The following is a 57,671-nucleotide window of genomic DNA, read 5'->3' as shown; positions in this document are numbered from 1 at the left end:
GAAGATTTGGGGCGTGAAGTTGCCCAGGACGTGGCGGCGAATCTGGTCATGTTCTTCAAGCGCCCGGTGAACCAAAATCACTTTATTCGCGAGCAGAAAACTTCCCTGAGCGGGCGCAGCGCTTTACAGGATCTTCAGCGCTGGACGCTGGCTAATCTTGCGAATGTTGCCACGGTGCAGCAGATGGCCGCGCATATACATCTCAGCGTGCGCCACCTGACGCGTCTGTATCATCAGGAGATGCAGATGACGCCTGGTGAGTGGCTGGAAGCGGAGAAGGTGGCAAAGGCCAGGCAATTACTGGAGGCGGGCGAGTTGCCGGTCAAAGCGATCCCAGCCGCCAGCGGCTTTTCAGGTGTGGATACGCTGCGGCGGGCATTTGTTCGCCGCATGGGGATAACGCCCGCCGCATATAAGAAACTTTATTAATCTCGTTCCTGCTCGAACAGAAACGCGCCTGGATTATACGTTCGGGAAAGTAATGTTGCTTCCCGGCGCTTCACGATGCAGGTGAATAAAGTTCAGGTGGCGCTCGTACTGGTCGAGAATGTCGATGATCACCTGTTCTTTGCTGTAGTCCATCAAATCGTTGCCCTGGCTGCCTTCCAGCAGGAAGGTTTCCAGCCGGTAATAGGTCGATTTACCGCTGCGTGCGCGGTAGGTAAAGCCCGGCACCGAATATTTCTGCGGCCAGATCTGGTAAACAAAGTTTTGCTCATCGCCCATATGGACCCGCAGTTCAAGATGCCCCAGTTTCTCATCCGGCAGCGGCGGCTCTATAGAAAGCTCGGCCTTCGCACCGCGCAGTTCCAATTCGTGAGAAACCTCTTCCATTGCCGGATAGCAGACGGTATCCATCATCTTCTGCGTATAGCGCGTGCCCGGGTAGTTCATCAGGCGTGACAGACGCTTCTTCCAGCCGAGTCGATCCTGAGCCGTCATCATATAAGGTGCAGTATCGCGGCTGGCGCTGACGCGGCGGTAGTCCTCAATCTTCAGTGATTTATACAGCCCGGCCATCACGAAGAAGATAACAAAGCTAAACGGCAGCCCCATAATCACCGTCATGTTTTGCAGCGCGGAAATACCGTTGGTCATCAGCATGCCCATGGTCAGCAGGCCAATGGCAATGGACCAGAAAATGCGCAGCCAGTTTGGCGCATCGCTGTTTATATCCTTCAGCTTCGAAGTAAAGTTCCCCAGCACCAGCGCGCCGGAGTCCGCCGAGGTCACGTAGAACAGCAGGCCGGTGATGGTGGCAACCGAGGCGCTGAAGGTAAAGCCGGGATACTGAGCCAGCAGGCTATAGAAACCGCGTTCCGGGTGGGACATCGCTTCCTGAGCAAAGGTGCCGTCGCCGTGGATTATTTCGTACAGGGCGCTGTTGCCGAATACCGAAAGCCACAGCAGGGTGAAGGTGAACGGAATAATCAGCGTTCCGAGTACAAATTCGCGGATGGTACGCCCGCGTGAAATACGCGCCAGGAACAGGCCGACAAACGGCGACCAGGCCACCCACCAGGCCCAGAAGAAAAGGGTCCAGTTGTTCATCCACTCCACCGGGCGGTCGAAGGCAAAGCTATTCAGCGTCATGCCCATGAATCGATTGACGTAATCCCCGACGTTGAGTACCAGGGCGTTAAGCAGAAACTCGGTATTGCCCATAAACAGCACGAACAGGATCAGGCCAAGCGCCAGCGCCACGTTTAACTCTGAGAGGATGCGAATGCCTTTATCTACGCCAGACGTCACTGAAATGGTGGCGATAATCACCGAAAGCACGATTAATGCAGCCTTTGCGCCCATGCTGTCCGGGATATCAAACAGCACATTCAGCCCGTAGTTAAGCTGCACTACGCCGATGCCGAGCGTGGTCGCTATGCCGAAGATGGTGCCGATAACGGCGGCGATATCCACGGTGTGGCCGATTGGGCCGTTAATCTTCTTGCCGAAAATGGGATATAGCGCCGAGCGAATCGTCAGCGGCAGGTTATAGCGGTAGCTGAAGTAGCCAAGCGCGATGCCCATCAGAGCATACATCGACCAGCCGGTGAGGCCGTAGTGGAAAAGTGTCCAGACCATCGCCTGGCGGGCGGCCTCAATGGTTTGCCCCTGGCCTTCCGGGGGCTGCATATATTGCGTCACCGGCTCGGCAACCGAGAAGAACATCAGGTCGATGCCGATCCCGGCGGCAAACAACATTGCGGCCCAGCTAAGCACGCTGAATTCTGGCTTAGATTGCTCGGGGCCAAGCTTGATGGAACCGAAGCGTGAACAGGCAATAAATACCACAAATACAATATAAAGCGTGGCGGCCAGCAGGTAATACCAGCCGAAGCGGGAGGAAACCCAGTTCAGGGTGTGGCCAATCAGGTTTGCGGAGAGGTCGCTGTAAAAAATGGTCATCAGGGAAAATAACAAAATCAGCCCGGCGGAAGTGTAGAACACCACCGGGTTGATTTTGTCTTTTTCGCTTTCGGCAATAACGGGCTTCGTCATCGATTACCTCTGGTTAAGTAACGGTGACTACTCTAATGAGCAGTTAAGTTTTTCTTGTGGATTCATGTGAGGTGGATTTTTAACAAATCCATAATGAACGTTGGGTCTCTAAAAGGCCTTTATTATTATCTCATTGAAATAAATCAAATTAAATCCTCTTTTTTCTTGTCGTTGATGCGAATGATTCGCTGCTTTCCTACCGTAACGTAACAATTAATACACATTTTATATTGAACGTTCAATCAATAAAAGTTTAAATAGATAACCATAATTGATGGATGGAGCGGAGCCATGCCGAAAAAAGGTATGCAACCGATACGGCGGCGTCAGCTGATTGACGCCACTCTGAATGCAATAAATGAAGTGGGAATGCACGACGCGACGGTTGCCCAGATTGCCAGGCGCGCCGGAGTATCCACCGGCATCATCAGCCACTATTTTCAGGATAAGAACGGCTTGCTGGAAGCCACCATGCGCGACGTGACCAGGCAACTACGAGACGCGGTGGTCGGCAGGTTAAAGGCTCTGCCCGGTGCACCAGCGGCAAGGCGGTTGTGTGCGATTGTTGACGGTAACTTTGATGAGACCCAGACGCACAGCGCGGCGATGAAGGCGTGGCTGGCTTTTTGGGCCAGCAGCATGCACCAGCCGATGCTCTACCGGCTACAGCAGGTCAGCAGCCGCCGTCTGCTATCCACCTTAACCGCAGAGTTCCGTCGCGAACTGCCTCAGCAAGAAGCGAGGCTTGCCGGTTACGGGCTGGCGGCGTTGATAGACGGCCTGTGGCTGCGGGCTGCGCTAAGCGGCAAGCCGTTCGATCGCAAAGCGGCGAGCGTGCTGACAACGCAATTTATCGACCAGCATCTTGCTACGGTCAAAAAGTAATTTAGTGAGGAGAAAACATGTCCCGATTCGGTGAACAACAGCTCTATATCGACGGTGGTTACGTTGCCGCTTTAAGCGGTGAGACTTTCGAAACCATCAACCCGGCGAATGGTGAAGTGTTGGCGGTCGTGCAGGCCGCCGGTCGGGAAGATGTTGATCGTGCCGTTGCCTCGGCTAAAAAAGGGCAAAAAGAGTGGGCGGCAAAAACGCCGATGGAACGTTCCCGCGTGCTGCGCCGCGCGGTGGAAATCTTGCGCGAACGCAATGACGAGCTTGCGGAACTGGAAACGCTGGACACGGGCAAAGCGTTTAGCGAAACCGCCAGCGTGGACATCGTAACTGGCGCGGACGTGCTGGAGTATTACGCGGGGCTGACCACCACGCTCGAAGGGCAGCAGATCCCGCTGCGAGACAGTTCGTTTGTCTACACCCGCCGCGAACCGCTGGGCGTGGTTGCAGGGATTGGCGCGTGGAACTACCCGATTCAGATTGCCCTGTGGAAGTCCGCTCCGGCCCTGGCCGCGGGTAATGCGATGATCTTTAAACCGAGCGAAGTGACTCCGCTTACCGCGCTGAAGCTGGCGGAAATCTACACCGAGGCGGGCCTGCCGGATGGCGTATTCAACGTGTTGCCGGGTGTTGGCGCTCAAACGGGGCAATTGCTGACCGAGCACCCGGGGATTGCCAAAGTGTCGTTCACCGGCGGCGTAGCCAGCGGCAAAAAAGTGATGGCCAGCGCGGCGGGCTCCACGCTGAAGCAGGTCACCATGGAGCTTGGCGGTAAATCTCCGCTGGTTATTTTCGACGATGCCGACCTCAACATGGCGGCGGATATCGCGATGATGGCCAACTTCTACAGTTCCGGCCAGGTCTGTACCAATGGAACCAGAGTTTTTGTTCCTACCGCGCTTAAAGCCGAGTTTGAACAGAAAATTATCGAGCGTATAGGCCGTATCCGCTCAGGAGATCTGATGGATCCCCAGACCAATTTTGGCCCGCTGGTCAGCTTCCCACACCGTGAAAACGTGCTGCGCTACATCGAGTCTGGCCGTGAAGAGGGCGCTACGCTGCTGTGCGGCGGCGACAGGCTGCGTGGTGAAAGGTTCGATAACGGAGCCTGGGTCGCGCCTACCGTGTTTACCGACTGCCGTGACGAGATGAAAATCGTGCGCGAAGAGATCTTCGGCCCGGTCATGGCAATTCTTAGCTACGAGTCGGAAGACGAAGTTATCCGCCGTGCCAATGATACAGATTACGGCCTGGCGGCGGGCGTGGTGACTAACGACCTGACTCGTGCTCACCGCGTTATTCATCAGCTTGAAGCGGGTATTTGCTGGATCAACACTTGGGGTGAGTCTGCCGCAGAAATGCCGGTTGGGGGCTATAAGCACTCCGGTATTGGTCGCGAAAATGGCCTGATGACCCTGCAAAGCTATACGCAAGTTAAGTCAATCCAACTGGAGATGGGCATTTATCAATCAGTCTTTTAACCCCACCTGAGGAGGATGAATGGAATTTGATTACATCATTATTGGAGCCGGTTCCGCAGGTAATGTTTTAGCTGCACGTTTAACCGAAGAGCCGCAGACCACAGTTCTGCTGCTGGAGGCCGGTGGCCCTGACTACCGCTTTGATTTTCGTACCCAAATGCCGGCGGCGCTGGCCTTCCCGCTTCAGGGGAAGCGTTATAACTGGGCCTATGAAACCGAGCCTGAACCCTTTATGAACAACCGCCGCATGGAGTGCGGCCGCGGTAAAGGTCTGGGAGGCTCCTCGCTGATTAACGGCATGTGCTACATCCGCGGTAATGCGATGGATCTCGACAACTGGGCAACATTGCCAGGCCTTGAAAACTGGAGCTATCTTGACTGCCTGCCGTATTACCGCAAGGCGGAAACCCGCGATATCGGGCCGAACGATTACCACGGCGGTGAAGGCCCCGTTTCGGTTACCACACCAAAGCAGGGAAATAACCCGCTGTTCCACGCCATGATAGAGGCGGGCGTTGAGGCTGGTTATCCGCGAACCGATGACCTGAACGGCTATCAGCAGGAAGGTTTCGGCCCGATGGACCGCACGGTAACGCCGAAGGGCCGCCGCGCCAGTACCGCGCGTGGTTATCTTGACGTAGCGAAAAAGCGCGACAATTTGACTATCGTGACCCACGCGACGACCGACCGTATTCTGTTTGACGGTCTGCGTGCGGTTGGCGTTGAATATCTGGCCGGTGAGAGCACTATCCACTCGGTTGCAAAAGCGCGTAAAGAGGTATTGTTGAGCGCGGGCGCTATTGCGTCCCCACAAATTTTGCAGCGTTCCGGCGTGGGTAATGCCGAATTGCTGGCAAGTATGGAGATCCCGGTGGTTCACGATCTACCCGGTGTGGGGGAGAACCTTCAGGATCACCTGGAAATGTATTTGCAGTATGAATGTAAAGAGCCCGTATCGTTATACCCGGCGCTGCAATGGTATAACCAGCCGCAGATAGGTGCGGAGTGGCTGTTTAAAGGCACCGGTGTGGGGGCCAGTAATCAGTTCGAAGCTGGCGGATTTATTCGCAGCCGCGAAGAGTTTAGCTGGCCGAATATTCAGTATCATTTCCTGCCGGTGGCGATTAACTACAACGGTTCCAATGCGGTGAAAGAGCACGGTTTTCAGTGTCACGTTGGTTCTATGCGTTCGCCAAGCCGCGGGCGCGTACAGCTTAAATCCAGAGATCCGCACCAGCATCCGAGCATTCTGTTTAATTATATGGCTCACGAGCAGGACTGGCAGGAATTCCGAGACGCGATTCGCATCACGCGTGAAATTATGGCTCAGCCCGCGCTGGATAAATATCGTGGCCGCGAAATCAGCCCTGGTCTGGATTGCCAGAGCGACGAGCAGTTGGACGAGTTTGTGCGTAACCATGCCGAAACCGCTTTCCACCCGTGCGGCAGTTGCAAAATGGGCCACGACGAGATGGCGGTAGTTGACGAAGAAGGGCGCGTGCACGGCTTGCAGGGGCTGAGGGTGGTGGATGCTTCCATCATGCCGCAAATTATTACCGGCAACCTGAATGCGACAACCATTATGATTGGCGAGAAAATTGCCGATGCCATACGCGGCAAAGCCCCGCTCCCGCGCAGCAGCGCCAGCTACTATAAAGCAGAAGGTGCACCGGTAAGAAACGAACCGGCCCGCAAAATTCAGTAACCATTAAAGGCCAGCTTTTCTGGCCTTTCTTCTCTGTGCCGCTTGCTTCACTCGTTCAATAAGCAGTAAAACTACTGTTCAACAACAAGATGGAGAGCCAACGTGCCGCATATCGAAATCAAATGTTTTCCCCGTGAGCTGAGCGAAGAGCAGAAGCAGGCCATTGCCAGCGAAATGTGTGATGTGCTGAAAAAGCATTTTGGCTCCAAGGACGAGTCGCTGTCCGTGGCGCTAAAAATGATTGAGCAGGCGCGCTGGAAAGAGGAGGTCTGGGACACGCAGCTTGCCCCTGAAATGGATTCTCTATTGAAAAAACCGGGTTATAGCCTGTAGTTTTTATCGTGACTGGCCCCTGCAACGGGGGCTTATATCTATATTATTCATAGTAAAACATCGTTTTATGCAAGAAAACCAGCCCCTAACCTTTAACATTCATCCCGGTTCGTTATCTCGTATTACACACGCAATGTGAATTGCTAAGATTAAATGGGGATTGAAATGAATAATATATCTCTTGGTATAAAAGCTTATTTATTCAGGAATGTTACATCAGCTGTTATGCTGGCTGAGAACAGAAGATCGCCCGGAAATATTCGTTTTGCAGAAAAGCTGCTCTGTGCAAGACAATCTTCATCTCGATTCAATAGAGATAAAATCATTGAGTTTATGGGAAGGAAGGTAAGTAAAGGTGAAAAATATGATGTACTTTACAATGTTATTTGGGATCTAAAGAAAATCCAGATTCCAGAAAAAAACATTCCTGGCGATCGTGATATTTTGAAGACACGACTAACAGAATTACAGCAACAGTTGCTACCGAGTGCCCGTCGTAACTTTGGTCGATATTTCCTGTCAAGCCCGGCGCAAAGCGATAAGGTGCCGGATGAATGCAGGATTAACCGTTTTGAAGACATCGGGGCAGATGTTTTTACTCGTGTTGGCAATAATCTCAATGCAAACAGAGTCGTAGTTAATGAAAATAATCTCGCCATTGCCTGTCAATACCCATTAAAACATCAAATTGAAAACCATTTAAAGATGCTGGTTGATAACCGCACACCTGTGATGGCTGTTCTGGCATCACGTCAGGAAATCGATGATAGTAGCAATCAAATGCCGGACTATTTCAGCACGTCGAATAGATATCCTTGCGGGGTAAATACGCAATCCACATTAATGAAGACAGAATTATTAGGCAATGGCGTCGAAGCAAATGTTTATCGCCTGGATATCCACGGTTATGATAAGAGCATCTCAACCCATGTTTTACATGTGCACAATTGGCCAGATAAAACGGCTTTAAGTTCGAGGTTAACTAAAAAGCTCGCCCGGACAATTAATAAATGGACCGATAATGGGGTTACAAAACTTAAGGAACAAGGCAGTCGCGCGGCCAACGACCCGGATAAAATGTTACCGGTTCTGCATTGTCGGGCCGGAGTAGGCCGCACCGGGCAGATTATTGCCGCAATGGCGATGGATAAACAGGATAAAAAAATTAGTCTTGAGAAAATCGTCACCGATATGCGCAACACCCGCAGTGGTTTTATGGTTCAGAAAGATCGGCAGCTTAACGTTTTGGTTGAGATTGCTGAACAACAGGGGCGACCTCTTATTGAAAACAAAGGTGCTTAAACATGCCGATAGATAAAATAGCTGCCGGTGTCGTTCCCGGTATGCAAAAGGGTCCAGGCGTTCCGGATGACAAACAGAGCACCGGAGAGACAAAATCCTCACTGAGCCAGTTAAAACATGCCGGACAGGCTGGCCCGGAAGTGAAGTTTAACCCCCCAGTACCGGTCAAAATTGACTATAACGCATACCGTTCCGTCAAAAGTTACAATCCCAGAGTTCGTTTTCTGGTTATGCATTACACGGCGCAGAATTTCGCTGACTCAGTAACCTCGCTAACCGGGAATAGCGTAAGTGCCCATTATCTGATACCCGATCCTACGGACAAAACCTATCTTGCCGCAGGTTTCAACGATATGCGCATCTTTAACCTTGTTGATGAAAAAGAGCGGGCCTGGCATGCGGGCGTCAGCAACTGGGCCGGACGGAGCAATATTAATGACACCTCGATAGGTATTGAGATTGTTAATCTTGCCTCGGATGATGGCCAGGGTAATCTGAATTTCCCTCCCTTTAATGAACAGCAAATAGAAGCCGTCAGGCAACTCAGCCTGAATATCCTCCAGCGCTACCCGGATATTTCACCGAATAATATTGTCGGGCATTCAGATATTGCCCCCGGCCGTAAAAGTGATCCCGGTGCGGCATTCCCCTGGCAACAATTTAGTGAGGCAGGCGTAGGGGCATGGTATCAGCAAGATATTAAAGATAGTTATCTTCGCCAGTTTACCGCTCAAATGCCGGCGGAGAGTGAGATAATAGAAAAACTTGCCACCTACGGCTATGACGTATCCGGTGCCGGTACAGATGAAGGGAAAACGTTATTGTTTCAGGCCTTCCAGCTCCATTTCCGCCAGAGTGATTACGCTGGCGAAATAGATGCTGAAACGGCGGCAATAATTTATGCGCTAGTGGATAAATACACTGGCCGATAATAATGCGTCATGATAGAAAAGGAGCGACACATGCCTTATTCAGCCTTGCTGCCGGGAACGACAACGGGACGAGCGGCAGTTTGTCAGCAACAAAATAATATAGCTCAGAGCGGTAGTATCTCACAAGTTAAAAGAACATCTGACGAACATATGTCTGACGCTAGCCTGAACTGTTCTTTCACTTCTAAAATCAATAGATTGAGCAACGTGCCGGAGGAGCTTAAGGGTACGGCTCCACGCTCTCCTTCGCCGGTGAAACAAGCGATAATACATAAGCAGTCTTTTGCCGATGAGCATGGGGTTGATAACAAACCGCGCACAGGAAAAAGAAAATCTGTGACAGGCGAACCTGGTGTCACCGCAGTGACTTCTAAAAGAGCTCATTTTGAACCCGGTCATCCCAAACAAGAATCAACATTCAATTTTGGGGATCTTATCGGTAGCGGTGAAGTAGGAGATGTTTATATAGATGCCGACGATGAAGAGTATTTAATCAAACGTTATCATAATGAAACTATGGATGATGTACCAGAAATGGCAAGGCATGAAACGGCTATGTTTAAACTCTATCACGGTGAGGACTCGGCATCGCTGCTGATAGATGAGCATGGAGATCATTACATAAGAATGCTCCGTGTGCCGGGGAAAACGTTGGATTCTTTGCCTGCTGGCTGTTTACCGCATGATGCAGAGCAAAGGTTTTTTGATATGATCAACAGGCTTGATAGCCTTGGAATAACGCATGACGATCTTCATCTCGAAAATATTTTGTGGGATGACGCTTCACAATCTTTTTCCCCATTGATATAAACAATGGCAAGCATTACTTTTTTGATGCCAGCGCCGAAAGTAAGGCACGGTTTAATGCTATGAGTGAGGATGATTTCAATAAGATCCTGGAAGAAATAAAAAATCACAAAACCTCTATTGCAGATGTTATCACCTGATAATAGAGGCGGAATAACCGTGCCTGGAGAAGGCTTTAATCTCATTCATATCTTACGATGTTAAAGCCTTCTTCTTCACCCGGAGCAACAAAATAACGGGTAATCAAATCAAACTGCGCGTCCGTGGCGGCAAAATCATGGGTTCTGCTGGCGTTGCGGGCGCGCAGCCTTTCGCGACAAATCTCATCCGGGACATCAAGGAAATGCAGGCGGTTGTCTGCGCAGGAAGAGTCAACAAGCGTTTTCATCCACTGGCGTGTAGCCAGCGTGTTGGCCGGGAAATCCAGCACTACCGATAATCCATTTTTCAGCAACGAAACAAGATGGGGCGCCAGCACCTGCTTAAGCTTGCCCGAATAGTTCACATAATCGGCAACCGTCTGCATTTGCTCGCCATACAGGGCCGCAAGCCAGCTATCTTCGCTTATTACAACGGTATTCGGCAAAACCGCAAGGTGCGCGCAGAGCGTGGATTTGCCTGCGGCAATTTTGCCGCACAGCAAATGAAGAGTCGGTTTTGATGGGGTCATTTGTTCCTCATGGGATGTTATGCCTGACCTTACTTTCTACCGGTCGGAAAAAAGAAGCAACTATCAAAAATGGCAGACGATTTTTTGATTATTTTAGCCGCTACCTTAAGGCTTTTTATTAATAGGTTTTGATAAAACAAAAACGCTATTTCCAATTTTTCCTTGTTCAGAACAGTAATCCCAAGGGAGTAATTAACGCATAATCGAAGCCAATCTGATCTCGATCAACTGCCTGTCACTTTTGGGCGCTTAGTATCGCACGCCTTCGAAATATAGTTATTTATATAACGGTAGGTGCGTAATGAAGTTTCTATTCAAGTCGGCAGTGGCATTGCCGCTTTTCACGTCTCTGGTTAGCCCGGGCGCAGGTGCTGCGGATAAAAAAGCGGAAACATCCGGCAAGCAAGAAGATCAGATTCTGGTCACCGCTACATCCGCCGTCGCGGAAGATAATGCGGCTGGTGCTGGTTTTAAAACGGCGGATATTGACGTTGGGCCTTTGGGAAATAAAGCCTGGATAGATACGCCTTATTCGTCAACCACCGTGACTCAACAGATGATTGAGAATCAGCAGGCAAAAAGCGTCAGTGAATTATTAAAATATTCTCCGAGTACGCAAATGCAGGCGCGTGGTGGCATGGATGTTGGCCGCCCGCAAAGCCGCGGTATGCAGGGTAATGTTGTTTCCAATAGCCGACTTGATGGTCTGAATATTGTCTCCACGACGGCTTTCCCGGTGGAAATGCTGGAGCGCCTGGATGTGCTAAATAGCCTGACCGGAGCATTGTATGGCCCGGCGAGTCCTGCTGGGCAATTTAACTTTATCGCTAAGCGGCCAACGGAAGAAACGCTGAATAACGTGACGCTGGGCTACCAGAGCCGCAGCGCTTTTAGCGGGCATGCGGATTTGGGCGGCCACTTCGATGACGAGCATCGTTTTGGCTATCGCGTAAACCTGCTGAACGAGGAGGGCGAAGGCAACATCGACGACAGCACGTTACGACGCAAGCTGCTCTCCGTCGCCTTTGACTGGAATATCCGGCCCGGCACCCAGCTCCAACTGGACGCCAGCCACTACGAGATGGTGCAAAAAGGGAATCCGGGCGGCTTTAGCTACGGCCCGAACGTCAAACTCCCTTCGGCACCGGATCCGAAAAACAAAAATCTGGCGCTTAGCAGCGCAGGGAACGATCTCACCACCGATACCGTCAGTACGCGCCTGATTCATTACCTCAATGATGACTGGTCGGTAACTGCCGGTGTAGGCTGGCAGCAGGCCGATCGTGCCATGCGCTCGGTTTCCAGCACCATTCTGAATGACAAAGGCGATATCTCCCGCTCGTTGAGTGATTCCAGCGCGGCAGGCCGCTTCCGTGTTTTGAGCAATACGCTGACGCTTAACGGCCATGCCGATACCGGCTCAATTGAGCACGATCTGGCGCTCTCCACCACCGGCTATATCTGGTCTTTATACAGCGGGAAAGGCGCCAACACGCGTTATAACCTTGGCAGCTCTAACATGTATCACCCCACGCCGATGGCAGAGCCTTCCGACGGGCGTATCAATAAACACGGCGCGCGCTACAAATCCGGCGAAAATAGCCAGCAGAGCGTGACTCTTGGCGATACGGCGACTTTTAACCCGCAGTGGTCTGCCATGTTCTACCTCAGCCAGAGCTGGATACAGACGCAAAGTTTTAATAAACAGGGGCAAAAAACCGGGCAGAACGATCAGAGCGGGTTAAGCCCGAATGCGGCTCTGATGTACAAAATTACTCCCGAGCTGATGGCCTACGTCAGCTATGCCGACTCGCTGGAGCAGGGCGGAACCGCCCCAACAGGGATGGGTGTTAAAAACGAAGGGCAAACGCTGGAGCCATATCGCAGCCAGCAGTATGAAATTGGCTTAAAGGCGGATGTCGGCGGGATGAATCTCGGCGCGGCGTTGTTTAGCCTGAAACGGCCGTTCGCCTTTGTGGATGCTGCTGATATGGTTTATAAAAACCAAGGCGAGCAGATGAATAGCGGCCTTGAACTGACGGCTACCGGCAAAGCCTGGCAGGGGCTTAATATCTATAGCGGTGTAACTTTCCTTAATCCGAAATTAAAAGATACCGTTTCGCAAAGCACCAGCGACAAACGAGTTGTCGGTGTCGCGAAAGTGCAGGCCAACCTGCTGGCAGAATACAGCCTGCCTTCACTCCCGCAATGGGTCTACAGCGCCAACGTTCATTACACCGGTAAACGTGCTGCGAATGATACCAACACCTCCTGGGCGGGGAGCTATACCACGCTTGACCTCGGCACACGCTACTCCACAACGTTCCAAAAAGTCCCCACCACCTTGCGCGTGGCGGTGAACAACGTGACCAATGAGCATTATTGGGCCTCGATCTTCCCGTCAGGCACCGACGGTGACGGCGGTTCCCCAAGCGCATTCCTCGGCAACGGGCGAGAGGTTCGCGCCTCTGTCACTTTCAATTTCTGACGGGTGACAAAATGAAACTTGAGCGCATTTTCCTTGCATTAGCGATGGGAGTTTGTGCGTTATCTACGGGCAGCGTGAGAGCTGCTCTTCCTCACGGCGAGCTGAGAATTGCTTCGCCGTGGCCGGCACAAAACACCATTATTACCATGTTGGGATACGGCGACAGCATTGTCGGCACGTCGAAGATTGCTCAGCAAATCCCGCTGTTTAGTCAGAGCCTGCCGCGAATTAAAAATGTGCCAATAGTCAGTATGAATAGCGGGCGAGAACTCGACCCGGAGCAGCTTATTGCCTTGAGGACGCAGTTGGTATTTATCCCGGAAGGCACCCAAATACCCCGGCAGGAAACGCTGGAGCAGGCTGGCGTACGCGTGCTGGCTTTTGAGGCTAATTCCATGCAGGCATTAACGCGTAGGGTGCAGCAAACGGCGGACGCTTTGGGTGAGGATGCGCAAGTAAAAGCCAGCCTGTATCAGCGCTATTTCGACCGCAATGTGGCCCTGGTCAAAACGCGCCTTCAGAACGTTCCCGATGATAAGCGGTTGACGGTGTATCACAGCATGGGTGGCCCGCTGACCACGACAGGGCGGCCGTCGCTCAATCAGGACTGGATGGATCTGGCCGGGGCCAAAAACGTGGCTGAAAACTGGTTTGATGGCAGGAAAAATCGCCCAGGCGAAGTCTCAATGGAGCAACTGGTTGCGGCCAATCCCGCAGTTATAGTGGCGATGAACAAGCGAGATGCGGACGAGATCCTCTCTTCCCCGCAGTGGGCAAGTGTTGATGCGGTGCTTCATCATCGCGTCTATGTGAATCCCAAAGGGATGTTCTGGTGGTGCCGGGAAACGAGTGAAGAGGCGCTACAGTTTTTGTGGCTGGCAAAAAAACTTTACCCGGAACAATTCAGCGATGTGGATATGCAAAAAGAGACCAGAGATTTTTACCGCAGCTTCTTTGGCCTGACGCTTAGCGGCGAGCAAATCGCGGCCATTCTTAACCCTAAAATGTAGCGGCCCGAACCCGGGCCGCCGGAGGATTATTTCAGCTTCATCCAGTAGGTTCCGGTTTCTTTCACCGTCAGAAACTCGCGGTTCATCTCATCGAGGGTTTGCTGCGGGTCCATATCTTCGAACAGCTGCGGATGGAAGGTTTTGGCGAAGAACTCCACATCCAGCAGATGCCACGGTGAGAGATAAAAATTGTGCCACAGCGCCCATGCATTGCCGTTCTCAATCGCGCTCAGGCCGGAAATAATCTTCTGCTGCCCAACGACCTGAGTAAAACTTTGCTGCGCCTGAGCCGACGTCACTTCGGAGCCAAGCTGTAGCCTGCCGTCCTGCTGCGGTCCGGCGCTACCGGTGGCAATATAAATATCAGGGTTCGCGGTGAGCAAGGCTTCAGGGGCGATTTTGCCGTAGACGCCGGGGAAGCGGCTTGCCGCAATATTGTCGCCTCCGGCAAAGGCCAGCAGGTCGGCCAGATTGCCGCGCCCGACGGTAGTACAGCAGTCGCTTTTATCGCCAAGGTGCAGTTGGAGCATCACCGTTGGCTTTACCGGTTTGGCATCGACTAAACGTTTGGCAATTTTATCCATATGCCGCTGATAGAAGGCGATAAACTTCTCCGCTTTCACTTCGTCATTCAGCGCCTCGCCAAGAATACGCAGGCTCGGAACTGTGTTATTTAACTGATCGACGCGGAAATCCACATAAATGACCGGAATATGCGCCTGAGTCAGCTGGGCGAGGAAGCTGTCGTGGTTGCTCTCCTTTTTGGCATAAATCGGGAGGATGACCAGATCCGGGCGCAGGGCGATAACTTTCTCAACGCTTATCTGCGAGAAGTTATTATTGCCAATGATCGGAATATCTTTAATTTGCGGGAACGCCGCGCTATAGCGGTTCCACGTCTGCGGGTCGAGGCGCTTTAAATCCGCAGGCCAGCCGACGATGCGTTTAGCCGGGTTGCCGTCCTCAACCAGCGCCAGGGTATAGATCATGCGGCTTTCGCCGACCACCAGGCGCTGCGGATTGTCCGGCACGTCGACTTTACGCTGGAGAATATCGGTTATGGTTTTGGCCTGAGCGCCGGCACTGAGTGCCAGCAGGGCCGCAAGTAATAGCGACTTTTTCATCTCAGAAATCCACGCTTGCGGACAGGTATACGGTGCGAGGTTCGCCTTCAATCACGCGCAGGTTACCGGCGCTTGATTCGTAATATTCCCGGTCAAACAGGTTTTTTACGTTCAGTTTCAGCTCGGTGTTTTTGCCAATAAGCTTGCTGTCCCACGCGATAAACGCATCGGCCACGGTATAGGAAGGCATGGTGAAGCTGTTTTCCGGATCGCCCGCACGGCTTCCCACGTAACGTCCGCCGCCGCCCAGACGCAGTTCACCCGGCAACCAGGAGAAGCGCAGGGTGTGGCTGAGGTAAAGGCCGCCCATAGTCGTTGGGGCATTTACCAGGCGATTTCCGACGTTGATTGGGTTAACGTTATCTTCGACGATCTCGGTTTTGTCGTAGCTGTAGTTGGCCGTCAGGTTCCAGTCCTGTGCAATTTCACCGTTCAGCTCAAGTTCTGCGCCGGTGGAGCGGGCTTTTGGAATGTTACGAGTGACGCCGTTAATAAACACCGACATATCTTTCTCGTCGATGCGATAAAGCGCCAGGCTGCTGCTCAGATGCGGCATCATCTGCCACTTCGCGCCAACTTCCCAGGTGGTGCCTTTCTCGGTTGAGGCCACGTTGCCGTTATCATCGGTCTGCGTCGAAGGGGTGAACGACTTGCTGTAGCTACCGTAAAGCGACACATCAGGTATGACTTTGTACACCAGGCCCAGCTGAGGCAGGAAGGCATTGCCTCTGTCCTCGAGGGTAGTTTGAGGTTTTACCCAACCCGAACTTGAGGTTTGAGTGTAGCGCTGGAGGCGGCCGCCGAGCACCGCAATCCACTGCTCGGTCAGGTGGATGCTGTCTTTGGCAAACAGCGAGCGGCTATAGAGATTGGTGCGCAAGTTGCTGTTGGAGTCATTATATGTGCTGCTGCCAACGATCGGCGCTTCCCCGTAAACCGGGCTGTTCATATTGAAGGTTTTCGACACCTTGCCGCGGTACGAATACTTCTTGTAGGTTTCGTTCTGCTCGTAGTCCGCGCCGAGGGTGATGTCATGCGTCATACCCAGCAGTTCCGGGCTGCCGCTGATGTCCCAGGAAGCGTAATCGGTCTGGTGGTTAAAGCCCCGGTTGGCGTCGGCCCGGCGGGAAACAATCCCGGATTTAGGATCGACCGCGGTGGCGCGAACTTCGTTGCTGTCGTAGCGGCGCTGCATCCATGCGTAGTTGAGGTTGGTTTCCCATGTGTCGTCCAGCTTGTACGAATAGTTGGTTGTCAGGCGTTTGTTCTTGCCCCAGGCGTGGTTCGCGTAATCGTCGATGCGGCGGTTGTAGGGAATATCGAGCGGTTTGCCGTTGATGAATGCGGTACCGCGGTCATACGGAATATCGAACTTGTACTCCACGTAGCTGATATTGAACGAGGCTTTGTCCCCGTACCAGCTCAGGGAAGGGGCGATCAGCGTGTGCTCGTCGCTGCCGAAGTTGCGCCAGTAATCTTCGTGCTGGCGCTCCGCCACCAGGCGGAAGGCAAAACCATTGCCGAGCGGCCCGGTAACGTCAACCATACCGGAGCCCCCGCCGTTGCTGCTGCTCGTGCCGCTGACGTGGGTGTTCCAGCTGTACTGCGGTTTCTTGCTGACCAGGTTGATAACGCCGCCTGGGTTAAGAATGCCGTACAGCAGAGAGGCTGAGCCTTTCAGGACTTCAACGTGGTCGATGCTGGAGTCCATCGCCAGCCCCTGGTTGCTGCGCACGCCGTCGATAAACACCGAGCCGTCGCTATTGGAACCAAAGCCGCGCTTTACAAAGCCGTCTTCTATACCGCCCAGCGTGTTGCTCTGGGTTACGCCGCTGACAAACTTCATGGCGTCATTTAGCGAAGTGACATCGTAGTCATCAATAACCTGAGGCGTAACCACGCTGACGGACTGCGGAATTTCGCTGCGCGGCGTTTTGCTGCGCGAGGCGATGGACGATTCATCCTGGGTGTAGCTTGCCGGGGAACCGTCCGGGTTGGCGTTTGCCACCACCGTTAGCGTGTCTTCCTTCGGCTTGTCGGCGGCACTGGCCTGCCCGCCGATGACGAATGTTGCAAGAATGAGTAATTTTGAATTTAACAGCGCCTGGCGAACGAAAGTAGAAGCAAATGGAATGCGAGTCATGATGTTTATTGTCGATGCTGAAGCGATTTTATAATGGGAATTGAGATGATAATGACAATAATTAGCATTTACAATATTAACTCTGCTTACATAAGCACTGGTTTTATATACAAAATCCTGATGATTGGGAGGGAGATGATGCGAAGGATTCAGGCAACCGCGAGGAGAGTGCCTCGCGGTCTGAGAAGCAGAATTAGCCGACTTCCGGCAGCAGGCCGACGGTAATCAGGAACTGAATAACGATAACCGCAATACCGCAGGCAAAGACCAGGGCCAGTAAAGGTTTGCCGCCTGCCACGCGCCATTTTGCATCCGCGTGTTGTTTACGGCTCTGCCACACCAGCATGGACGGCACCAGCAGGGCAAGCACTGCCAGCGCCACGCCAGCATAGCCGAGCGCCATCACAAAGCCCTGTGGGTAGAACAAGGCGAACACCAGCGGTGGCAGGAATGTCATCAACCCGGTTTGCAGGCGGCCTGAGGCTTTGCGGTTGCGGGCAAATAAATCCCCAAGGTAGTCAAACAGCCCCAGAGAAACCCCGAGGAAAGAGGTTGCCAGCGCGAAATCGGCAAACAGATGAACCGCCAGCTCAACATGCGGCGTAGCCACAACCTGGCGCACAACCTGCAGGAAACCATTAAGACCCGAGTGTTCGGCCATCAGCCCGGTAAATGTGGCGGAATCAATCGCGCCAAGGGTAGCAAGCTGCCAGAAAATATAGGCCACCAGCGGAATGGCGCTGCCGACGATAAAGACCCAGCGCAGTTTGCGAATGTTGCCATTCATATAGCTGACAATGCTCGGCACGCTGCCGTGGAAGCCGAACGAAGTAAAAATCACCGGAATGGCGGAAAGTGCCAGTCCCTTTTCAATCGGCAGGGTTAACAGGTTGGTGTGGTGAATATGCGGCATCATCAGCGTCAGCATCACGACCAGCAGGACAATTTTTGCAGTAAAGAGCACGCGGTTGAACATATCCACCATGTGCGTGCCGATACAGACAATAGCCCCGGCAACCACGGTAAACAGCAGCACGCCTGAAGTTGCTGAAATGGAGGTTGAAAGCCACTGGCTGAGGCTGGCGGCCAGCAGTTCACCTGCGCCGCTGATGTAGGCGGCGGTCAGGGCGTACATCAGGAACAGCATGCTAAATCCGGTGAGCCACTGCCCCGGGCGGCCAAGATAACGCCGGGCGAGGGTGCCCAGGCCGGTGTCGGCGGAGACGTGCTGGTAGACTTCAACCAGCAGCAGCGCGGTGTAACACATCAACCCCCAGAGGCCGGCGAGCATCAGCAGGGTGACGCCGAAGCCCACCCCGGCGGAAGCCAGCGGCATCGCCAGCATTCCTGCGCCAATTGTGGTTCCCGCCACGATAAAAACACTGCCAAGAGTCCTGTTCTTCACGCTTCCCTCTGAATTTACGAATAGTTGTATGCAATTATGCCGCGCAGGGTAAGGGAAAAGTACGAGGGCGTCAAATGAGGGTTACGGGTGGTGTACATTTATATTTACATATTTAGGATTGATAAGAAGTGACGCCGTCACGTAATAAAATTAAACCATTGAATACTTGCCAGATGAGGGCGCGTTAAGGCTTTATTAATATAAATAGTAATAATAACTAATCTCTTTCTCATGGAGAGCATCAATGAAAGCAAGTTTTGTTATGACAGGGTTACTGCTGGCTTCGGCGGGCTGCGGCGCAACGACTTATCCCATCACCGTTACCGATATGGATAACCAGCGCATCACTATCCAAAAAGAACCACAGCACATTATTTTGCAGGATGGCCGAGATATTCTTTCGCTGGCGCTGCTGGACAGGGAAGACCCGTTCAAACGCGTGGTGGCGTGGAATAACCTGCCGAAAAAACAGGATACTCAGACCTGGAATGTGCTGAAGGGTAAATGGCCGGAAGCAAGCAAAATTATCGATATGGGCTTTAGCGATCAGGGAGAAGTGAACCTTGAAAGCGTGCTGGCGCAGCAGCCTGACATGATGATTGCGCAATTGCGGGCTAAACCTGCGCTCGAGCAGACCGGTGTAATCAAATCGCTGAAAAAACTCAATATCCCTGTAGTATTCGTTGATTACGAGCTGCACCCTGTGGAAAACACCGCTAACAGCGTGACGCTGTTAGGCACGGTGCTTAACCAGGAAAAACGCGCCAAAGAGTATGCCGACTTTTATCAGCAGCATCTGACTACTATCCAGAAGGTCGCTGCCGGGGTGAAAAACAAGCCAACGGTCTTTATTGAACCGATTGCCGGGAACAGCGAAAACTGCTGCTTCACCCACGGACATAACGGCTGGGGAGCACTGGTTGAGGCCGTCGGCGGCAAAAACATCGGTTCCACTCTGCTGCCTGGCAGCGCCGGTTTTGTGCCAATGGAGCAGATTATTGCCATGAAACCGGACGTTTATATTATGTCCGGCTCTAAACGTCCTAACCCGAGCGTTTTGCCGTTTGGCTATGGCAGCAACGAACAGGAAGTAAGTGTCGCTCTTAATAAACTGTTGGCACGGCCGACTTTCCAGAGCATTGAGCCGGTGAAAGAAGGGAAGGTTTATGGCGTTTATCACCACTTCTATAATCATCCGTACAATATTATCGGTATGGAAATCCTCGCCAAAGATCTATATCCGCAGCAGTTAAAAGATCTCGACCCGACCGCGGATTATCACCAAATCATTACCCGCTTCACCCAGCTGCCGGACGACCCGATATTGCTGAGCTACTCGCTAAGCAAAAATTAATATACGCTACGCTGTAATTCAGTCCCGAAAGCCAAATATTTGGTAAGTAGGGGTTGTTTTCAATCTGCAGCCATTTCTTTCGATTCATCACGGTAATGATTTTTACATATAATCAACGTATTGGTTGAAAAATTCCTCATGTGAACAATATCTCAACAAGAGTTATTTTACTGCTTCATAATAAGCTCTCCATATAATAAAGGCTTGTTAAGATTACGCACCGTAGAAGGTACTATGATTGGTTACTGTTAACCCTGAGAGGATTGATTTAAAAATAATGGAATGCAAATGATTATATATTAAAGAGAAATATATGGCGTATTTATTCCTTACTCTGGCGGCCATTTTCCGGGGCGGTAACTATGTGGTTGGCCATATGCTGGTACAGCACATTGATCCCTATACCTTAAGCCTGATCCGTTGGGGAGGGAATAGGAATGTTATATCTTATTTTATTCCCATCGTGGCTCTCATATGTTTTTTGGAACAAAGGTGTGGCGCTTATCGGTACAACCCGAAGTGAAATATATACTCATCTGATCCCTGTATCAGGCGGTCTTATGGGAATATTGTTCCTCGGCGATAGTCTGAAAGCACATCACATGATTACTTTAGTGTTGATTATCTTTGGGATCGCTTGTTGTTCGACCAGAAAATAGCATGTATTAATTGGATCTTATATTTTACGGTTAAAATCATCCAATAAAAAACCCGCCGGAATGAAAGGCGGGTTTTAGCAGTTCACTGCCGATTAAATCGAAGTACGGCGATAGTCGCGGTATTCCGGCAGCCAGAAGTTATCGTCAATTGCCTGCTTCAGCGCTTCGGCAGAGGTGACAACCGCCACGCCTTGCTGCTGGGCAATTTTCGCTACCGCAAAGGCGATATCGCGAGATACTTTCTGAATATCTTTCAGCTCAGGCAACACCATACCTTCACCGTTTTGCAGCAGAGGAGAGTGCTGCGCCAGCGATTCGCTCGCCGCCATCAGCATCTCATCGGTAATGCGTGACGCGCCTGAAGCAATCACCCCGAGGCCGATGCCAGGGAAGATGTAGGCGTTGTTACACTGGGCGATCGGGAAAGTTTTATCCTTCCAGACAACCGGTGCAAACGGGCTACCGGTTGCAACCAGAGCGTTGCCGTCGGTCCAGGTAATGATGTCCTGTGGCGTGGCTTCCACGCGTGAAGTTGGGTTAGACAGCGGCATCACGATAGGGCGCGGGCAGTGCTTGTGCATTTCACGGATAATTTCTTCGGTGAACAGGCCGGTCTGGCCGGAAACGCCAATCAGAATATTCGGTTTAGCATTGCGCACGACATCCATCAGCGAAATAGCTTCGCTCTCGAGATCCCAGTCAGCCAGGTGCTCACGGTTTTGCACCAGTTTGGTCTGGAACGACAGCAGGTTAGGCATGTTGTCTGTCAGCAGGCCAAAACGGTCAACCATAAATACATTGCTGCGGGCGGCTTCTTCGCTCAGGCCTTCACGCTGCATCTGGGCGATGATTTGCTCGGCAATACCGCAGCCTGCGGAACCTGCGCCAAGGAACACGATTTTCTGCTGATTAAGCTGGCTGCCAGCCGCGCGGCTAGCGGCGATCAGCGTGCCAACGGTAACAGCAGCGGTGCCCTGAATATCATCGTTAAACGAGCAGATCTCATCCCGGTAACGAGTCAGCAGCGGCATGGCGTTTTTCTGCGCGAAATCTTCGAACTGCAACAGCACATCCGGCCAGCGGTGGCGCACGGCCTGAATAAACTCATCAACGAACTCGTAGTATTCGTCGCCGGTAATACGCGGATGGCGAGAACCCATATACAGAGGATCGTTGAGCAACTGCTGGTTGTTGGTGCCGACATCCAGCACGACCGGCAGGGTATAAGCCGGGCTAATGCCGCCGCACGCGGTGTAGAGCGAGAGTTTGCCGATAGGAATACCCATCCCGCCGATGCCCTGGTCGCCCAGGCCAAGAATACGTTCGCCGTCGGTCACCACGATGACTTTAATGTTGTGGTTCGGCACATTCTGCAGAATATCGTCCATATGGTGACGATTTTCATAATTGATAAACACGCCGCGGGAGCGACGGTAAATTTCGGAGAAACGCTCACACGCCGCGCCAACGGTCGGGGTGTAAATCACCGGCATCATCTCTTCGAGATGGTTCTCTACCAGGCGATAGAACAGCGTTTCGTTAGTGTCCTGGATATTACGCAGGTAGATATGCTTATCAATTTCGGTCTTGAAGCCTTGGTACTGGATCCAGGCGCGTTCGGCCTGCTCTTCAATGGTTTCAACAACGGCAGGCAGCAGCCCGAGCAGGTTGAAGTTACGGCGCTCTTCAATGTTAAAAGCGCTGCCTTTGTTGAGTAGGGGGAATTCGAGTAAAACGGGTCCGGCGTAAGGGATATAAAGCGAGCGATGTTTTTTTGGTTTGATGTCCATGTGCATACTCTTTTTTTCGACGTAATGTCTTGCCGTAAGGCTCATTCGGTGAGTTGTCGCGCGATATTATGGCACAGCGGTACCGCATCTGACACAGCCTGTCCAAGAACTTTGGTTACACAAGTCCTCAAATCATCAGGAATTTTGTTTCTGAGCGTAATCAGAGTGTGCTTAAATAGCTAAAACAGTTTAGCAATATTTAGCTTACAGATGGAGGAACCATGAGCGCACATGTTTGGGTGCTGGGCGATGCGGTTGTTGACCTGCTGCCGGACGGCAACGGAAGATTATTACAATGCCCCGGTGGCGCACCGGCTAACGTAGCGGTGGGTATTGCTCGCCTCGGCGGCAGCAGCGGATTTATTGGCCGCGTGGGCGACGATCCCTTCGGTCGTTTTATGAGGAAAACGCTGGCGAGTGAGAAGGTCGATACAACGTTTATGCATGCCGATGCACAACATCGCACCTCAACCGTGGTTGTCAGTCTCGATGAGCAAGGCGAGCGTAGCTTCACCTTTATGGTCCGCCCGAGCGCCGATCTTTTCCTCGAACCTGCCGATTTGCCGCCGTTTAAACGCGGCCAGTGGCTGCACACCTGCTCTATAGCCCTGAGCGCGGAGCCGAGCAGGGCCACCACCTTTGGCGCAATGGAACAGATAAAAAAGGCCGCGGGCAAAGTCAGCTTCGACCCCAATATTCGCCCCGATCTTTGGCACGATAGCGCCGAGCTACAGGCGTGCCTCACCCGCGCGCTGCTGCTGGCAGACGTGGTTAAGCTGTCCGTAGAGGAACTGGTGTTCATCAGCGGGCAGGCTGACCTGCGGGCGGGCATTGAAAAGCTGGCGAGCCGCTACAACACGGAACTGCTGCTGGTCACCCTGGGTAAAGAGGGCGTAATGGCCAGTTATCGGGGAGAAGTTCATCACTTCGCCGCCCGGCCAGTGGTTTGCGTGGATACCACCGGTGCGGGCGACGCATTCGTGGGCGGGTTGCTGAACGCGCTGGCTGCCAGGGGAATGCCGGAAAACACCGGGCAGCTTGCGCAGACCATTGAGCTTGCCCAGCTATGCGGCGCGCTGGCGACCACAGCCAAAGGCGCAATGACGGCGCTTCCTCACCGCGAAGAGGTTGAGAAACTGCTGTAAATATATTCTGTTTGTCGTGTTTGTCACATTTACTAAATCGGTTTAGCAAAATTCATTGATCCGCCTCTTTATGCTTGGTTAAGATTTTTCAACTAAACCGGTTTAGCAAAATTACAAATGGCACCAGCCTCTCAGGGAAACGACAAACATGTACCAGAAAAGCAAACTGGCGGTGATGATAGCGCTGCTTATTGGAACGGCCTCCGCCCAGGCTACTACGGACTTAAACACCATTGAATCCCGTCTTGCCGCGCTGGAACAGCGTTTGCAGGATGCGGAAAGCAGGGCACAGGCGGCAGAGAGCCGCGCTGCGATAGCGGAGAAAAAGGCGCAGCAGCTTGCAGCCCGGCAGCAGCAAACCCAGGCTTCCACAGAGGAGGTTGCTCAACGCACCGCAAAGCTTGAAAGCAAGGCCGATAAGGCGAGTGGCTTTGAGTTTCATGGCTATGCGCGTTCCGGGCTGCTGATGAACGACTCTGCCTCCAGTAGTAAAAGCGGGCCTTATTTGACTCCGGCAGGAGAAACCGGCGGCGCAATTGGCCGCCTGGGTAATGAGGCCGATACTTACGTCGAGCTGAATCTTGAGCATCACCAAACGCTGGATAATGGCGCGACTACGCGCTTTAAGGCGATGCTGGCAGACGGGCAAAAAACCTATAACGACTGGTCGGCGGACTCGAGCGATCTCAATATTCGCCAGGCCTTTGCGGAGTTGGGAAACCTGCCGGGGCTGGACGGGCCGCTGAAGGGCAGCACCTGGTGGGCGGGTAAACGCTTCGACCGCGATAATTTCGATATCCACTGGCTGGACTCCGACGTGGTGTTTCTTGCCGGGACCGGCGGCGGTGTGTATGACGTGAAGTGGAACGACAGCCTGCGTAGTAACTTTGCTGTATATGGCCGCAACTTCGGCAGTCTCGAAGATACGGGCAATACCGTTCAAAACTACATGCTAACCATGAATCACTTTGCCGGACCGTTCCAGCTGATGGTCACCGGGTTGCGCGCTAAAGATAACGACGACCGCAAAGACGCCAGCGGCGAACTTATTCAGAAAGAGGCGGCTAATAACGGTGTGCACACTTTGCTTGGCCTACATAACGAAAGCTTCTACGGACTGCGTGACGGCACGGCTAAAACCGCGCTGCTTTACGGGCATGGACTTGGGGCTGAAGTTAAAGGCATTGGCTCAGACGGCGCGCTATTGTCTGAGGCAAATACCTGGCGGTTTGCAAGCTTTGGCGTAACGCCAATCGGTAACGGGTGGCATATCGCTCCGGCGCTGCTGGCGCAAAGCAGTAAAGACCGCTATGTGAAAGGCGACAGCTATCAGTGGGCAACCCTGAATGCCCGCCTGATAAAAGAAGTGACCCAGAACTTTGCCCTGGCTTTCGAAGGCAGCTATCAGTATATGGACTTAAAGCCCGAGGGCTATAAGGAGCGCAATGCGGTTAACGGCAGCTTCTACAAGCTGACCTTCGCACCGACCCTGAAAGCAGGCAGCATCGGGGATTTCTTCAGCCGCCCTGAGCTGCGCCTGTTTGCCACCTGGATGGACTGGAGCAGCAAGCTGGACAACTACGCCAGCAACGACGCCTTCGGCAGCAGCGGCTTTAACGCCGGTGGGGAATGGAACTTTGGCGTGCAGATGGAAACCTGGTTTTAACCCATCTACCTCCCGCTGCGGCGGGAGAGTCGATTAATAACAATAAAGTTTTAGAGGTTACTATGGATTTCAAGAAAATTGCCCACGAGCTTTTACCGCTTTTGGGAGGCAAGGAGAATATCGGCAGTGCGGCCCACTGTGCCACTCGTCTGCGCCTGGTTCTGGTGGATGATTCACTGGCCGACCAGCAGGCAATAGGAAAAGTAGAAGGGGTAAAAGGCTGCTTCCGCAATGCCGGCCAGATGCAGATTATCTTTGGTACCGGGGTAGTGAATAAGGTGTATGCAGCCTTTATCGAAACCGCCGGTATTGCCGAATCCAGTAAATCCGAAGCGGCTAATCTTGCGGCTAAAAAACTGAACCCGTTCCAGCGTATAGCGCGCCTGCTGTCGAATATCTTTGTACCTATCATCCCGGCCATTGTTGCCTCCGGTTTGCTGATGGGGCTGCTTGGGATGGTTAAAACCTACGGCTGGGCCAACCCGGAAAATGCGCTGTATATCATGCTGGATATGTGCAGCTCGGCGGCATTTATTATCTTACCGATCCTGATCGGTTTTACCGCCGCGAGGGAATTTGGCGGCAACCCGTATCTCGGGGCAACCCTGGGCGGCATTCTTACCCATCCCGCGTTAACCAACGCCTGGGGCGTTGCCGCCGGGTTCCACACCATGAACTTCTTCGGGCTGGAAGTGGCGATGATTGGCTACCAGGGCACGGTGTTCCCGGTGCTGCTGGCGGTGTGGTTTATGAGTATTGTTGAAAAACAGCTGCGCCGCGTGATTCCGGACGCGCTGGATCTTATTCTGACGCCTTTCCTCACCGTTATTATTTCCGGCTTTATCGCACTATTGATTATTGGTCCGGCCGGGCGAGCGCTTGGCGACGGAATTTCTCTGGTGCTCAGCACTCTGATTGCTCACGCGGGCTGGCTGGCAGGGTTACTGTTCGGCGGGCTTTACTCGGTTATCGTGATAACCGGCATCCACCATAGCTTCCACGCTATCGAAGCGGGTCTGCTGGGGAATCCATCTATTGGCGTAAACTTCCTGCTGCCTATCTGGGCGATGGCCAACGTAGCGCAGGGCGGTGCCTGCCTGGCGGTTTGGTTTAAAACCAAAGACGTAAAAATTAAGGCTATTACGCTGCCTTCCGCGTTTTCGGCGATGCTGGGAATAACCGAAGCCGCTATCTTTGGCATCAACCTGCGCTTTGTTAAACCGTTTATTGCTGCGCTTATCGGCGGTGCGGCGGGCGGAGCCTGGGTCGTTTCGGTTCACGTTTATATGACGGCGGTTGGCTTAACCGCGCTGCCCGGTATGGCAATTGTTCAGGCAAGCTCGCTGCTTAACTACATCATCGGGATGGCTATCGCCTTTGGCGTGGCGTTTATCATTTCACTGCTGCTGAAGTACAACACGGACTCTGAATAATGACGCAATCCTCCAGCATGCCTGCCATTTTGCAGGCCGTAATGAAAGGGCAAACGCGTGCGCTGCGGGACGAGCACTATCCGCGCTGGCACCACGCGCCGGTAACCGGGCTGATGAATGACCCGAACGGATTTGTGTGGTTTTCCGGGCGCTGGCATCTGTTTTACCAGTGGAACCCGCTGGCCCCCGATCATAAATACAAATGCTGGGGGCACTGGAGCTCGGCTGATTTACTGCACTGGCGGCACGAACCTTTGGCGCTGATGCCGGGTCAAGATTACGACCGCAACGGCTGCTATTCCGGCAGCGCGGTTGATAATAAGGGCAGGCTTACGCTCTGCTACACCGGAAACGTGAAATTTGATGACGGCGGACGCACCGCCTGGCAGTGCCTGGCCGTTGAAAATGAGCGCGGTGAGTTTGATAAAATTGGCCCGGTGCTGGCCCTGCCCGAAGGCTATACCGGCCACGTTCGTGACCCGAAAGTGTGGCAGCATAACGGGCGCTGGTACATGGTGCTGGGCGCGCAGGACCAGGACAAACGGGGAAAAGTGTTACTCTTCTCATCGCCTGACCTGCACGCCTGGGAGTCTGAAGGGGAAATCGCCGGGAACGGCATTAACGGCCTCGACGATGCGGGTTACATGTGGGAATGCCCGGACCTGTTTGAGCTTGGCGGCAGGCATGTATTGATCTGCTGCCCCCAGGGCATCGCCCGCGAGTCGGAGCGCTTTCTTAATGTTTACCCCGCGACCTGTTTAATCGGCGACTTTGATTACGCAACCGCGAGCTTCAGGCACGGGGAGCTAAACGAATTAGATGCCGGTTTTGAATTCTATGCGCCACAAACGGCGCAGGCACCGGACGGCCGTCGCCTACTGGTTGGCTGGATGGGCGTGCCGGACGGGGAGGAGATGTTGCAGCCAACGCTGGCCAACGGCTGGATCCATCAGATGACCTGCCTGAGAGAACTTACGCTACAAAACGGGAGGCTGTACCAGCGGCCCATCGCCGAGCTGGCGGCTCTACGTGAAGAAGAGCAGTTTTGGCAAGGTATTGCAGGTGAAGCGCCATCCCTCGATGCGCTACGGCTGGAGCTGCTGGTAGACATATGCGGGAGCCTGGATATGGATTTTGGCGGGGCTTTAAAGCTGAGCATCAACGAGCAGGGGGTGACGCTGCAACGACGCAGCCTCGCTTCCGGCGAGTGGCTTTCTCGCTACTGGAAAGGAACCGTCTCATCTCTACAAGTTCTTTGTGACAGCTCCAGCGTCGAAATTTTTATCAATCAGGGTGAAGGCGTGATGAGTAACCGCTATTTTCCGCAGCATCCATCACGGGTCTGTTTCAGCGGTGCGTCTGAAGTCACGTTGCGCTACTGGTCGCTGCGTTCCGCCATGGTAGAATAGCGGTTTGGATTAACTGCCACGGTTGCGCTGTGAAAAAAAACAAACGCGTCACGATTAAAGATATTGCTGAACTGGCGGGCGTCTCAAAGGCTACCGCCAGCCTGGTATTAAATGGGCGAGGCAAGGAGCTGCGGGTGGCTCAGGTAACCCGTGAACGCGTCATGACTATTGCGCAACAACAACATTACCAGCCGAGCATTCACGCGCGTTCCCTGCGCGACGACCGTAGCCACACCATTGGCCTGGTGGTGCCTGAGATAACCAACTACGGTTTTGCTGTTTTCTCCCACGAGCTTGAAATGCTGTGCCGCGAGGCAGGCGTGCAGCTGCTTATCTCCTGTACTGATGAAAACCCAGGTCAGGAAAACATGGTGGTCAGTAATATGATTGCCCGCCAGGTTGACGGCCTGATTGTGGCTTCCAGTATGCTGACGGCGGCGGACTACCATAAGCTGAGCGAGCAGCTGCCGGTTGTGCTGTTTGACCGCCATATGAACGACAGCGCGCTGCCGCTGGTTATCACCGACTCAATCCAGCCAACCGCCGACCTGATTGAGCCAATCGCCAGAGCGCATAGCGATGAAATCTATTTTCTTGGCGGGCAGCCGCGCCTCTCGCCAACCCGCGACCGCCTTGAGGGATTCACTCAGGGGCTGGCCCGCGCGGGCGTAACGCTACGCCCGGAATGGATAATTCACGGCAACTATCATCCCAGCTCGGGTTATGAACAGTTTGCGGCGCTTTGCGCGCAGCTTGGCAGGCCGCCAAAAGCGTTATTCACCGCGGCATGTGGCCTGCTTGAAGGGGTGCTGCGCTATATGAGTCAGCATAATTTGCTGGACAGCGACATCCATCTGGCAAGCTTCGACGACCATTACCTGTATGACTCTCTCTCGGTTCGCATCGATACTATTCAGCAGGATAATCGCCAGCTCGCTTTCCACTGCTATGACCTGATTAGCCAGCTTATCGAGGGGGCATCGCCGCAGCCCCTCCAGCGTTATCTGCCAGCTAAGCTGCTTCGTCGGCGCAAATAGCTACCGTTTTGAGTCGGGAAACCGCAGGCCAAAAGTAGTGACACCGTCACGGCTTTCAACCCAGCAGCGCCCCTGATGCAGCAGCATGATCGAATTCACGATAGACAGCCCGAGGCCGCTGGAGTGCGCCGAGTCGTTACGGGACGGGTCGGCGCGGTAAAAGCGGTCGAAGATGCGTTCCTGGTGTGATGGGGTGATAGTTTCCCCGTGGTTGGTGACAAGAATTTCCATTCCCTCTGCCGTGGATGTGGCGCTAATTTCAATCTGGCTTTCCGGGCTGGCGTAGCGCACCGCGTTGGAAAGCAGGTTGGCCAGCGCTCTGCGCAGCAGCAGGGCATCGGCGTATACCAGCCCGTTGCCGCGGGTCTGAATCGTCACTTCCCGGTCGGCGGCGAGATCTTCAAAGTATTCGCAAATGCGGCCAATTTCGTCGCTTACGTCGATATTACCACGCTCAATTTCCTGGTCGGGCTGTTCCGCCTGAGCCAGAAACAGCATGTTGTCAATCATCCGCGACATGCGCTGCAACTCTTCAAAATTTGAGCCGAGCAGCCGCCGGTAATAGTCATTATCACGCGCGGCTCCCAGGCCAACTTCTGTTTGCCCCAGCAGAGTGGTTATCGGCGTTCGGAGATCGTGAGCCATATCGGCGCTGACCTGTTTTAACTGCTGGAATCCACGCTCGAGCCGCGCAAGCATGGCATTAAACTGGTCGATAAGCGTGTCCAGTTCGGGCGGGAGATCGTCTTTGTTCAGGCGTGAGGAGAGCGTTCCGGTCCCGATCTGCGCCGTTCGCTCGGCAAGTCTGCGCAGCGGCGAAACGCCGCGGCGTGCAAAAATCACCGCCAGCACCACGGAGATCGCCGCCATCATCGAGGCAAAAAGAATAATTTTATTGCGATACTCTTCAAGAATATGGGTGCGGTCGGCCAGCACTCTGGCTGACAGGATCTCCAGCGGCGGCAGATTATTGGCCGACGGACTAACGGCCGCCATATAAACCATCGGCGTGCCGTCCTGGGTATTGGCATGATGCACCGCCTCAAGCGTCAGCCGCTGGTTAGCGGGTACGGGAGTCACGGACGGGATATCGCGCTGCATCGGGTTCACTTCTAATAACGTCGCGCCGCCAACGTAGCGAACCACCAGCAGCGACTCGGTATTCCCGAGCATATTGGCAAACAGGTGCGGCTTTTCACGGATCAGTTGCTGAGCATCAAGGTCGCGCAGCAGCGTACTAATCTGGTCAACGCGGGAAACCAGCGCCGCATCGTCACGAATCGATAGCTGCTGGCGAAGCGCGTAATACAGCGCGCCGCCCATCACGGTGAAGGCAACAAAAGAGAAAGCCGCCAGCAGCACCGCAAGGCGAAAAGTGAGAGAAGCACGCCTCATGATTCTGTCTCACAGCGGTAGCCCACGCCGTGAACCGTGTGGATCAGTCGCAGGGGGAAAGGATCGTCCACTTTTTGCCGCAGCCTGCGTACCGCCACGTCAACCACGTTGGTGTCGCTATCGAAGTTCATATCCCAGACTCGGGAGGCCAGGAACGTGCGGGACAGCACCTGGCCCGGATGCTGTAGGAAACAGACCAGCAGCTTAAATTCTTTATTGGTCAGGGTGATGCGTTTGCCCGCGCGTTCGCAGCGAAACTTAGCCACATCTACCGTTAAATCGGCAAGTGACAACACCTCTTCAGACTCGGCGGCCGGTAAACCGCGGCGCAGAATAATGCGAATTCTTGCCAGCAGTTCGGCAAATGAAAAGGGTTTAACCAGATACTCGTCGGCCCCCAGACCCAGCCCGCGAAGGCGGTCTTCCAGCGTGCCTCGTGCGCTGAGGAACAGCACCGGCGTCTGGCTGTGGGCGCGCAGGCGCTCCATCACCGTCCAGCCGTTCATTTCCGGCAGCATCACGTCGAGCAAAATAAGATCGTAGGCCGATTCGCGCGCCAGGTGCAGGCCATCGATCCCGTTAGCGGCCCAGTCGGCGGTATAGCCCGCTTCATTAAGCCCGCTGACCAGATAGGCTGCGGTTTTAGCTTCGTCTTCAATTATGAGGATTTTCAAGCGGCGGCAATCCCGTAATAAGGAGAGAAAAGGGCGTGGAGACCGCCCCAATCCCGAGATTATAACTTAGTAGCCCGGTACGTGTGCGGCTTTCATAATCATGCTGGCGACTGCTTCCGGCTGGGAAATCAGCGACACATGGCTGGACTTCAGCTCGATGGTTTGGGCATGCATGCGCTTAGCCATAAAACGTTCCAGATCCGGGTTAATAGTGCGGTCTTCGGTGGACACCGCGTACCAGGTTGGTTTGTCATGCCAGGCGGCAACGGTGGTTTTTGCCATGGTGACTGCCTTGCCCATCGGCTGCTGTACCGCGTAGTAAGACTCAGCTTCTTTCTCCGGCAGGTCGCCAGCGAAATCGTGAATGAAGGCTGATTCAGACAACGCGCCATAGCCGTCGTCATTCCACTTCAGGCCCGCCGAAGCTGGAGCCGCTGGATATTTTTTAGTGAGCGCCGGGTAATCTTCCCCTGCGTCAGGGGCGCGGGCGGCAATATAAACCAGGCCTTTCACTTCCGGCTCGTCGCCTGCCTGGCTGATGACCATGCCGCCGTAAGAATGGGCAACCAGAATGACCGGGCCATTTTGCTGCGCGAGGGCGCGTTTTACCGCCGCTACGTCGTTATCCAGGGAGGTGGTTGGGTTCTGCACCGCCGTGACGTGCAGCCCTTTGGCCTGCAACAGCGGGATGATCTTGCCCCAGCTTGAGCCGTCGGCAAACAGGCCGTGTACCAGAACGATGTTTTTCACTTCCTGGGATGTTGCCGTGTCGGCATGTGCGGCGGTGGCGCTAAGAGCGGCCAGGACAAGGGAAGCGATGGTAGAGAGATGACGCAGTTTCATGTTCAATCCTCGGGGTTCAACAAAGGGGTTCATGAGCCAATGTAGCCGCCGAAGGCCAACAAACTGCTGACGGGGAAATGACAAAAAAATGACAAGCCAGGCGCGTTAAAACCTTGCCTGGCCGGGTACTAAGATTTAATTTTTGTAGTGCAGTTTATATAATGACGTAGTGATAAACAGACGTTCGCGCTCGGCGACAGAGATATTTGCCTTATAAAAAGGGTTGCCAATGTTCTCAAATAATTTGCCAGAGCGTTTCTCATAAACCTTCACATCTTTTAATGCGGCTTTTATATCACCTCTCGCAGTGTTTTTAATTAATTTCCTGGCGCTTGACTCTGTTTTTTCATACATCCTTTCAACTTTGATGCCCTTTGCATTTGCATCATTCTTAACGCTTTTCAGAGCCAACATCATATTTTTTGCAGAGGCTGATATTTTTGATTCAGTCTCAGACAAAACTTTGTGTACAGGGGCGGAACGAAAAATGCCGATGATATCCATATCGCAAATCCTCAATGAAGAAAACATTGTGATATATAACATTTGTTTACCGGCTAGCGATTTAACAAAACGCTGATTATTTAAATCTTTACGATGTCTGTTTACCTTCCCGGCTAATAACTACAGCCAGCAGTCCGGCCAGCGCGAAAGCGGCGGCCACGTAAGGAATAGGGCGGATCCCGGTAAGGTTTATCATCAATCCGCCAATCAGCGAACCGAGGCCAATAGCGGCGTTAAACACCGACACGTTGACTGATGTTGCCGCATCCGCGCCGCCTTCCAGGCGTGATGCCTCTTTAAACACCAGGGTTTGCAGCAGCACCGGCAGGGCGCCATATGCCGCTCCCCAAAACGCGATAGTAATAAAAATTGCCGTATGGCTGGCAGCGGCCATATTCAGGCAGGCAAGACTTGCCGCGAACAACAGCGCGACGATGCCAAGGCTTGTTCGAGGCGAGCGGGCGGCAAAGGGGCCAATGGCAAAATTAGTTATCACGCCGGCGGCTCCGTAGACCAGCAGCAACATGCTGATTTGCCCTCCGCTTTGCCCGGCCATCTGCTCAAGAAAGGGCGCGATATAGGTGTAGGCGAGAAAATTAGCGGTGACGACTAGCGCGGTAATACCAAAAACGGCCAGTAAAGCGCGGCTTTTAAATACGGCTAACATCGCCCCACGTTTTGCTGATTTTGCTATACGTACCGCAGGAACTGACCAGACAATAAGGGTAAACACCACCAGGCAGAGGAAGCAGAGCGCGGCAAACACCGCTCGCCAGTCGTAGAGTTCACCCAGCATTGTGCCTGCCGGTACGCCAAGCACCGTAGCCAGAGAAACGCCCCCAAACACTACCGAAGTAGCTTTAACCGCATTGCGTGATGCAACCAAATGGACCGCGGTGACAACGGCGGTAGACCAGAAGACGCCGATGGCCGCCGCTATCAGAATGCGGCCAATAAACACCACGAAGTAATCTACGGCCAGATAGGTTATCAAGTTACCGGCAAAGCAGGCGGCCAGCAGCCCGGCCATCAGCGCCTTGCGGTTAATGTGCCCGAGCAGGCCGGTGAGCGGGGCGGCGGTTAATGCCACCATAAAGGCGAAAATTGTTACCAGATAACCGGCAACGCTAAGCGAAACGTTAAGCCCGGCGGCCATGCCGGGCAGCACGCCGACCGGCATCAGCTCGGTACTGACAAATGAAAAACAGCCGAGGCTAAGCGCCAGCACCGCAGCGATACTGCGTGAGCGGGAGATTTTCCCCGCATGATGATGTGCGTCTGAATGGGTATGGGAAGTACCTGATTGCATAAAAGCATCCTGAAAATGTGAGCGGGTCGAGATGACGAGAGAATTTTGCGGTTCCGACGTTCAGAATGCGATAGCATGAAAGACATAAGACTTATGATTAAGGCGCATCAATGAGGGTATTAAGTTCCCAACTGCTGGAAGGCGTGGATGTCATGGCGGCGGTCGTTGATACGCTGAGTTTTGGTGCAGCTGCCGAAGTGCTGGATATGTCCCAATCCGGCGTCAGCAGGGCGATTGCACGGCTTGAGGCCAGGTTGGGCATCCGGGTTTTTGAGCGCACTACGCGCTCCGTTCGGCTGACCGATGAAGGTCGGGAATTTTACCAGCAGGTGATGCCGCTTCTGGCCGAGCTTGCCGAAGTGACCGGCGGCGCAGCGGGCGATGCGCAAAAAATTCGTGGCCGCCTGCGCGTTAACGTCGATCCGCTGTTTGCAAGCCAGATCCTTGGGCCGAGGCTGGGCGCGTTTATGGATGCTCACCCAGAGCTGGAGATTGAGCTACGCAGCCGTGATGAGCTGGGCGACCTGATTTCTGAGGGTTTCGACCTGGCGCTTCGCTTCGGCCACCCACAGTCTTCTTCGCTGATAGCCAGAAAACTGTTCGAAACGCGTGTTATCGCTATGGCATCGCCTGATTATTTGCGCCGTTTTGGCACACCGCAAGAGCCGCAGGAGCTGGAAACAAACGCCCATCGCTGCATTCTGTTCCGGGAACCGACAACCGGAAAACCTTTCCGCTGGGAGTTTCATCGCAACAGGGAAAAACTGATGATCCAGCCCCAGGGGCGGCTCACGGTGAACGATGCCGAAACCGTGTTAAGTACCTGCCTTGCGGGGCTTGGCGTGGCGCAAATTTTTGAACTGGGGAGCGAGGAGTACATCGCTTCCGGGCGGCTGAAACCGCTGTTCCCGCTTTGGTCAGATCACCGCTTCCCCCTGTATGCATACTATCCTTCACGTCACCACGTTCCCGCCAAAACCCGCGCTTTGCTGGACTTTGTTAACGGGCTGGTGTCTTGATCAACTCTCCGCGACCCACAGCAGGGGAACAACCGGCAGGGCGAAGATAATCATGAAAATAACCGCTTCTTCACCCCATCCGTATCCCGCTTTAATTACGCCAAAGAGCATATTGACGGCGGCGATAGCGCACCACAGCACGGCGAAGCCTCGGGCGATAATTACCGGGGCGGGTGGGTAGACGGGCGTAAACAATCTGATAAGCAAATAGCAGGCGGCGGAGAGTAAAAAGCCGCTAAGTAAAAAAGTGAGTGTGCGCATAAAGAGTCTGCTTGATGCGGCCCCGGCGTCTTAAACAGTGGGGCCGCGATTATGGTTTAAACAGAAGCTGGCCGATGTGTTACCAGCAGATCCCCCAGACCTATGCGCTGTAAAAACTCTTTGCGAATGCGGTCCGCCACCGCATTGACTACCGCGGCACCGTCATCGGAAGGGTCAACGTGTACCCGGAACGGGCGCTTTCCGTAAGGCGCATTGACAATATCAACCATCGCGGCGGCAACATCTGCTACGTCAGCATCTTCCGGCTCGCAGGCGGCAAGCCCCTTCAAGGCTTCATCTTCCAGTCCGGCGGTTGGGCCTTGCCGGGTATACTCCAGTTCGCGCTCGCTATCAGCAGGTTTGCCGGAATGCAGGAAGTGATTGGTGCCTTTGGTAAACGCGCCGGGAACCAGAATCGAGCTTTCAATTCCCCAGCGGCTCAGCTCTGCGGCGTAGCTGACCGCCACGGCGTCCATAGCTGCTTTTGCGGCAAAGTAGGGCGCCAGATAAGGCGGGGTGCCGCCTCTGGTGCTGCTACTTCCCACCCACAGCAGCAGGCCGTTGCCCTGTTTACGCAACTGCGGCAGCGCGGCTCGGTTTACCCGCTGAGTGCCAAGCACGTTGATGTCATACAGCTGGCTAAACTGTTCCGGCAGGAAAGCTTCGGCCGGGCCGAAGGACATATGCCCGGCATTATGAACTACAACGTCCAGCCTGCCTTGTTCGGCAATAATATGCGCAACGGCTTCGTCCGCTGATGCCTGAGAAAGTACGTCCAGCTCAACGGCTCGTAGAGCAACTCCGTGCCGTTCGGCATATTCATTCAGGCTCTCAACCTGCGGGGCATTACGCCCGGCAGTGTCGCGCATGCTGGCGTAGACGATATGCCCGGCATGGGCCAGCGCACGGGCAGACAGTGCCCCAAAGCCGCTTGAGGCTCCGGTTATCAAAATGATCTGTTGCATGGTTCTCTCCTGTCAGGCAAAGCCGCCGTTTACGCGGATCACCTGGGAGTTAACCCAGCTGCCGTCCGGGCCTGCAAGCGTGGCGACCACGCTTGCAATTTCAGCAGGCTCGCCGATGCGCCCGAGCGGGGCCAGGCTGGCAATCGCCTGGATCTGTTCCGGCGTTTTACCGTTTAAGAACAGTTCAGTGCCGGTTGGCCCCGGAGCGACGGCGTTGACGGTGATATTGCGGCCACGCAGTTCGTTGGCCAGAACATGTACCAGGCCTTCAACGCCGGCTTTTGAGGCGATATAAGGGCCGTAAGCAGGGAAGGATTTAGCAATCACGCTGGTAGAAAGAGCGATTATGCGGCCGCCATCGGCAATGGATTCTGCGGCATTAGCCAGCACCATAAATGCGCCGCGCAGGTTGGTATTTATCACCTTGTCAAAATCGGCCAGGCCCGCCGGGGTAATTTTCACCATCGGCATCACGCCCGCGCTGTGAACCACTACGTCCAGGCGGCCATTAACAGCTTTCGCCTCGGCAAACAGGCGAGAAACGTCGGCTTCAGAAGAGACATCGGCCTGAATGGCTATCGCCTCGCCGCCATGAGACTGGATTGACTGCACCGTTTCGTCGGCGCTGGCCTTGTTGCCCGCATAGTTGACGATAACGGTAAAACCGTCGTGCGCCAGTCGTTCAGCAATAGCACGGCCAATACCGCGTGATGCGCCGGTGACCAGGGCTGTTTTGTTTGTTGTTGTCATCATGCTCTCCAGATAGGGTTCAAGATTCACCCGGGATGGGTGCGTGGGAGCCATTGTTAATGTTTTTGATTACGGGATAAATGGTGCTAATTTGATATGATAATTCCAATTTAGTTAATAATAGCGCATGGATAAATTCGACACCCTGCAACTGTTCACCCGCATTGTGGAGCTGGGCAGCTTCAGCCAGGCCGCCGATCAGCTTGGTATTCCAAGAGCGACGGCAAGCAATGCGATAAAAGAGCTGGAAAACGGACTCGGCTGCCGCCTGCTGGAAAGGACTACGCGCCATGTTCGTCCTTCGCAGGACGGCAAAGCCTATTATCAGCGCTGCGTATATATCCTTGCTGAACTCAACGAGGCGGAGGCGGCGCTGCGCCCGGTTGTGGCTAAACCACGCGGTATTCTGCGGGTTGACTTACAGGGTACGCATGCATCACAAATAGTCCTGCCGAAGCTGGATGAATTTCATCGCCGCTACCCGGATATCGAGCTGATTATCAGCAGCGGCGACAGGCTGGTTGATCTGGTGCGGGAGGGGATAGACTGCGTGGTGCGGGCCGGTAAATTGCAGGACTCCTCTCTGGTGGCGCGCCACCTCGCCGATCTCCCGCAGATAATCTGCGCCAGCCCGGATTATCTTGCCGCTTTCGGCTCTCCTGTTCACCCGGACGAGCTGGAATCCCACCAGTGCGTTAACTTTTTCTCGACCACCGGCGGAATCAACTATCCCATCGAGCTGATAGTGAATAACCAGAAACGGGCCTATTCGCCAAAAGGCTGGGTGACGGTCAACGAAGCGGAAAATTACGTTATCTGCGCATTGCGCGGCTGCGGGCTGGTGCAACTACCTCGCTACCACGTAGAGCAGGCGTTAAGCGAGGGAAGCCTGGTGGAAGTGCTGGGCGACTGGCAAAGCCCGAAAATCACCGTTTCGGCGCTATATACCCAAAATCGCCAGCTTTCTCCGCGCGTACGCGTGTTCATCGACTGGCTGAGGGAGATATACAGCGCGCGTTTTCCAGCGGAGGGCTAAAACGGTAGCGCCACATGTTCCTTAACCATAAATTACTCTTTGCCCTCCACGCTATTCTCCGCAGAAGGCAGCTGTTTCGCATACAGGTAAACCGAAGCCCGGGACACGCCGAGGTGCTGGGCAACGGTTTCCATTGATTTGCGGATCTCCAGTAATCCTTCTTTTTTAAGCACCTGCAACAGCTCAATTCTTTCAGGCGTTTTCAGCGCCCTTGGCGTGCTTGCCAGGCGCGCGGCGTAGCTGTCTATGCGCTGCCTGATGGCTTCCGCTCCGGCAGGCTCCATATGCTCTTCTACCGGGCTGTTGCCGGTTTCGGTAAAGCGGGCCAGGGTGCTTTGCATGCCCCGGAACAGCGTCATGTCCACATTCAGGCAAAGCGCGGCGACGTAGTTCCCGGCCTCATCTTTTAACCCGATGGAGGTGCTTTTTACCGGACGTCCGTCCGCAAACTGGTTGGCATAGTTGGCGATGACGTTTGGAAACTCGGGTGAGGCGATGCGCGCCAGCCCCATCTCCGTGGCGGCATCGCCCACTTTGCGGCCAGAAAGATTGTTGTGTAGGGAGAGAATAGAATGCTCAGGATTGCCAAGATCGTGAACCACAACCTCACAAAACGGCGCGAAAGTCTCGCTCACGCCCTGGGCGATGGCATCGAGCTGGCTGAGCAGGGGGCTGGTTTGGGATTTTGGCACTTTTCTCTCCTTGGGGTTAAAGCTGGCTGGCCTGGGTGAGGAATTCACCGTAGCGGCCAATGTCGACGTTGCCGCCGCTGATGATAATGCCGATTTTCTTTCCGCGCAGTTCATCTTTAAGCCCGCGTGCGGCGGCAAAGCCGAGGCAGCCGGTTGGCTCAACCACCATTTTCATACGTTCGGCAAAGAATTTCATCGACTGAACGAGTTCCGCGTCGCTGGCGGTGAAAATGTCGTCCACGTTCTGGCGGATAAGCTCAAAAGTATAATTGCCCAGAAACGTGGTTTGTGCGCCGTCGGCAATGGTTTTCGGCGTGTCGATGCGCACGATTTTCCCGGCGCGGAACGACTGCTGGGCGTCATTGCCCGCTTCAGGCTCCACGCCGTAGACTTTGCAATTCGGCGACAGATGACGCGCCGCCAGCGCACAGCCGGAGATAAGACCCCCGCCGCCGAGGCAGACAAACAGCGCGTCCAGGTCGCCAACTTCTTCAAACAATTCTTTAGCGGCAGTGCCCTGGCCCGCGATAACGTGCGGGTGGTCGTATGGCGGAATTAGCGTCATGCAGTGTTTTTGCGCAAGGTCGTCGCCAATCTGCTGCCGGTCTTCGGTATAGCGATTATACAGAATGACTTTTCCGCCATACTCCTTCGTCGCGGCGATTTTCGCCGCCGGGGCATCTTCCGGCATCACGATAGTAGCAGGAATACCGAGCAGCCTTGCCGAGAGCGCAATGGCCTGCGCGTGGTTGCCGGACGAAAATGCCACTACACCAGCGGCTTTTTGCTCCGGCGTAAATTGGGCGAGGGCGTTCATTGCCCCACGGAATTTAAACGCGCCCATGCGCTGATAGTTTTCACATTTGAAAAACACCTCTGCGCCGAACTCTTCATTCACGGTTCGGGAAGTCATTACAGGAGTGCGGTTTGCATGGCTTTCAATGCGCCCGGCCGCCGCCACTATGTCCGCATAAACAGGAAGAACTAATTTCATCATGCCACCTTCAGAAGATTGATTTATTCACCGAGCGCGACTGCTTCAACCTCAATAGCCGCCCCATAATGTAGCTGCGCAACGCCCGCCACCGCGCGGGAAGGGCGATGTTCGCCAATCCATTGCGCATAGATTTGGTTAAATAACGGCCAAAGGCTGATGTCCGTGATATAGACGCGAACCGAAACCAGATGCCGTTTTGTCACTCCGGCGCAGGCCAGACAAGCTTCTATATTTTGCAGCACCAGCGCGGCTTGTTGCTTAAATGGAGCATCGCACTGCGGCTCACCTTCAGCCGTCACCGGCAGTTGCCCGGAAATAAAGACAAAGCCCCCGGCTGCCGTGGTATGAGAATAATGCCCCACGGGCGCGGGAGAATTTTCGATATTGCGCAAAGTGATATCGGGAGCCATGGTTGCCTCTCAGCCTTTTACCAGAATTGGACTATTAATCTATATCTGGACTTATTGTTTAGGCAAGGGGTTTAAGCGTGAAACAAGGCTCCGGTCGGAAAAAGTGGGTCAGCGCAAAACAAAGAGCAATTTCTCCAGCCATTCAGAAAATACGCGAACTTTGTGCGAGATATGGCGGTGCGGATAGAGCAGGGATAGCCTGCGCGGCGGAGCCGGGTTGCCCTCAACTGCCCGCGAAGGGGGCAATTGGGCGCAAAAGACCCGATTAAATCGTCCGCCGTATCGATGCCTGAAAATGACAACTGGACGGCGCCCATTGTTAAAGTCATAAAAGAAGAGGGCGTCCAGGCCGTGGTTTACACCGGTTATGGAGACGGTTCTCTGAAACACTAAGGCCGATGGTTTCCCATCGGCCTTTACTACGCTGGCGTCGCCAGACTTATTTGCCGGACCAGGCGCGCAGCGCGTTTTCACGAGCTTGAGCCTGCTGTTCGGTGTTCAGCTTGAAGTAGTTTGGGGCCAGAGCGCCTTCCCAGTCGCCGTACATCGGGTTCGGCAGCACGATAAACTGGGTGCCAAACTTGTTGCGGTTGTCGCTGGCGAACTGCTGACGCTGGCTTTGATCTTTATGGTAAGTCGCCTTGCCGAAGTCGTTCAGGTTGTCGCCGATATACATGATTACGTTGTAGCCTTCGGCTTTAATCGCGTCGAAACGGGCCTGTTTATTGGAGCTGTCGGTTTTCAGGCGCACGGTTTTGTCGCTCACGCCGGTAAAGCCGAGCGCTTTCATATTGGCAACGGTGGCGTCGAAGTCTTTGCTGTCGCGGTTCGACACGTAGAACATGGTGCCGCCGTGGCTGTTAACGTAGTTAGCAAAATCCACCGCGCCCGGCACGGCCAGCGCCTGGTGAGCCTGAACCCACTGGGACCAGGTTTTATCATCGAAGGCCTTGTTATTTTTGGCCTGCCACGCGCTGTAGGCGCTGTTATCCATCATGGTTTCGTCGAGGTCGACGATAACCGCACGTTTAGCACCGCCCTGTTTGGCAGACAGATCCCACGAAGCGCGGGCGCTGTTAAACGACTGGTAAGCCAGCGCACGGTACTCGCCGGACTGCTGGAACCAGTCAACCGCCATCACCGTTTGGCTGGCCAGTTTTTGGTCCGCCGCCTGCTGTTGATTAGCACAGCCTGTGAGGCTTACCAGCACCAGCGCTATTGCGCCACATAACAAACTTTTCTTCATCTTATGTCCTTACCCTTGCCATTTATCATTAATTTCAACCGGTCTTAAAATGAGCCGGAACTCAACAATCCCTAAATTTTTACTCTACAAATCACCAGGCATTGTTAATAGGTGTTCTACCAAATATTAAAGCTACGTTATCAATAGCTTTTTAATGGATCGCCCCTGGATACTCAATATGACAAAAATATTTCGACGTACTTTTTTCCCTGATGACTGACGTCAGTAATCCGCTGTTGGTTCAGTCATTGCTCATTCGGCGGTGGCAGGAAGTTCAAAGATTGCTGGCCGTAGCTAAAATTTTTTGCATTTCACCCAGCGCCGGTGAGGTATAACCCTTGCGCCAGACCAGCTGGGTGAGGGCGTCATCGACGAACTGAAGCTGGCTTTCCTGCGGAAGCGTTAGCGTAGCAGCAACGCTTTCCGGCAGCAGGCAGCTGTAACCGCCGGAAGCCACGCAGGCGATCATCGAGTGATAGGAGCCAACCTCCTGGACTTCAACGGTTTTACCGCCTTCGCTCAGACTGTTTAGCAGCGCTTCACCTCTGGCGCGGTATGAACAGCCTTTAGGGAATGCGGCGAAACGGATTTTTGCTTCTCCGCCTGCCATCATCTGACGCGGTGTGAGCAATACCAGGCGCTCGGTAAAAACGTTAACGCACTCAATATCCGTTGGACATTCCGGTTCCCCGCTGGCGTTTGGCGGTAAGCTTACCAGGGCGCAGTCCAGCGTAGCGTTACGAACTCCTGCCAGTAGTTGTCCGGTCGGCATCGTTTTTAGCGTCAGGGCGACGTCGGGGTAGTGGCGATGAAACTGCTGGAGTATCGGCATCAGGCGGCTCGCGGCGGTAGCTTCCATCGCGCCTACATTCAGGGTTCCGGCAGGTTTGGCCGGATGTAATGCCTGCCTGGCTTCTTCCGCGAGACTCAATATTTTTTGTGCGTAGGAGAGAAAGCTTGCCCCCTCCGCTGAGAGCGTCATTTTTTTGCTGTCCCTGACAAACAGCGTCACCCCAAGCTCCTCTTCAAGCTGGCGAATGCGGGTAGTGATATTCGATTGCACGCGCCCCAGTCTTTTCGCCGCCTTTGTTACGCTCTGCTCTTCGGCTACGGTTTGAAAAATCTGCAATGTGGTGTGGTTCATACTTTTAATTCTCAATATGAAAATGATCTTGATATTAACATCTCACAATAAGATGTTTAGTCATCAATTTTTTCCCAGGAACCGCCATGACCCGCAGCGTTACGCAAGAACTCGCTATCGACTTCCCCATCATCCAGGCTCCTATGGCCGGAGTTTCAACCCCCGAACTTGCGGCAGCGGTAAGTAATGCGGGAGGGCTTGGATCGCTTGGCGCAGGAGCCAGTAGCGTGGCTCAGGCGAGGGCGGCAATCGTAAAAACCCGTGAACTGACTTCCCGGCCATTCAACGTCAATCTGTTTTGCCACGCTGCGGCACCACGGGACGAGGCGTTAGAAAAGGAATGGATTGAGCTGCTTCGCCCGCTTTTTACCTCGTTTGGCGGCATTCCGCCTGTAAAATTGGCGGAAATCTATCAGAGCTTTATCGGGCATGACGACATGCTTGAGATGCTGCTTGATACCGCGCCAGCGGTGGTTAGTTTTCATTTTGGCCTGCCGGAAAGCCACGTTATTCAGGCTTTACGCGCTAAAAAAATCGTGACGATGGCAAGCGCAACCAACCTCGAAGAAGCATTACTGATTGTGGCAAGCGGCGTCGATATTGTTATTGCCCAGGGCTATGAGGCAGGCGGTCATCGCGGCATGTTTGACGAACAGGCTCTTGATGCCAGGTTAAGCACCTTCGCGCTGGTACAGTTACTTAAGAGTCGGCTCTCGGTGCCGATTATTGCAGCGGGTGGAATTATGGATGGTTCAGGCATTCGGGCCATGATGGCTATAGGCGCGGACGGCGTGCAGATGGGAACCGCTTTCCTGCTTTGCCCGGAGTCCGCCGCCGATGATGGCTACCGCAGCGTAATAAAGTCCAGCCGCGAGCATCAAACCTTTATGACCCGCGCCATTTCAGGCCGTGCGGCCAGGAGCCTCGATAACGATTTTTGCCGCCATGGCCGTACCTTTTCCCCGCACTCGATACCTGCTTATCCCGTTACCTACGATCTGGGAAAGGCGCTGGCAAACGCTGCGAAAGCAGCAGGTCATCAGGGCTACGGCGCTCACTGGGCAGGACAAGGAATTAACTTAATTAGGGGAATGCCGGCAAGGGAGTTGGTTCACCTCCTGGCATGTGAAGCGGGGCTGTAGAAAAAAGTCCCCGGCATTTGGTGTGAAAATCATCAAATATTAAGGGAGTAAATCTGATGATTTCAGCGAGGTTAGTACACTTTCCCCCCCGGTATTCCGGCCCTTCCACTGAAATACCTGCTGTACATTCCGCGTTGTCGCCTCTGGGATCTGTAGATTTTTCTCCTGTAGGTGGGGCAACCCCACCCGAACCCCTTCCCGGCATCACCCCATGCGGGATCATGTCCGCGATGGCAGGTAACGTCCTTCAGCGGGTACTCGAACACCTGTTTATTGAAGCCAGTCCGCTGCCGCCGCTTCGCATCTTTAAGGCGTGCTACGAAGAACTTATCGAAATATGGAAGGGTAATTACACCCTGCAACGCAGGCTGGAAGAGCTGGAGATGCTACTGGACAGGCTGGATAAGCTGCTGGTGAGCGCTAACGGCGTAATACCCGAGGAAACCCGCGAATTGAGAGCCTGGCTTGAGGCGGCAAGGCCGTGGCTAAAAAGCGTGAGCCAACGGTGGATGGCGCTTGAACAGATTCAAAATCAGCCCTCGCTGCCAGGTAAGGCTCTGGAACTGATGTCAGCAATACAAAAGCTGCTGGCGGACCCGCTGCTGCATCAGGATTATTTTGGCGGCATCGTCCAATCGGTCGATGTGCTGCGGCAGATATTAAGCCAGGTAGTGCTGTGGCAAAAACTACCTCCGGGGGCAAATCTGGCGGATTATCTGGACATTGTGATGGGCAACCCGCAGTTGGTACAGCAGCTTGACGCCTCATTATTGCAGTTGGGTCAGGCGCTGAGGCAAACGCTAGCCGCTGAGCCTTATCCCGCAGCAGAGTCTCTTAGCCAACGTCTGGGGTGGCTAAGCAAAATCCTGGCCCGACCCGGGATGGATGAACTCCTGCGCCCGCAGCTGGTATCGTTATTAGGCGGTTCAGTCCAGGCCGATTCGTTGCTCGCCGTATTCAAGTTTGCCTCCTTGTTGGGCGGTTTCCCGGCAAAGAGCGGCTCAGGCGAGCAGGCAATATGGCTGCTCAATATCATTAATCAGGAGAGACCAGCGTTGCCGTGGCTACGGCAGTTTCAGCGCGCTCTCGATATCGATTCGCAAGTGCTAACTCTGCTGAACCGCCTGCTCACGCTTAACTCCACCCCGGAGAACTGGGCGTTATTGATGCGAGATGTTGCCAGGGCTGCCGCTCCCGGAATTGGCCTCTGGGCTGTGGGCCGCTGGCTGCCGACTCATGCCGCTCAGGCGCTGGAAACCTTCTATCGCGAAACCTCCGCCGATGAAAGCTGGACCAGCCTGCTCCAGCGGATGGCATCTGGTTTCATGACGGTAGCGAAACCGTACCTGATAGAACAGCTCATGGGCGACCCGCTTGCCGCCGCCACCGTGCAATATGCGGAGGCGTTACAAAACCACCTTAACTGGGAGCAGACGCTGCAATGGTTTGTGACTCAGGCTCAAGAGCAGGCCCCCGCGCTTCACTTTGCTTACGCGCAATATCTGAACGCCCGATTGGCCTGCCAGATTTTTCAGGCTTTCAATAGCCAATACCAGCAAGAGATTGAGGATCGCCTGAGGCTGCTGGCGCGCCAGCTTAAAGATTGCCAGTTGGTGCGTTATTACCCGCAGCTGGAGAAACTGGTCGATGTGCTTCCTCTGCTACCGGCGCTGAGAGAAGTCGGCAAAACATTGGGCGAACGCTCTGCCGCCGGGAGCTGGATTGAGTGGGGCAACCAATGGCTAAACTCGCTCGCCAACAGCGACAATACCAGCGTGCGCGAGGCTTGTGAAAGGCTATCCCACCAGGTGGAGGCATGGCTGGCGGACGCCGTAGTTTCAGCCTGTGATTCTCTGGTACAGCAGCCATGGGGGCTATTGCCCGGAGCCGAGGCCGCAAGTATTGCTCCGCCACGCAATTACGATCCGCAACCGGACAGCGGGTGGGGGCAAGTGGCGGCCTGCGTTAGCCTGGAAGCCCTGGGTCTCGCTGCCGTCGGTTATGCTTTATGGAGTGCCAGGCAAGATGAAATTGCTGCCTCAGACTTTGGGGCGCTATGGCAGCAGAAAACGCCGCTGCTGCTCGGTATCGCCGCTATGTCCGTGGGCGGTGTTTTGCTTTATCGCCGGGTAGCGACTCCCCGGGCCAGCGTTGATGATCTGCGGAGGATACACCAGCTAATCGCTGAACTTGAGGTGGACAGTCTTGAGTTTGTTTTTGATTCGCCGCAGTTTGTCAGCAAGCCTGCCGTGGAGTCCATTCATGTCGCTTCCCGAGAAAGAAGAAGCGCGGAGGATGAAGGTGAGATCGAAGAAGAGGGGTTGGCGTCTCAGATTGAAGAAGTACTGCATAACGAGGATATGGGCAGGGCGATTCGCACCGAGTATCAGCGTATTTTCACAAGAGCAAAACGGGAAAGTGAAGTTCTGGAGGTTCCACCAGGCAAAACGCGAGAGATCCGGCAGTTACTTAAAACGATGGAGCTGTTTGACGCATTCGTTAATGACGCAAAAAGTGCTCCAGGCATGAGCGTGTATAACAGCCTCAATAGAAACATTCAGGCCGGACTATTGGCGCTTGCTGACGGGCAGATTAACGACTTCAGTAAATCGATTGTCGACCGTTATCGCCGTAGTTTTAGGCTAGCGGCCGATGAGACGGTAAATATTGTAGCGACAAGTAACGGTGAGCACAGTATCTCCGATCTGGCATTTCAAAACCTCTGCGAGGTAACTTTGGTGCAGGTGGCACAGTTGTACCATCCTATCCTGAACCCACAATCTTATATTGAAGACTACATCCGAACGGGGATCAGAAATTATGAACAACGCAGCGGGACGGTGATGAATTTACTGCCGGACAGCTACATTTGGGTGACTTATTATCCCAAAGTTCACCCTAATATGAATGCAAATGGTCATGCGGGACCGGTGCCCGTCAAACGATTCTTCACCTTGACAGAAATTGTCACAGGTCATTATTTATACGAAAGCAGACAGATGAGAGACCCCGTCAGGCGTGAATATGAAATAACGGGAATGGATCACCAGTCGCTGGTGGATCACCTGACCGCAGAAAATCTGCAATCACGAATGGAAGAGGAGCTTCAGGCCTATCGGAATAACCCCGCTAATGTAGTCAGTATGAAGTTCTTTTATAATGAAATGATCACTCTGCGCTGCCTTGATTACCTCAGTCGCCCTCATCAGGTACCGATCTACTGGCGGGAGGTGAAAGCTTTCCTTGAAGGCCAAATAAATGCCAGAACGGTATTATTCCGGGGCACTGTGTTAAATGGCGTGTTTTTAATTCCCGCAGGGCCGAGTGGCGGCGTCCTGTTTTGCGTGGATGAAGAAATCTTTTTTCTTTTCGGCAGTTATCCGCATGAATACTGGGAGACAGTAACGAAAGTTGAAATGCTGACGGCATTTCCACAAAACGCCAGATTCAAAGAGTGGGTGTTGAGTAAAATTCCTGCCTGGCATGCCATGGAACATGAAAATGACGATCGTGCGTTTCGGTACCTGACCAATAACTTAATGACGCCGGGTATCTATTCAGGTCCTAAGTTCATCAATAAAGTAATCGATCATCCATTTACCTTTGCCGACTGCAGCAGCAGGGATGTCCTGGTCAGCAAACTGTTCGACGGCTTGATGACCAGGATTGAGTCGGACATCGATACCTCAGTTTTTAGCTATTCTGAGCATATCACCGCTCAAATACTGGAAGCAGCTAAAAGGGTTTTTGGCATCAGTTCCATAGCACTATCGACATTTATCCCCGGTACCGGCTCGGTGCTGGCACGTTTTAGCCTGTTTATGACCTCTCTGACGTTGAATGCTCTCTACGTAGGCACCAGCGCATTACAGTCCCATCTATCCGAACGGCCTGACCAGGCTCAATCCTTCCGGACCGATGCCACTCTCGCGGGCGTGATGGCAAGTATAGACCTGGTAACCGGCGCTTTGCCGCTGCTTCGGCAAAGCGCTAAAAGAACGTTTATGATAAAGAACGTTAATCAGTCCATCCAGTTCTACCGCAGCGCAAGAGCCACCTCACTCCGGGTTTTGCCTGTCGTGCTGAGCGAGATGAACTGGAATCGACTGCCCGACGGCCGCAAGGTAAAGCAGTTAGTCACTACGCTTCAGGATGGGGAGCGTGCACGGAGACTGGCACAGCTGACGAGCCGGAAAGTCGTGGAGCAGTCAATACGCAACAATCTGCTGCTGGACTATGAAGGATTACAAAAAAAACGTTTGGCCTGGGGAACATATGCCGTCGAGCAGGCCAGTGCTCAAAGGAGGCTGAACTCCGATTATACTCGTCTGGTCAATACAAATACTCATGTTCATCGGCTGCTGGACAACCCACCGATCATTCCCCGGCAAAAGTGGTTGGGCAAGCCTGTTGACGTGGCTACTGACTGGATAGCATCTAAAAGCCGCTCGCCCAAAACGTTGGCACAGAGCGCCGAATTGAAAAACAGAATTAAAACCGCGCTGATAAGCCACCATTCTGCGGATTTGCTGGATATCAGCACCATCGAAAGCCTTCATAACGCAGTTTACCAGCCGGTTGAGGGCCATACTTTCAGAGCTTTTCGCTCCAGCAGCGACCCCATATTTATGGGGTCGGATATTGCGCGCTCCGGATTCTTAAAAATGTTAAACCGGCTCGAAACCAGAAGCTTCACCGGTGAGATGAATCTTGCCGATGCGCTTTATACAACTATTGTGCGCTATCACCCATTTGGCGACGGAAACGGCAGAACCGCCCGCGCCATGTATGCGTTGGCCAGGTTGCAAAAAGGGGAAAGCCCTTTTATAGCTTTGAGTAAGATGGGGGAGGATATGCTTAACCCGCCTGGAGTGCTGTCCTGATCGCTGAATAAAAATTTTTATTTTTTCAGCAATATTTCCGTTGCCCAATCGTCTACCTCATCACAAGTGATAATCAGCTACTGTAATGAGGTAACAACGATGAGAGATTTTGATATGCACCGGGACCACCATCACCGCCGTCGCGGATTCTGCCACACGCGTATGGGTAAACCGCTTCTGCTTTGCGCCGCGCTGGTTGTTGTGCTCGGCCTGGTCGTCATGACGCTTTGGAATGCACTACTGCCGGAGTTGCTGGGCGTTAAAACCATCGGCTTCTGGCAGTCTTTAGGCCTGCTGGCGCTGTGCCGCATTCTGTTTGGTGGCCTCGGTTTTCGCCCCGGCATGTGGGGGAAAGCACACCGCCGAATGCATGAACGTTGGATGCAGATGACGCCTGAGCAACGCGAAGAGTTTATGCAGCATCGCCGCGAGCGTTTTGGCTTCGGGCAGCGTGACCGCTGCGGCTGGCATACTCGCCGTGATGAGGCTGCCGGGGAGCACCCGCAGAAGCCGGCGGAAGAGAACGGCCCGAAAAAACCGGATGCTGAGTGAAACCCATGAAAGCCGCAACGGCTGGAGACTCGCTGCTTGCCTCCGCGCTTAACGGTTGTCGGACGCGGCTTAAAGCCTTTATTCGCGGCCGCACCGCGGTACGGGAAGATGCCGACGATATCCTTCAGGAAATAAGCTATCAACTCATGAGGGTGGACCAGCCGGTGGAGAATGTCGCTGCCTGGCTTTTCCGCGCCGCCCGCAACGAAATGACTGACCGGGCGCGTAAAAAGCGAGAACTGCCGCTAACCGCTTATTTTGGCGGCGGCGACGAAGGCGATGATTATCCCGAAGACGAACTGGCCGAAACGCTCTTTGGCGTGCCGCAAACGCCGGAGGATGAATATCTCAAACAACTTCTGTGGGAAGAGCTAAACGCCGCGCTGTCTGAATTACCCGCAGCGCAGCGCGAGGTGTTCGAAAAAACGGAATTGCAGGACTACAGCTTTAAAGAGCTGGCGGAAGAAACCGGGGATAGCGTCCAGGCTCTGCTTTCCCGCAAGCACAAAACCGTTCTCTATCTGCGCATGCGGCTGCGCGACCTCTACGACGAACTTGCTGGCGACTAGGCCAGCTGCCAGGCACGCTCAGGGAAGGGCGGCCTGGCTTTTTTGTTTATTTATTCTCCCCAGCGGCTTCTGATGTAATTCACCGCCTGCTGCGTCTGAGGCTGGTTAAGATAGTTCTCTCTGAACAGGATGGTGCCGTTAATTTGGGGCACGGACTCGTTTAAATCGAGCTGCTTTTTCAACTCCGGCACGCCGCCGTTCACCGTCCAGTCTGGTTCATTCTTCGAAGGCTCACCTACCTTGTACAGCGCCACGCCGATATACAGCCGGGTATGCGTAGGCTTCACTACATTTGCCCACCAGTTTGCCAGCACATCGTAACGAGCAGCGCTGCGGGAGAACGGCCAGTAGATTTGCGGCGCAATGTAGTCCAGCAGCCCCATCTGCACCCAGCGGCGGGTATCGGCGAAGGATTCATCATAAGCCGCCGCGCCGCGAGTCTCGGAGCCCGCCGGGTCGTGGGAAATATTGCGCCAGACGCCGGCGGGGCTTACGCCAAATTCAACGCCGGGTTTTAGCTGTTTGATGGTGCGGGAAACCTGTTCGATAAGCAGCTGGGTGTTGTGCCGCCGCCAGTCTGCTTTTGACGCATAGCCCGCGCCATATGTGCGGAAGGTCTGATTATCGTTAAGCGCCGATCCTGGTGATTCGGTATAGAAATAGTCATCAAACTGCACGCCATCGACCGCGTAATGCGAAACCACTTCAGAGACGATGCTGGTTATCCAGTCTCTGGCTTCGGGAATGCCGGGATCGAGTACGAACCGGTCGCCGGAAGTGCGTATCCAGTCACGATGCAATACAAACACGCTGGCGGGCTGCATCGACAACGTGCGGTTAAGCGCTGATACCGTCCCCGATGTGGTATTGGTTGAAACGCGATACGGATTCAGCCAGGCGTGGACTTTCATCCCGCGTTTGTGGGCCTCATCCAGCATGAACTGGAGCGGATCGTAACCAGGATCTTCGCCAATCTTGCCGGTCAGCATATCTGACCAGGGCAAAATTTTTGACGGCCAAAGCGCGGTTCCATCGGGCTTTATCTGGAAGAAAACGGTATTGATCCCAAGCGTTTTCAGCTTATCCAGCTTGTCCGTTAGCGCTTGCTGCTGCTGGCTGATACGGGCGGTGTTACTAAGGTTAACCGAAGCCACCGGCGGCCAGTCCAGGCGCGAAACCGTTGCCAGCCACACCCCGCGCATTGGCTGGTTATTTTGTTGGGTGTTGGGCTTTGGCTGCACGCCGGGAAGCGGCGTCACCAGAGAAACCGGCGGTGTAGAAGCACAGCTGGCAAGCAGCAAAGCCGTAGCGACAACTACGCCTAACTTTTTAACCTGAGCCTCGGGGAGGAAGCGCTGAGTACGGGCGATAATATGCTCCAGATTTTAGCCAGCCATTGAACAACAGGCATTCTCTTACGATTCAACGTTAAGTCAAATCACAAAAAACAAAACACATTTCGTATTTTATCCTATCACGGTTGTGCATCGTGGGTTTGCTGACAGCTTTGACGCCGGGTTGCTACTATCGATTTAGCGTAATCCGAAGCAAGGTCCCCCCAAAATGAAAGCCAGAACGCTGTACGACAAACTCATCGACACCCACGTTATCCGCCCGCTGGACGACCAGGGCAACGTGCTGCTCTACATCGACCGCTCGATTCTCAACGAGTATACCAGCCCGCAGGCGTTTAGCGGCCTGCGCGACGCCAACCGCAAAGTATGGAAACCAAACAGCATCCTGCTTAACGTCGACCACGTTAACCCGACACGTCCGGATCGTACTCCCGAAATGACCGACCCTGGCGGCGAATTACAGGTGCGTTATTTTGAGTCCAACAGCCGCGATTTCGGCCTGGAGCTGTTTGACGTCATGGACGCCCGCCAGGGGATTGAGCACGTAGTGGCCCACGAGCAGGGCATTGTTCTGCCGGGCATGGTGATTGCGGCTGGTGACAGCCACACCACAACCTATGGCGCATTCGGCGCTTTTGGCTTCGGGATCGGCACTTCCGAAATTGAGCATATGCTGGCAACGCAAACCCTGGCTTATAAAAAGCTCAAAACTATGCGCGTGACCGTGAACGGTGAACTGCCGTTTGCCGCCACGGCTAAAGACATCGTGATGCTGCTTATCGCAGATATTGGTGCTGACGGCGCGACGGGTTACGCGATTGAATTTTGCGGCAGCGCCATAGATGCCCTGAGCGTGGAAGGGCGTATGACCATCTGCAATATGGCGGTTGAGGCGGGCGCTCGCGGAGCTTTTATGGCCCCGGATGAGAAAGTTTATGCCTATATCAAACCGGCTCCACGCGTGCCGAAAGGCGAGATGTGGGAACAGGCGCTACTTTACTGGCGCACCCTGCACAGCGACGTCGGTGCTGTGTTCGATAAAGAAGTGGCTCTGGACTGCGCAAGGCTTGCGCCGAGAGTGACCTGGGGAACCAGCCCGGATCAGGGGGGCAGTATCACTGATTTAGTGCCCGATCCGGTTGCTGAGGCTAATCCGGCCAAACGCCGCGACATTGAAAATGCGTTGACCTATATGGGCCTTGAGCCCGGAACACCGCTGAGTGAAATTGCGATTTCCCACGCGTTTATCGGCTCCTGTACGAATGGCCGCATAGAAGATTTGAGAGCCGTAGCTCAGGTACTGAGCGGCAGAAAAATCGCGCCTGGCGTAAGAGGCATTATCGTGCCGGGTTCAACCCAGGTGCGGACGCGTGCGGAGCAGGAAGGTCTGGCAAAAATCTTTATTGATGCCGGTTTTGAATGGCGTCAGTCGGGCTGTTCTATGTGCCTTGCCATGAACGAGGACGTTTTGCAGCCTGGGGATCGCTGCGCCTCGAGCACTAACCGTAATTTTGCCGGTCGCCAGGGGGCAGGAGCAAGAACCCATCTTATGAGTCCCGCTATGGTCGCCGCGGCGGCGGTGGCCGGTCATCTGGTGGATGTTCGTCAATTTTTAGAGCAGGGGAAATAGCCAATGGAACCCTTTAACAGCGTTACCGGGATTGCCGCCCCGATGATGGCGGCCAACATAGACACCGATGTCATCATGCCAAAGCAGTTTCTCAAAGGTATTGACCGTAGCGGCCTGGATAAAGGCGTGTTTTTCGATCGGCGCTTTTTAGCCGACGGCAAATTAAACCCGGCATTTATTCTTAACCGCCCGGAATGGCGCGGCGCTACGTTCCTTATCGTCGGGCCAAATTTTGGCTGTGGCTCCAGCCGTGAACATGCGGTCTGGGGGCTGCGCCAGCTCGGTATTCGGGCGCTTATCGGCACCAGTTTTGCCGGGATTTTTAACGATAACTGCCAGCGTAACGGCGTGCTGACCCTGACGTTACCGGCAGAAGATATCGCCAGGCTGGCGCAGGCAGCGGGCAACCCTGCCAACAACAGTATTACCGTAGACCTCGCGCAACAGAAGATTGCCATGGCGGGAGAATATCTCTCATTTGCGGTTGATGAGTTGAAAAAACACATGCTGCTTGAAGGCCACGACGCTATTAGCTATACCCTGCAGTACCAGCAGGACATTCGCGAATTTGAGCAGCACTATTTTGCCACTCACCCGTGGCTGGTGGCTTAGGACGACAATTCAATGATGAAAGAGACCTCTGGCTTTATTAGCGGGAAGGGCGAATCTCCGTTTATTCCCGGTTTTCAACTGCTTGACGTTGCACTGGATAACGGCGTAACGCTACGAGCGGCGGTAGGTGGCAAAGGCGAACCGCTGGTAATGCTGCACGGCCACCCGCAAAACCATGTCACCTGGCGCAACATCGCCCCGGTGCTGGCGCAGCATTTTACCGTGATAATGCCCGATATTCGTGGCTACGGGGACAGCAGCAAACCCGAGAGCGACGCGCAGCACCGGGCGTATTCAAAACGGGAGATGGCAAAAGACATCGTTTTGTTGATGCAGCGTCTGGGCTTTGAAGAAGGCTTTTCCTTCATAGGCCACGACCGTGGCGCGAGGGTTGGCCATCGCCTGGCGCTGGATAATCCTCAGCAGGTTAAGCGCAGCATCTTTATCGATATCGCGCCAACCGCAACCATGTATGCGTTGACCGACAAAACGTTCGCAACGCGCTATTTCTGGTGGTTTTTCCTGATCCAGCCCGCGCCGATGCCGGAAAAAATGATCGCCGCCGATCCTGAATTCTTCCTTCGCAAGCACATCGACGGGCAGCTCAAAACGCCGGGTGCGACATCGCCGGAAATCTTTGCAGAATACCTGCGCTGCTACCAGCAGCCTGAAATGCTGCATGCGGTTTGCGAGGATTATCGTGCTTCGGCAACCATAGATCTTGAGGATGACGAGCAGGATAAGCATCGACGCATAACCAGCCCGCTGCTGGTGCTGTGGGGAGAGAAAGGCATCGTTGGCCAGCTTTATGATGTAACATCAACCTGGAAAGAAAAGGCGATGGATGTGCGCGGCAAAGCGATGCCGTGCGGGCACAGTCCGCAGGAAGAGTGCCCGGAAGAGTTACTTGCCGCCATCATGCCTTTTCTCACATGACCCGAGCTGAGCAATGGCATAACTATGAGCCCCAACGAAACGCCGCGCGCACCGCTGCCGCTGATTGAAGACCTGAACGTATTCGTTACCGTGGTACGCAAAGAGAGCTTTGCAAACGCCGCCGCCGAACTGGGGCTTTCGCCTTCCTACGTCAGTAAACGTATTGCGCTGCTGGAGAAAAGCCTGGGCATGCGGCTTTTTCACCGCAGCGCCCGCGCAATTCACCTCACGGCGGACGGCCATAAAGCGCTGACCGGCGCACTTTCGGTTCTGGAAAGCATGGGGGATTTTGTTTCCGGACTTGCCGCCTGGCGCGACACGCTAGAAGGGAATATTCAAATTAGCTGTTCGTTTGGCTTCGGCTCAACCTACATGCCCGAAGTGCTTTCGGCGCTGGCCGAACGTTACCCCGCCTTAAACATCAAGCTGACTCTGACCGACCGGGTGGTTGACCTGATGGAAGAGGGCGTGGATATCGAGATCCGCGTTGGGGACGATATCAAAGATTTCTATATTACCCGCCAGCTTGCTCCAAACCGTCGTGTGCTTTGCGCCGCGCCCGCTTACCTCATGCGACACGGCACGCCGCAGAGTCTCGACGAGCTTAAACAGCACAAGTGCCTGGTCATTCAGGAACGTAGCTCGCAATTTGGTGCCTGGCCGCTAACCAACGGTAACAACAGCGTGCTGGCCCACGTCAGCAGCCAGCTTTCCTCTGATAACGGAAGCGTGGTGCTGAGCTGGGCGCTAAAAGGCCACGGCATTATTTTACGTTCGCTATGGGAAGTGCAGCGGCATCTGGCGAGCGGTGAACTGGTGCAGATCCTGCCGGAGTGGTACCAGAGCGCCAATATCTGGGCGGTTTATTCCAACCGCACCAGCGGTTCGGCAAAGCTCAAGGCCAGTATTGATTTTCTGACTGAATACTTCCGGCAGTTTCCGCCCGTTGGTGAGGCTTAAACCAGTATCACGCCGGAATACTCCGCGCAGGCGTCTAAAAAGCGCTGTTGTAAAGCCGGCTCGTAGGCCTCTTTCGCCACTTTTCCCGGTTTTTGATGGTAATAATACCCGCCCGTTGGCTCCGATGATAAAGAAGGGTCGGATGCCAGCCAGACCTGAGTTAGCGGCCCCTGCGCGAGATCATCCGTGGCCGCCGGGCCACCCATTTTGGTTGCCACCCAGCCCGGCTCAACGCAGTTAGACATCACTTCAGGCCAGCGTTTCGCCACGTTAAACGCCAGCAGGGCGACATGCAGTTTTGAATCGCAATAAGCCTGCCCGCCGCTCCAGCGTCGTTTTTCCCATGCCAGGTCCGCCAGCGAGTTGTCGCCGCTCAGATGCAGCCCGGAGCTAAGGTAAACCAGGCGTTTTGGACGATTTATCAGGGCGGTCAGGATATAGGGCGCAAGCGAGTTAACGGCGAAAACCTGAGGAAGACCGTCAACGGTGCCGATGCGTTCTCTTTCCTGATAGCCGACGGCGGCATTGTGAATAATGGAATCGAAGCGGCCATATTCATTGACGCGCTCCGCCAGCGATTTAGTTTCAGCTATGCTCGAAAGATCGGCGGTAAAAACCGCTTCGGCTTCAGGCACCTGGGCTATAGCATGTGCCGCACGTAATTCATTGCGTGCATGCAACACAACCTGATGCCCGCTCGCGATGAGTAGTTTCGCCGCCATCTGTCCAAGTCCGTCTGAAGATCCGGTAATAAAAATGCGTGCCATTTCTTGTGCCTCCTGGCGCTGAGTGGAGCAGGGTTTATCGTGACCTGCCGTGTTATGACTGAATCAGCATACCCTTTATTCGCCCGAACCGGGCAGTTTGCGACGCGCTATCTGCTAAACTGCTGGCTGCCTGCTGTTAATTTTTTTTATCAATGGATGGTGATGGTCTTGGCTTATAGAAACCTGCGTCGGGCGCTTTTGCTGCCGGGGATAATTCTGCTCACGGGCTGCGCACGCTCCGACGCGCTGTGGGGCGTGGTGGACAAAGTCTGTATGAGCAATTATCAACATACGAGTAATCCGGCACCCTGCCAGCAAATCTATATGCCAGAAGGGAAAGAGCGCGGCTTTAGCGTTATCCAGAACCCGCGTTATCCTTATCACTTCATTCTGGTACCTACGGTTGCGCTATCGGGTATTGAAAGCCCGCTGCTTTTAGAAGATGGGCGCACGGACTACTTCGGTTATGCCTGGCTGATGCGCAATCTTTTAGCTTATGAATATCATCGTCCGGTTGACGACGACATGCTCGGGATGGCGCTTAACTCAGCCTATGGCCGCAGCCAGAATCAGCTTCATATTCACCTTACCTGCCTGCGGGAAGACGTGCGGCGGCAGCTTCTTGCTGAACGCCCCTATATTCAGGAAAGCTGGCGACCGCTGCCGGATAAATTATTACGACATACCTATTATGCCCGCCGAGTGGTACAGCCCACCGCGATGGGGATTTACCCGGTTAATTCCCTGGCCAGTCATTTCAATTTATCGCCTCAGGCGTTGGCAGAGTGGGGCGTAGCGGTTGTCTCAACCACATTCTCCGGTCAGCCTGGTTTTATTCTACTGGCCACCAGGAGAGGCTCGGACAGCGGGAACCGCGCGTCGGTAGAATCTTTGCTGGATAAAGAATGTTCTATTTTGCCTGGGCGCAGCTAGCACGGTTGCTTTCATATTTTTTCATGCATAGGTTATGTCTTTTTCTTATTTGCCAGCATCAGCACGGTTTGAAAAACTCTCGCAGCCGCACCCGACTGGTGGGTAATTTCAATTTTGCTGTTTTTACTGGTTTAAGGAAGACTTTGTTTATGCATACGGCGATAAAACATACTGTGAAAGTTTCTCTATTAGCCGTTTCTCTGGCAGGCGCGATGCTGCTTTCCGGCTGCGGCCCAAAACAAGACGATAACCACATTAAAGTGGGCATCAGCGCGGGTATCGACCAGCCGCTGTGGGATACGGTTAAAAAAGTCGCTAAAGACAAATACAATCTTGATGTTGAGGTGGTCACCTTTACCGATTACGTTCTGCCAAACTCCGCGCTGAGCAGCGGCGACATCGACGCCAACTCCTTCCAGCACGGTCCTTATCTGGAAAAACAGATAGCCGAGCGTGGCTACAAGCTGGCGGTTGTAGGCAATACCTTTGTTTACCCGATTGCCGGTTATTCCCGCAAAATCAAATCAGTGGCCGAGCTGAAAGAGGGGGCTCAGGTAGCTGTGCCAAATGACCCAACCAATCTTGGCCGCTCGCTGCTGCTGTTACAGGCTCAGGGACTTATTAAACTTAAAGAAGGCGTTGGCCTGCTGCCAACCTCGCTGGATATTGTGGAAAACCCGAAACACCTGAAAATTGTTGAAGTGGAAGCGGCTCAGCTTACCCGCGCCATTGATGACGACAAGATAGATCTTGCCATCATCAACACTAACTATTCGAGCCAGGTTGGCCTGACCCCGGCGG

50 protein-coding genes and 2 pseudogenes (2 of these 52 running past the window's edge) are annotated in these 57,671 nt (G+C 53.9%); 30 read left to right on the top strand and 22 right to left on the bottom strand.

The features are described 5' to 3' along the window. A protein-coding gene (locus FOC35_RS20195; protein WP_172569980.1) for a GlxA family transcriptional regulator crosses the window boundary here: on the top strand, nucleotides 1–429 show its final stretch. The gene continues 525 nt to the left of window position 1, outside the view; only the last 429 of its 954 coding nucleotides appear in the window; the start codon falls outside the window, past its left edge; its stop codon occupies nucleotides 427–429. Nucleotides 430–462: 33 nt separating this feature from the next. Here the strand turns inward: FOC35_RS20195 and FOC35_RS20190 are convergent, their stop codons facing one another. Next, nucleotides 463–2,499, bottom strand: a complete 2,037-nt coding sequence (locus FOC35_RS20190) for a choline transporter (protein WP_172569979.1) — start codon at nucleotides 2,497–2,499, stop codon at nucleotides 463–465. Between the two features lie 291 nt (nucleotides 2,500–2,790). Between FOC35_RS20190 and betI the strand changes: the two genes are divergently transcribed. The 7 genes from betI (at nucleotide 2,791) to FOC35_RS20155 (ending at nucleotide 9,956) form a co-directional block, all read left to right on the top strand. Then, complete coding sequence (gene betI, locus FOC35_RS20185) at nucleotides 2,791–3,384, top strand: transcriptional regulator BetI (protein ID WP_172569978.1); 594 nt, start codon at nucleotides 2,791–2,793, stop codon at nucleotides 3,382–3,384. Between the two features lie 17 nt (nucleotides 3,385–3,401). Continuing rightward, nucleotides 3,402–4,874 (top strand): betaine-aldehyde dehydrogenase, encoded by a 1,473-nt coding sequence (gene betB / locus FOC35_RS20180; protein ID WP_172569977.1) that lies wholly within the window; start codon nucleotides 3,402–3,404, stop codon nucleotides 4,872–4,874. 19 nt (nucleotides 4,875–4,893) lie between these two features. After that, a complete protein-coding gene (gene betA, locus FOC35_RS20175; protein WP_172569976.1) occupies nucleotides 4,894–6,579 on the top strand; it encodes a choline dehydrogenase in 1,686 nt (561 codons plus the stop codon). 102 nt (nucleotides 6,580–6,681) lie between these two features. Next, nucleotides 6,682–6,912, top strand: coding sequence for a tautomerase PptA (pptA, locus tag FOC35_RS20170; protein ID WP_016536442.1), 231 nt, complete (start codon nucleotides 6,682–6,684; stop codon nucleotides 6,910–6,912). A 165-nt stretch (nucleotides 6,913–7,077) separates the two neighbouring features. After that, nucleotides 7,078–8,214 carry a protein-tyrosine phosphatase family protein gene (locus tag FOC35_RS20165; protein ID WP_172569975.1) on the top strand — a complete coding sequence of 379 codons (1,137 nt, stop codon included), beginning with the start codon at nucleotides 7,078–7,080 and terminating at the stop codon, nucleotides 8,212–8,214. Nucleotides 8,215–8,216: 2 nt separating this feature from the next. Continuing rightward, a complete protein-coding gene (locus tag FOC35_RS20160) occupies nucleotides 8,217–9,146 on the top strand; it encodes an N-acetylmuramoyl-L-alanine amidase (protein WP_254065321.1) in 930 nt (309 codons plus the stop codon). Nucleotides 9,147–9,176: 30 nt separating this feature from the next. Next, entirely contained in the window at nucleotides 9,177–9,956 is a 780-nt protein-coding gene (locus FOC35_RS20155; RefSeq protein WP_172569974.1) for a hypothetical protein, read from the top strand. Between the two features lie 178 nt (nucleotides 9,957–10,134). On the opposite strand, the gene FOC35_RS20150 is transcribed toward FOC35_RS20155, so the two are convergent. Then, complete coding sequence (locus FOC35_RS20150) at nucleotides 10,135–10,623, bottom strand: ATP-binding protein (protein ID WP_172569973.1); 489 nt, start codon at nucleotides 10,621–10,623, stop codon at nucleotides 10,135–10,137. Between the two features lie 301 nt (nucleotides 10,624–10,924). On the opposite strand from FOC35_RS20150, the gene FOC35_RS20145 reads away from it, so the two are divergent. After that, nucleotides 10,925–13,111 carry a TonB-dependent siderophore receptor gene (locus FOC35_RS20145; RefSeq protein WP_172569972.1) on the top strand — a complete coding sequence of 729 codons (2,187 nt, stop codon included), beginning with the start codon at nucleotides 10,925–10,927 and terminating at the stop codon, nucleotides 13,109–13,111. An 11-nt stretch (nucleotides 13,112–13,122) separates the two neighbouring features. After that, a complete protein-coding gene (locus FOC35_RS20140) occupies nucleotides 13,123–14,121 on the top strand; it encodes an ABC transporter substrate-binding protein (RefSeq protein ID WP_172569971.1) in 999 nt (332 codons plus the stop codon). A 26-nt stretch (nucleotides 14,122–14,147) separates the two neighbouring features. Here FOC35_RS20140 and FOC35_RS20135 read toward each other — a convergent pair whose 3' ends face one another. The 3 genes from FOC35_RS20135 to tyrP all read right to left on the bottom strand — a co-directional run bounded on the left by FOC35_RS20135 (nucleotide 14,148) and on the right by tyrP (nucleotide 18,793). Further along, the gene (locus tag FOC35_RS20135) at nucleotides 14,148–15,245 is read right to left on the bottom strand and encodes an ABC transporter substrate-binding protein (protein WP_172569970.1); all 1,098 of its coding nucleotides are present in this window, start codon (nucleotides 15,243–15,245) and stop codon (nucleotides 14,148–14,150) included. Nucleotide 15,246: 1 nt separating this feature from the next. Then, nucleotides 15,247–17,388 (bottom strand): TonB-dependent siderophore receptor, encoded by a 2,142-nt coding sequence (locus tag FOC35_RS20130; RefSeq protein ID WP_172569969.1) that lies wholly within the window; start codon nucleotides 17,386–17,388, stop codon nucleotides 15,247–15,249. Nucleotides 17,389–17,581: 193 nt separating this feature from the next. Beyond that, the gene (gene tyrP, locus FOC35_RS20125) at nucleotides 17,582–18,793 is read right to left on the bottom strand and encodes a tyrosine transporter TyrP (RefSeq protein ID WP_172569968.1); all 1,212 of its coding nucleotides are present in this window, start codon (nucleotides 18,791–18,793) and stop codon (nucleotides 17,582–17,584) included. Nucleotides 18,794–19,037: 244 nt separating this feature from the next. Here tyrP and FOC35_RS20120 point away from each other — a divergent pair, with 244 nt between their 5' ends. Then, nucleotides 19,038–20,147, top strand: a complete 1,110-nt coding sequence (locus FOC35_RS20120) for an ABC transporter substrate-binding protein (RefSeq protein WP_172569967.1) — start codon at nucleotides 19,038–19,040, stop codon at nucleotides 20,145–20,147. Nucleotides 20,148–20,584: 437 nt separating this feature from the next. Beyond that, entirely contained in the window at nucleotides 20,585–20,806 is a 222-nt protein-coding gene (locus FOC35_RS20115; protein WP_172569966.1) for an EamA family transporter, read from the top strand. Between the two features lie 92 nt (nucleotides 20,807–20,898). On the opposite strand, the gene FOC35_RS20110 is transcribed toward FOC35_RS20115, so the two are convergent. After that, nucleotides 20,899–22,596, bottom strand: coding sequence for an NAD-dependent malic enzyme (locus tag FOC35_RS20110; RefSeq protein WP_039898231.1), 1,698 nt, complete (start codon nucleotides 22,594–22,596; stop codon nucleotides 20,899–20,901). A gap of 221 nt (nucleotides 22,597–22,817) precedes the next feature. On the opposite strand from FOC35_RS20110, the gene FOC35_RS20105 reads away from it, so the two are divergent. The 5 genes from FOC35_RS20105 (at nucleotide 22,818) to FOC35_RS20085 (ending at nucleotide 29,286) form a co-directional block, all read left to right on the top strand. Further along, nucleotides 22,818–23,741 (top strand): aminoimidazole riboside kinase, encoded by a 924-nt coding sequence (locus tag FOC35_RS20105; RefSeq protein WP_172569965.1) that lies wholly within the window; start codon nucleotides 22,818–22,820, stop codon nucleotides 23,739–23,741. 148 nt (nucleotides 23,742–23,889) lie between these two features. Next, entirely contained in the window at nucleotides 23,890–25,407 is a 1,518-nt protein-coding gene (locus FOC35_RS20100; RefSeq protein ID WP_172569964.1) for a carbohydrate porin, read from the top strand. A 62-nt stretch (nucleotides 25,408–25,469) separates the two neighbouring features. Next, the gene (locus FOC35_RS20095; protein WP_039898232.1) at nucleotides 25,470–26,840 is read left to right on the top strand and encodes a sucrose-specific PTS transporter subunit IIBC; all 1,371 of its coding nucleotides are present in this window, start codon (nucleotides 25,470–25,472) and stop codon (nucleotides 26,838–26,840) included. Then, entirely contained in the window at nucleotides 26,840–28,249 is a 1,410-nt protein-coding gene (locus FOC35_RS20090) for a sucrose-6-phosphate hydrolase (protein ID WP_172569963.1), read from the top strand. Before FOC35_RS20095 ends, FOC35_RS20090 begins: the two co-directional genes overlap by 1 nt. Before the next feature lie 29 nt (nucleotides 28,250–28,278). Then, nucleotides 28,279–29,286, top strand: coding sequence for a LacI family DNA-binding transcriptional regulator (locus tag FOC35_RS20085; protein ID WP_172569962.1), 1,008 nt, complete (start codon nucleotides 28,279–28,281; stop codon nucleotides 29,284–29,286). Here the strand turns inward: FOC35_RS20085 and FOC35_RS20080 are convergent, their stop codons facing one another. From FOC35_RS20080 to FOC35_RS20060, 5 genes are all read right to left on the bottom strand, one after another. After that, a complete protein-coding gene (locus FOC35_RS20080) occupies nucleotides 29,287–30,681 on the bottom strand; it encodes a heavy metal sensor histidine kinase (protein WP_172569961.1) in 1,395 nt (464 codons plus the stop codon). Beyond that, the gene (locus FOC35_RS20075) at nucleotides 30,678–31,355 is read right to left on the bottom strand and encodes a heavy metal response regulator transcription factor (RefSeq protein ID WP_016536462.1); all 678 of its coding nucleotides are present in this window, start codon (nucleotides 31,353–31,355) and stop codon (nucleotides 30,678–30,680) included. The genes FOC35_RS20080 and FOC35_RS20075 overlap by 4 nt, the downstream gene beginning before the upstream one ends. 66 nt (nucleotides 31,356–31,421) lie before the next feature. Continuing rightward, entirely contained in the window at nucleotides 31,422–32,198 is a 777-nt protein-coding gene (locus FOC35_RS20070) for an alpha/beta hydrolase (protein WP_172569960.1), read from the bottom strand. Nucleotides 32,199–32,333: 135 nt separating this feature from the next. Then, nucleotides 32,334–32,702, bottom strand: coding sequence for a hypothetical protein (locus FOC35_RS20065; RefSeq protein ID WP_172569959.1), 369 nt, complete (start codon nucleotides 32,700–32,702; stop codon nucleotides 32,334–32,336). A gap of 88 nt (nucleotides 32,703–32,790) precedes the next feature. Next, nucleotides 32,791–34,011 (bottom strand): MFS transporter, encoded by a 1,221-nt coding sequence (locus FOC35_RS20060; protein ID WP_254065320.1) that lies wholly within the window; start codon nucleotides 34,009–34,011, stop codon nucleotides 32,791–32,793. A gap of 110 nt (nucleotides 34,012–34,121) precedes the next feature. Here FOC35_RS20060 and FOC35_RS20055 point away from each other — a divergent pair, with 110 nt between their 5' ends. Continuing rightward, complete coding sequence (locus FOC35_RS20055; RefSeq protein ID WP_172569958.1) at nucleotides 34,122–35,030, top strand: LysR family transcriptional regulator; 909 nt, start codon at nucleotides 34,122–34,124, stop codon at nucleotides 35,028–35,030. Here FOC35_RS20055 and FOC35_RS20050 read toward each other — a convergent pair whose 3' ends face one another. The 3 genes from FOC35_RS20050 to FOC35_RS20040 are packed head-to-tail and all read right to left on the bottom strand — an operon-like array spanning nucleotide 35,031 to nucleotide 37,006. After that, the gene (locus tag FOC35_RS20050; protein ID WP_172569957.1) at nucleotides 35,031–35,291 is read right to left on the bottom strand and encodes a hypothetical protein; all 261 of its coding nucleotides are present in this window, start codon (nucleotides 35,289–35,291) and stop codon (nucleotides 35,031–35,033) included. It abuts the gene before it with no gap. Between the two features lie 56 nt (nucleotides 35,292–35,347). After that, nucleotides 35,348–36,256, bottom strand: coding sequence for an SDR family NAD(P)-dependent oxidoreductase (locus FOC35_RS20045; RefSeq protein WP_172569956.1), 909 nt, complete (start codon nucleotides 36,254–36,256; stop codon nucleotides 35,348–35,350). Nucleotides 36,257–36,268: 12 nt separating this feature from the next. After that, the gene (locus tag FOC35_RS20040) at nucleotides 36,269–37,006 is read right to left on the bottom strand and encodes an SDR family oxidoreductase (RefSeq protein WP_172570414.1); all 738 of its coding nucleotides are present in this window, start codon (nucleotides 37,004–37,006) and stop codon (nucleotides 36,269–36,271) included. Nucleotides 37,007–37,133: 127 nt separating this feature from the next. On the opposite strand from FOC35_RS20040, the gene FOC35_RS20035 reads away from it, so the two are divergent. Next, a complete protein-coding gene (locus FOC35_RS20035; protein ID WP_172569955.1) occupies nucleotides 37,134–38,042 on the top strand; it encodes a LysR family transcriptional regulator in 909 nt (302 codons plus the stop codon). Nucleotides 38,043–38,074: 32 nt separating this feature from the next. Here the strand turns inward: FOC35_RS20035 and FOC35_RS20030 are convergent, their stop codons facing one another. From FOC35_RS20030 to FOC35_RS22830, 4 genes and pseudogenes are all read right to left on the bottom strand, one after another. After that, entirely contained in the window at nucleotides 38,075–38,734 is a 660-nt protein-coding gene (locus FOC35_RS20030) for a transcriptional regulator (RefSeq protein WP_172569954.1), read from the bottom strand. 16 nt (nucleotides 38,735–38,750) lie between these two features. Further along, entirely contained in the window at nucleotides 38,751–39,731 is a 981-nt protein-coding gene (locus tag FOC35_RS20025; RefSeq protein ID WP_172569953.1) for a threo-3-hydroxy-L-aspartate ammonia-lyase, read from the bottom strand. Nucleotides 39,732–39,751: 20 nt separating this feature from the next. Further along, a complete protein-coding gene (locus FOC35_RS20020) occupies nucleotides 39,752–40,141 on the bottom strand; it encodes a RidA family protein (protein WP_172569952.1) in 390 nt (129 codons plus the stop codon). A gap of 108 nt (nucleotides 40,142–40,249) precedes the next feature. Next, nucleotides 40,250–40,357, bottom strand: a pseudogene (locus tag FOC35_RS22830) (LysR family transcriptional regulator); the annotation flags it as partial. A gap of 72 nt (nucleotides 40,358–40,429) precedes the next feature. Here FOC35_RS22830 and FOC35_RS22825 point away from each other — a divergent pair. After that, nucleotides 40,430–40,528, top strand: a pseudogene (locus tag FOC35_RS22825) (nitronate monooxygenase); the annotation flags it as partial. 52 nt (nucleotides 40,529–40,580) lie between these two features. On the opposite strand, the gene FOC35_RS20015 reads toward FOC35_RS22825, so the two are convergent. Beyond that, nucleotides 40,581–41,387, bottom strand: a complete 807-nt coding sequence (locus FOC35_RS20015) for a 5'-nucleotidase, lipoprotein e(P4) family (protein ID WP_172569951.1) — start codon at nucleotides 41,385–41,387, stop codon at nucleotides 40,581–40,583. Between the two features lie 274 nt (nucleotides 41,388–41,661). Then, on the bottom strand, nucleotides 41,662–42,531 hold the full coding sequence (locus tag FOC35_RS20010) for a LysR family transcriptional regulator (RefSeq protein WP_172569950.1): 870 nt from the start codon (nucleotides 42,529–42,531) through the stop codon (nucleotides 41,662–41,664). Nucleotides 42,532–42,617: 86 nt separating this feature from the next. Between FOC35_RS20010 and FOC35_RS20005 the strand changes: the two genes are divergently transcribed. The 4 genes from FOC35_RS20005 to FOC35_RS19990 all read left to right on the top strand — a co-directional run bounded on the left by FOC35_RS20005 (nucleotide 42,618) and on the right by FOC35_RS19990 (nucleotide 49,677). After that, the gene (locus tag FOC35_RS20005; protein WP_172569949.1) at nucleotides 42,618–43,673 is read left to right on the top strand and encodes a nitronate monooxygenase family protein; all 1,056 of its coding nucleotides are present in this window, start codon (nucleotides 42,618–42,620) and stop codon (nucleotides 43,671–43,673) included. 230 nt (nucleotides 43,674–43,903) lie between these two features. Continuing rightward, on the top strand, nucleotides 43,904–48,556 hold the full coding sequence (locus tag FOC35_RS20000) for a Fic family protein (RefSeq protein ID WP_172569948.1): 4,653 nt from the start codon (nucleotides 43,904–43,906) through the stop codon (nucleotides 48,554–48,556). Between the two features lie 99 nt (nucleotides 48,557–48,655). After that, nucleotides 48,656–49,108 (top strand): hypothetical protein, encoded by a 453-nt coding sequence (locus FOC35_RS19995; protein ID WP_172569947.1) that lies wholly within the window; start codon nucleotides 48,656–48,658, stop codon nucleotides 49,106–49,108. Nucleotides 49,109–49,113: 5 nt separating this feature from the next. Then, on the top strand, nucleotides 49,114–49,677 hold the full coding sequence (locus FOC35_RS19990; protein ID WP_172570413.1) for an RNA polymerase sigma factor: 564 nt from the start codon (nucleotides 49,114–49,116) through the stop codon (nucleotides 49,675–49,677). A gap of 50 nt (nucleotides 49,678–49,727) precedes the next feature. On the opposite strand, the gene FOC35_RS19985 is transcribed toward FOC35_RS19990, so the two are convergent. Continuing rightward, a complete protein-coding gene (locus FOC35_RS19985) occupies nucleotides 49,728–51,047 on the bottom strand; it encodes a glycoside hydrolase family 10 protein (protein WP_371810770.1) in 1,320 nt (439 codons plus the stop codon). 193 nt (nucleotides 51,048–51,240) lie between these two features. On the opposite strand from FOC35_RS19985, the gene leuC reads away from it, so the two are divergent. From leuC to FOC35_RS19965, 4 genes are read left to right on the top strand one after another with little or no spacing between them, the layout of a single operon-like run. Further along, nucleotides 51,241–52,662: a 3-isopropylmalate dehydratase large subunit gene (gene leuC, locus FOC35_RS19980; protein WP_172569946.1), complete on the top strand. Its 1,422-nt coding sequence runs from the start codon at nucleotides 51,241–51,243 to the stop codon at nucleotides 52,660–52,662. Between the two features lie 3 nt (nucleotides 52,663–52,665). Beyond that, nucleotides 52,666–53,274: a 3-isopropylmalate dehydratase small subunit gene (gene leuD / locus FOC35_RS19975; protein ID WP_016536484.1), complete on the top strand. Its 609-nt coding sequence runs from the start codon at nucleotides 52,666–52,668 to the stop codon at nucleotides 53,272–53,274. Nucleotides 53,275–53,286: 12 nt separating this feature from the next. Next, a complete protein-coding gene (locus FOC35_RS19970) occupies nucleotides 53,287–54,210 on the top strand; it encodes an alpha/beta fold hydrolase (RefSeq protein WP_172569945.1) in 924 nt (307 codons plus the stop codon). A 24-nt stretch (nucleotides 54,211–54,234) separates the two neighbouring features. Beyond that, a complete protein-coding gene (locus FOC35_RS19965) occupies nucleotides 54,235–55,170 on the top strand; it encodes a LysR substrate-binding domain-containing protein (RefSeq protein WP_172569944.1) in 936 nt (311 codons plus the stop codon). Here the strand turns inward: FOC35_RS19965 and FOC35_RS19960 are convergent. Continuing rightward, nucleotides 55,167–55,937 (bottom strand): SDR family NAD(P)-dependent oxidoreductase, encoded by a 771-nt coding sequence (locus tag FOC35_RS19960; RefSeq protein ID WP_172569943.1) that lies wholly within the window; start codon nucleotides 55,935–55,937, stop codon nucleotides 55,167–55,169. The genes FOC35_RS19965 and FOC35_RS19960 overlap by 4 nt on opposite strands. Nucleotides 55,938–56,099: 162 nt before the next feature. Between FOC35_RS19960 and FOC35_RS19955 the strand changes: the two genes are divergently transcribed. Both FOC35_RS19955 and metQ read left to right on the top strand, forming a co-directional pair. Beyond that, on the top strand, nucleotides 56,100–56,870 hold the full coding sequence (locus tag FOC35_RS19955) for a CDP-diacylglycerol diphosphatase (protein ID WP_172569942.1): 771 nt from the start codon (nucleotides 56,100–56,102) through the stop codon (nucleotides 56,868–56,870). 149 nt (nucleotides 56,871–57,019) lie between these two features. Then, nucleotides 57,020–57,671, top strand: the 5' portion of a protein-coding gene (metQ, locus tag FOC35_RS19950; RefSeq protein WP_172569941.1) for a methionine ABC transporter substrate-binding lipoprotein MetQ. 173 nt of this gene lie beyond the right edge of the window; the window shows 652 of its 825 coding nt (coding positions 1–652); the start codon lies at nucleotides 57,020–57,022; the stop codon falls past the right edge of the window.

The sequence above is a fragment of the Cedecea sp. FDAARGOS_727 genome (assembly GCF_012273235.1).
GTDB classification, from domain to species: Bacteria; Pseudomonadota; Gammaproteobacteria; order Enterobacterales; family Enterobacteriaceae; genus Cedecea; species Cedecea davisae.
This window is presented reverse-complemented; position numbering and strand designations above follow the sequence as displayed.

Excerpts from the sequence above, each read along its gene's own strand:
- FOC35_RS20190 (WP_172569979.1), bottom strand. The coding sequence starts at position 2,499 with ATGACGAAGCCCGTTATTGCCGAAAGCGAAAAAGACAAAATCAACCCG.
- betI (WP_172569978.1), top strand. The coding sequence starts at position 2,791 with ATGCCGAAAAAAGGTATGCAACCGATACGGCGGCGTCAGCTGATTGAC.
- betB (WP_172569977.1), top strand. The coding sequence starts at position 3,402 with ATGTCCCGATTCGGTGAACAACAGCTCTATATCGACGGTGGTTACGTT.
- betA (WP_172569976.1), top strand. The coding sequence starts at position 4,894 with ATGGAATTTGATTACATCATTATTGGAGCCGGTTCCGCAGGTAATGTT.
- FOC35_RS20165 (WP_172569975.1), top strand. The coding sequence starts at position 7,078 with ATGAATAATATATCTCTTGGTATAAAAGCTTATTTATTCAGGAATGTT.
- FOC35_RS20160 (WP_254065321.1), top strand. The coding sequence starts at position 8,217 with ATGCCGATAGATAAAATAGCTGCCGGTGTCGTTCCCGGTATGCAAAAG.
- FOC35_RS20155 (WP_172569974.1), top strand. The coding sequence starts at position 9,177 with ATGCCTTATTCAGCCTTGCTGCCGGGAACGACAACGGGACGAGCGGCA.
- FOC35_RS20150 (WP_172569973.1), bottom strand. The coding sequence starts at position 10,623 with ATGACCCCATCAAAACCGACTCTTCATTTGCTGTGCGGCAAAATTGCC.
- FOC35_RS20145 (WP_172569972.1), top strand. The coding sequence starts at position 10,925 with ATGAAGTTTCTATTCAAGTCGGCAGTGGCATTGCCGCTTTTCACGTCT.
- FOC35_RS20140 (WP_172569971.1), top strand. The coding sequence starts at position 13,123 with ATGAAACTTGAGCGCATTTTCCTTGCATTAGCGATGGGAGTTTGTGCG.
- FOC35_RS20135 (WP_172569970.1), bottom strand. The coding sequence starts at position 15,245 with ATGAAAAAGTCGCTATTACTTGCGGCCCTGCTGGCACTCAGTGCCGGC.
- FOC35_RS20130 (WP_172569969.1), bottom strand. The coding sequence starts at position 17,388 with ATGACTCGCATTCCATTTGCTTCTACTTTCGTTCGCCAGGCGCTGTTA.
- FOC35_RS20120 (WP_172569967.1), top strand. The coding sequence starts at position 19,038 with ATGAAAGCAAGTTTTGTTATGACAGGGTTACTGCTGGCTTCGGCGGGC.
- FOC35_RS20115 (WP_172569966.1), top strand. The coding sequence starts at position 20,585 with ATGTTATATCTTATTTTATTCCCATCGTGGCTCTCATATGTTTTTTGG.
- FOC35_RS20110 (WP_039898231.1), bottom strand. The coding sequence starts at position 22,596 with ATGGACATCAAACCAAAAAAACATCGCTCGCTTTATATCCCTTACGCC.
- FOC35_RS20105 (WP_172569965.1), top strand. The coding sequence starts at position 22,818 with ATGAGCGCACATGTTTGGGTGCTGGGCGATGCGGTTGTTGACCTGCTG.
- FOC35_RS20100 (WP_172569964.1), top strand. The coding sequence starts at position 23,890 with ATGTACCAGAAAAGCAAACTGGCGGTGATGATAGCGCTGCTTATTGGA.
- FOC35_RS20095 (WP_039898232.1), top strand. The coding sequence starts at position 25,470 with ATGGATTTCAAGAAAATTGCCCACGAGCTTTTACCGCTTTTGGGAGGC.
- FOC35_RS20090 (WP_172569963.1), top strand. The coding sequence starts at position 26,840 with ATGACGCAATCCTCCAGCATGCCTGCCATTTTGCAGGCCGTAATGAAA.
- FOC35_RS20080 (WP_172569961.1), bottom strand. The coding sequence starts at position 30,681 with ATGAGGCGTGCTTCTCTCACTTTTCGCCTTGCGGTGCTGCTGGCGGCT.
- FOC35_RS20070 (WP_172569960.1), bottom strand. The coding sequence starts at position 32,198 with ATGAAACTGCGTCATCTCTCTACCATCGCTTCCCTTGTCCTGGCCGCT.
- FOC35_RS20065 (WP_172569959.1), bottom strand. The coding sequence starts at position 32,702 with ATGGATATCATCGGCATTTTTCGTTCCGCCCCTGTACACAAAGTTTTG.
- FOC35_RS20060 (WP_254065320.1), bottom strand. The coding sequence starts at position 34,011 with ATGCAATCAGGTACTTCCCATACCCATTCAGACGCACATCATCATGCG.
- FOC35_RS20055 (WP_172569958.1), top strand. The coding sequence starts at position 34,122 with ATGAGGGTATTAAGTTCCCAACTGCTGGAAGGCGTGGATGTCATGGCG.
- FOC35_RS20050 (WP_172569957.1), bottom strand. The coding sequence starts at position 35,291 with ATGCGCACACTCACTTTTTTACTTAGCGGCTTTTTACTCTCCGCCGCC.
- FOC35_RS20045 (WP_172569956.1), bottom strand. The coding sequence starts at position 36,256 with ATGCAACAGATCATTTTGATAACCGGAGCCTCAAGCGGCTTTGGGGCA.
- FOC35_RS20040 (WP_172570414.1), bottom strand. The coding sequence starts at position 37,006 with ATGACAACAACAAACAAAACAGCCCTGGTCACCGGCGCATCACGCGGT.
- FOC35_RS20035 (WP_172569955.1), top strand. The coding sequence starts at position 37,134 with ATGGATAAATTCGACACCCTGCAACTGTTCACCCGCATTGTGGAGCTG.
- FOC35_RS20025 (WP_172569953.1), bottom strand. The coding sequence starts at position 39,731 with ATGATGAAATTAGTTCTTCCTGTTTATGCGGACATAGTGGCGGCGGCC.
- FOC35_RS20020 (WP_172569952.1), bottom strand. The coding sequence starts at position 40,141 with ATGGCTCCCGATATCACTTTGCGCAATATCGAAAATTCTCCCGCGCCC.
- FOC35_RS20015 (WP_172569951.1), bottom strand. The coding sequence starts at position 41,387 with ATGAAGAAAAGTTTGTTATGTGGCGCAATAGCGCTGGTGCTGGTAAGC.
- FOC35_RS20010 (WP_172569950.1), bottom strand. The coding sequence starts at position 42,531 with ATGAACCACACCACATTGCAGATTTTTCAAACCGTAGCCGAAGAGCAG.
- FOC35_RS20005 (WP_172569949.1), top strand. The coding sequence starts at position 42,618 with ATGACCCGCAGCGTTACGCAAGAACTCGCTATCGACTTCCCCATCATC.
- FOC35_RS20000 (WP_172569948.1), top strand. The coding sequence starts at position 43,904 with ATGGCAGGTAACGTCCTTCAGCGGGTACTCGAACACCTGTTTATTGAA.
- FOC35_RS19995 (WP_172569947.1), top strand. The coding sequence starts at position 48,656 with ATGAGAGATTTTGATATGCACCGGGACCACCATCACCGCCGTCGCGGA.
- FOC35_RS19990 (WP_172570413.1), top strand. The coding sequence starts at position 49,114 with ATGAAAGCCGCAACGGCTGGAGACTCGCTGCTTGCCTCCGCGCTTAAC.
- leuC (WP_172569946.1), top strand. The coding sequence starts at position 51,241 with ATGAAAGCCAGAACGCTGTACGACAAACTCATCGACACCCACGTTATC.
- leuD (WP_016536484.1), top strand. The coding sequence starts at position 52,666 with ATGGAACCCTTTAACAGCGTTACCGGGATTGCCGCCCCGATGATGGCG.
- FOC35_RS19970 (WP_172569945.1), top strand. The coding sequence starts at position 53,287 with ATGATGAAAGAGACCTCTGGCTTTATTAGCGGGAAGGGCGAATCTCCG.
- FOC35_RS19965 (WP_172569944.1), top strand. The coding sequence starts at position 54,235 with ATGAGCCCCAACGAAACGCCGCGCGCACCGCTGCCGCTGATTGAAGAC.
- FOC35_RS19960 (WP_172569943.1), bottom strand. The coding sequence starts at position 55,937 with ATGGCACGCATTTTTATTACCGGATCTTCAGACGGACTTGGACAGATG.
- FOC35_RS19955 (WP_172569942.1), top strand. The coding sequence starts at position 56,100 with ATGGTCTTGGCTTATAGAAACCTGCGTCGGGCGCTTTTGCTGCCGGGG.